42 protein-coding genes and 1 pseudogene (1 of these 43 running past the window's edge) are annotated in these 57,671 nt (G+C 64.0%); 31 read left to right on the top strand and 12 right to left on the bottom strand.

The window, feature by feature from the left end; translation table 11 throughout:
* From gntR to BLT09_RS30905, 6 genes are all read left to right on the top strand, one after another.
* Nucleotides 1-449: the 3' end of an HTH-type transcriptional regulator GntR gene (gntR, locus tag BLT09_RS30930; RefSeq protein ID WP_091600298.1), read on the top strand. It extends 580 nt beyond the left edge of the window; the window shows 449 of its 1,029 coding nt (coding positions 581-1,029); its start codon lies off the left edge, out of view; its stop codon occupies nucleotides 447-449.
* A gap of 344 nt (nucleotides 450-793) precedes the next feature.
* Nucleotides 794-1,918, top strand: coding sequence for a sugar ABC transporter substrate-binding protein (locus BLT09_RS30925; RefSeq protein ID WP_023798660.1), 1,125 nt, complete (start codon nucleotides 794-796; stop codon nucleotides 1,916-1,918).
* A gap of 69 nt (nucleotides 1,919-1,987) precedes the next feature.
* Nucleotides 1,988-3,556, top strand: a complete 1,569-nt coding sequence (locus tag BLT09_RS30920; RefSeq protein ID WP_091600297.1) for a sugar ABC transporter ATP-binding protein — start codon at nucleotides 1,988-1,990, stop codon at nucleotides 3,554-3,556.
* Complete coding sequence (locus BLT09_RS30915) at nucleotides 3,553-4,533, top strand: ABC transporter permease (RefSeq protein WP_023798662.1); 981 nt, start codon at nucleotides 3,553-3,555, stop codon at nucleotides 4,531-4,533. Before BLT09_RS30920 ends, BLT09_RS30915 begins: the two co-directional genes overlap by 4 nt.
* The gene (locus BLT09_RS30910; RefSeq protein WP_023798663.1) at nucleotides 4,530-5,516 is read left to right on the top strand and encodes an ABC transporter permease; all 987 of its coding nucleotides are present in this window, start codon (nucleotides 4,530-4,532) and stop codon (nucleotides 5,514-5,516) included. Before BLT09_RS30915 ends, BLT09_RS30910 begins: the two co-directional genes overlap by 4 nt.
* 29 nt (nucleotides 5,517-5,545) lie before the next feature.
* On the top strand, nucleotides 5,546-6,073 hold the full coding sequence (locus BLT09_RS30905; RefSeq protein WP_091600296.1) for a gluconokinase: 528 nt from the start codon (nucleotides 5,546-5,548) through the stop codon (nucleotides 6,071-6,073).
* 37 nt (nucleotides 6,074-6,110) lie between these two features.
* Here the strand turns inward: BLT09_RS30905 and BLT09_RS30900 are convergent, their stop codons facing one another.
* Entirely contained in the window at nucleotides 6,111-6,560 is a 450-nt protein-coding gene (locus BLT09_RS30900) for an RrF2 family transcriptional regulator (protein ID WP_027154320.1), read from the bottom strand.
* A gap of 252 nt (nucleotides 6,561-6,812) precedes the next feature.
* Nucleotides 6,813-7,799, bottom strand: a complete 987-nt coding sequence (locus BLT09_RS30895) for a sulfate ABC transporter substrate-binding protein (RefSeq protein WP_091600295.1) — start codon at nucleotides 7,797-7,799, stop codon at nucleotides 6,813-6,815.
* Between the two features lie 377 nt (nucleotides 7,800-8,176).
* On the opposite strand from BLT09_RS30895, the pseudogene BLT09_RS35315 reads away from it, so the two are divergent.
* Nucleotides 8,177-8,296: pseudogene (locus BLT09_RS35315) on the top strand (type II toxin-antitoxin system VapC family toxin); the annotation flags it as partial.
* 18 nt (nucleotides 8,297-8,314) lie between these two features.
* Here the strand turns inward: BLT09_RS35315 and BLT09_RS30880 are convergent.
* The 6 genes from BLT09_RS30880 to BLT09_RS30850 all read right to left on the bottom strand — a co-directional run bounded on the left by BLT09_RS30880 (nucleotide 8,315) and on the right by BLT09_RS30850 (nucleotide 20,211).
* Nucleotides 8,315-9,355 carry a sulfate/molybdate ABC transporter ATP-binding protein gene (locus tag BLT09_RS30880; protein WP_091600294.1) on the bottom strand — a complete coding sequence of 347 codons (1,041 nt, stop codon included), beginning with the start codon at nucleotides 9,353-9,355 and terminating at the stop codon, nucleotides 8,315-8,317.
* Between the two features lie 15 nt (nucleotides 9,356-9,370).
* Complete coding sequence (cysW, locus tag BLT09_RS30875; RefSeq protein ID WP_091600293.1) at nucleotides 9,371-10,255, bottom strand: sulfate ABC transporter permease subunit CysW; 885 nt, start codon at nucleotides 10,253-10,255, stop codon at nucleotides 9,371-9,373.
* Entirely contained in the window at nucleotides 10,248-11,099 is an 852-nt protein-coding gene (gene cysT / locus BLT09_RS30870) for a sulfate ABC transporter permease subunit CysT (RefSeq protein ID WP_091600292.1), read from the bottom strand. Before cysT ends, cysW begins: the two co-directional genes overlap by 8 nt.
* Before the next feature lie 32 nt (nucleotides 11,100-11,131).
* A complete protein-coding gene (locus tag BLT09_RS30865; protein WP_091600304.1) occupies nucleotides 11,132-12,160 on the bottom strand; it encodes a sulfate ABC transporter substrate-binding protein in 1,029 nt (342 codons plus the stop codon).
* Between the two features lie 272 nt (nucleotides 12,161-12,432).
* Entirely contained in the window at nucleotides 12,433-14,538 is a 2,106-nt protein-coding gene (pbpC, locus tag BLT09_RS30860) for a penicillin-binding protein 1C (RefSeq protein WP_091600291.1), read from the bottom strand.
* A 192-nt stretch (nucleotides 14,539-14,730) separates the two neighbouring features.
* Nucleotides 14,731-20,211, bottom strand: coding sequence for an alpha-2-macroglobulin family protein (locus tag BLT09_RS30850; protein ID WP_091600290.1), 5,481 nt, complete (start codon nucleotides 20,209-20,211; stop codon nucleotides 14,731-14,733).
* Nucleotides 20,212-20,515: 304 nt separating this feature from the next.
* Between BLT09_RS30850 and BLT09_RS30845 the strand changes: the two genes are divergently transcribed.
* From BLT09_RS30845 to BLT09_RS30820, 6 genes are all read left to right on the top strand, one after another.
* On the top strand, nucleotides 20,516-22,444 hold the full coding sequence (locus tag BLT09_RS30845) for an autotransporter assembly complex protein TamA (RefSeq protein ID WP_091600289.1): 1,929 nt from the start codon (nucleotides 20,516-20,518) through the stop codon (nucleotides 22,442-22,444).
* Complete coding sequence (locus tag BLT09_RS30840) at nucleotides 22,444-28,494, top strand: translocation/assembly module TamB domain-containing protein (RefSeq protein WP_091600288.1); 6,051 nt, start codon at nucleotides 22,444-22,446, stop codon at nucleotides 28,492-28,494. The genes BLT09_RS30845 and BLT09_RS30840 overlap by 1 nt, the downstream gene beginning before the upstream one ends.
* A gap of 388 nt (nucleotides 28,495-28,882) precedes the next feature.
* Nucleotides 28,883-30,538: an ABC transporter substrate-binding protein gene (locus BLT09_RS30835; protein ID WP_091600287.1), complete on the top strand. Its 1,656-nt coding sequence runs from the start codon at nucleotides 28,883-28,885 to the stop codon at nucleotides 30,536-30,538.
* 224 nt (nucleotides 30,539-30,762) lie between these two features.
* Nucleotides 30,763-31,797 carry an ABC transporter permease gene (locus BLT09_RS30830; RefSeq protein WP_027153847.1) on the top strand — a complete coding sequence of 345 codons (1,035 nt, stop codon included), beginning with the start codon at nucleotides 30,763-30,765 and terminating at the stop codon, nucleotides 31,795-31,797.
* A 12-nt stretch (nucleotides 31,798-31,809) separates the two neighbouring features.
* Nucleotides 31,810-32,967 carry an ABC transporter permease gene (locus BLT09_RS30825; protein WP_091600286.1) on the top strand — a complete coding sequence of 386 codons (1,158 nt, stop codon included), beginning with the start codon at nucleotides 31,810-31,812 and terminating at the stop codon, nucleotides 32,965-32,967.
* A 50-nt stretch (nucleotides 32,968-33,017) separates the two neighbouring features.
* Nucleotides 33,018-35,246, top strand: a complete 2,229-nt coding sequence (locus BLT09_RS30820; protein ID WP_091600285.1) for a dipeptide ABC transporter ATP-binding protein — start codon at nucleotides 33,018-33,020, stop codon at nucleotides 35,244-35,246.
* A 13-nt stretch (nucleotides 35,247-35,259) separates the two neighbouring features.
* Here BLT09_RS30820 and BLT09_RS30815 read toward each other — a convergent pair whose 3' ends face one another.
* The gene (locus BLT09_RS30815) at nucleotides 35,260-35,850 is read right to left on the bottom strand and encodes a transglycosylase SLT domain-containing protein (RefSeq protein ID WP_091600284.1); all 591 of its coding nucleotides are present in this window, start codon (nucleotides 35,848-35,850) and stop codon (nucleotides 35,260-35,262) included.
* A 218-nt stretch (nucleotides 35,851-36,068) separates the two neighbouring features.
* On the opposite strand from BLT09_RS30815, the gene BLT09_RS30810 reads away from it, so the two are divergent.
* Nucleotides 36,069-37,607, top strand: a complete 1,539-nt coding sequence (locus tag BLT09_RS30810) for a trimethylamine methyltransferase family protein (RefSeq protein ID WP_167366580.1) — start codon at nucleotides 36,069-36,071, stop codon at nucleotides 37,605-37,607.
* A gap of 88 nt (nucleotides 37,608-37,695) precedes the next feature.
* Entirely contained in the window at nucleotides 37,696-40,137 is a 2,442-nt protein-coding gene (locus BLT09_RS30805) for a GcvT family protein (RefSeq protein ID WP_091600282.1), read from the top strand.
* A gap of 253 nt (nucleotides 40,138-40,390) precedes the next feature.
* Here the strand turns inward: BLT09_RS30805 and BLT09_RS30795 are convergent, their stop codons facing one another.
* Nucleotides 40,391-41,167, bottom strand: a complete 777-nt coding sequence (locus BLT09_RS30795; RefSeq protein WP_091600281.1) for a VOC family protein — start codon at nucleotides 41,165-41,167, stop codon at nucleotides 40,391-40,393.
* A gap of 218 nt (nucleotides 41,168-41,385) precedes the next feature.
* Here BLT09_RS30795 and BLT09_RS30790 point away from each other — a divergent pair, with 218 nt between their 5' ends.
* The 5 genes from BLT09_RS30790 to BLT09_RS30765 all read left to right on the top strand — a co-directional run bounded on the left by BLT09_RS30790 (nucleotide 41,386) and on the right by BLT09_RS30765 (nucleotide 45,841).
* Nucleotides 41,386-42,747 carry an NAD(P)-dependent oxidoreductase gene (locus BLT09_RS30790; protein WP_091600280.1) on the top strand — a complete coding sequence of 454 codons (1,362 nt, stop codon included), beginning with the start codon at nucleotides 41,386-41,388 and terminating at the stop codon, nucleotides 42,745-42,747.
* A 2-nt stretch (nucleotides 42,748-42,749) separates the two neighbouring features.
* Entirely contained in the window at nucleotides 42,750-44,063 is a 1,314-nt protein-coding gene (gene preA / locus BLT09_RS30785) for an NAD-dependent dihydropyrimidine dehydrogenase subunit PreA (RefSeq protein ID WP_091600279.1), read from the top strand.
* A gap of 348 nt (nucleotides 44,064-44,411) precedes the next feature.
* Entirely contained in the window at nucleotides 44,412-44,930 is a 519-nt protein-coding gene (locus tag BLT09_RS30775) for an RrF2 family transcriptional regulator (RefSeq protein ID WP_091600278.1), read from the top strand.
* Between the two features lie 11 nt (nucleotides 44,931-44,941).
* The gene (locus tag BLT09_RS30770; RefSeq protein WP_091600277.1) at nucleotides 44,942-45,400 is read left to right on the top strand and encodes a carboxymuconolactone decarboxylase family protein; all 459 of its coding nucleotides are present in this window, start codon (nucleotides 44,942-44,944) and stop codon (nucleotides 45,398-45,400) included.
* Between the two features lie 63 nt (nucleotides 45,401-45,463).
* The gene (locus BLT09_RS30765; RefSeq protein WP_091600276.1) at nucleotides 45,464-45,841 is read left to right on the top strand and encodes a DoxX family protein; all 378 of its coding nucleotides are present in this window, start codon (nucleotides 45,464-45,466) and stop codon (nucleotides 45,839-45,841) included.
* A gap of 83 nt (nucleotides 45,842-45,924) precedes the next feature.
* Here BLT09_RS30765 and BLT09_RS30760 read toward each other — a convergent pair whose 3' ends face one another.
* Nucleotides 45,925-46,554 (bottom strand): TetR family transcriptional regulator C-terminal domain-containing protein, encoded by a 630-nt coding sequence (locus BLT09_RS30760; RefSeq protein WP_091600303.1) that lies wholly within the window; start codon nucleotides 46,552-46,554, stop codon nucleotides 45,925-45,927.
* Between the two features lie 254 nt (nucleotides 46,555-46,808).
* Between BLT09_RS30760 and aptA the strand changes: the two genes are divergently transcribed.
* From aptA to hydA, 4 genes are all read left to right on the top strand, one after another.
* Nucleotides 46,809-48,137: an omega-aminotransferase AptA gene (gene aptA, locus BLT09_RS30755; RefSeq protein ID WP_027153834.1), complete on the top strand. Its 1,329-nt coding sequence runs from the start codon at nucleotides 46,809-46,811 to the stop codon at nucleotides 48,135-48,137.
* A gap of 112 nt (nucleotides 48,138-48,249) precedes the next feature.
* Entirely contained in the window at nucleotides 48,250-48,696 is a 447-nt protein-coding gene (locus tag BLT09_RS30750) for an endonuclease domain-containing protein (protein ID WP_091600275.1), read from the top strand.
* 1 nt (nucleotide 48,697) lies between these two features.
* Entirely contained in the window at nucleotides 48,698-49,948 is a 1,251-nt protein-coding gene (locus BLT09_RS30745) for a Zn-dependent hydrolase (protein ID WP_091600274.1), read from the top strand.
* Nucleotides 49,949-50,013: 65 nt separating this feature from the next.
* On the top strand, nucleotides 50,014-51,465 hold the full coding sequence (gene hydA / locus BLT09_RS30740) for a dihydropyrimidinase (protein ID WP_091600273.1): 1,452 nt from the start codon (nucleotides 50,014-50,016) through the stop codon (nucleotides 51,463-51,465).
* A 125-nt stretch (nucleotides 51,466-51,590) separates the two neighbouring features.
* On the opposite strand, the gene BLT09_RS30735 is transcribed toward hydA, so the two are convergent.
* Nucleotides 51,591-51,998, bottom strand: coding sequence for a cupin domain-containing protein (locus BLT09_RS30735; RefSeq protein ID WP_091600272.1), 408 nt, complete (start codon nucleotides 51,996-51,998; stop codon nucleotides 51,591-51,593).
* Nucleotides 51,999-52,108: 110 nt separating this feature from the next.
* Here BLT09_RS30735 and BLT09_RS30730 point away from each other — a divergent pair, with 110 nt between their 5' ends.
* The 7 genes from BLT09_RS30730 to BLT09_RS30700 form a co-directional block, all read left to right on the top strand.
* Nucleotides 52,109-52,900 (top strand): ABC transporter ATP-binding protein, encoded by a 792-nt coding sequence (locus tag BLT09_RS30730; protein ID WP_091600271.1) that lies wholly within the window; start codon nucleotides 52,109-52,111, stop codon nucleotides 52,898-52,900.
* A 144-nt stretch (nucleotides 52,901-53,044) separates the two neighbouring features.
* The gene (locus BLT09_RS30725) at nucleotides 53,045-53,563 is read left to right on the top strand and encodes an endonuclease domain-containing protein (protein WP_091600270.1); all 519 of its coding nucleotides are present in this window, start codon (nucleotides 53,045-53,047) and stop codon (nucleotides 53,561-53,563) included.
* Nucleotides 53,563-54,441: an ABC transporter permease gene (locus BLT09_RS30720; protein ID WP_091600269.1), complete on the top strand. Its 879-nt coding sequence runs from the start codon at nucleotides 53,563-53,565 to the stop codon at nucleotides 54,439-54,441. Before BLT09_RS30725 ends, BLT09_RS30720 begins: the two co-directional genes overlap by 1 nt.
* Complete coding sequence (locus BLT09_RS30715; RefSeq protein ID WP_091600268.1) at nucleotides 54,438-55,574, top strand: ABC transporter permease; 1,137 nt, start codon at nucleotides 54,438-54,440, stop codon at nucleotides 55,572-55,574. The genes BLT09_RS30720 and BLT09_RS30715 overlap by 4 nt, the downstream gene beginning before the upstream one ends.
* Before the next feature lie 82 nt (nucleotides 55,575-55,656).
* Nucleotides 55,657-56,628, top strand: a complete 972-nt coding sequence (locus BLT09_RS30710) for an ABC transporter substrate-binding protein (protein WP_023798699.1) — start codon at nucleotides 55,657-55,659, stop codon at nucleotides 56,626-56,628.
* Between the two features lie 166 nt (nucleotides 56,629-56,794).
* Complete coding sequence (locus BLT09_RS30705; protein ID WP_091600267.1) at nucleotides 56,795-57,244, top strand: CHRD domain-containing protein; 450 nt, start codon at nucleotides 56,795-56,797, stop codon at nucleotides 57,242-57,244.
* A 195-nt stretch (nucleotides 57,245-57,439) separates the two neighbouring features.
* On the top strand, nucleotides 57,440-57,671 hold a 232-nt coding region (locus BLT09_RS30700), incomplete at its 3' end, for a helix-turn-helix domain-containing protein (RefSeq protein WP_167366579.1).

The raw sequence follows: 57,671 nt of genomic DNA, 5'->3' as shown, positions 1-57,671 counted from the left end.
GCGCGCGCATGGACCCGCGCTCGCAGCGGCGTCTGGCCGGCTATCGCGCGGCGATGGAGGCGGCCGGCCTGTTCGACGCGCGGCTTGTCACCACCACGCCAGTGCCGTCCAGCGTGACGCTTGGGCGCGAATTGTTTCGCGACGCGCTGGCCAAGGTGCCGACGCTGGACGGGGTTTTCTGCAACAATGACGACATCGCGCTCGGCGCGCTGTTCGAGTGCCACCGCGCCTCGATCGCCGTGCCGAAGACGATCGGCATCACAGGCTTCAACGATCTCGACATGATGGAAGTGGCTTTCCCCTCCGTCACCAGCGTCCGGACGCCTCGCTACGAGATCGGCCGGCTGTCGGTCGCCATGGCGCTCGCGGCGATTGCAGGCAAGCGGCCGCAAGACCCGGTCGTCGATCTCGGCTTCGAACTCAAGTGCCGTGAGAGCACTTCCCGCTGAAAGCACTGGCCGCTGAAAGCACTGGCCGCTGAAAGCACTGGCCGCTGAAAGCGCTTGCAGGCATCGCGAAATCCCGCTTTACTGTACGTCATGGTAGCGCTACCAGTTGTATCCAGGCGAAAGCTCGCGAAACAGCGAAAGTCTGTTTATTATATATAAGCGACAGCTGATGCTTGTTTATTATGTATAATATGATAGTTTTTATTCCGGTTTACTGAGCCACGAGGGAGGAGATCGGGTTGGCATTCGGCCACCCTGAAAGCGCGACGGCAAGGCAGGAGGTGCCGAGCCAGGCACGCGAGACGCGTAAGAACAATCAGAAACTGCAACTGGGAGGAATATCGATGATCAAGTCACTCGTAGGTGGCGTCGTCGCCGCCACTGCATTCGTCATGCTGAGTTCGTCGGCGCTCGCCGAACCGGAAATCGTCGCAGGCCCATCCGCCGAGCCGGAATGCTTCGCGCCATGGGCCGCCGACACGCAGTTCTTCAAGTTCCCCAAGAAGGAAGGCCCGTACCGCATCGCGCTCGCCAATGGCTACATCGCCAACACCTGGCGCATCCAGATGGTGCAGACGGCAAAAGCCTATGCGGCGCAGCCGGAAGTCGCGGCCAAGCTCAAGGAATTCAAAGTCGTCTCGACCGGCGAAGACGTGCCGGCACAGATTTCGGCGATCAATAATTTCATCGATTCCGGCTATGACGCGATCGTTGTCAACGCGCAGAATCCGACGGCATTCGGTCCGGTCATCAAGCGTGCCAAGCAAGCCGGCGTCGTGCTGGTCGCCTTCGACAACATCCTCGACACCAAGGACGCCATCAACGTCAATGTCGACCAGAAAGGCCTTGGCGAGTTGTGGGCCAACTGGCTGATCAAGCATATCCCCAATGGCGGCAAGCTCCTCGAGGTGCGCGGCGTTGCCGGCACGTCGGTCGACACCGACCGCCACAACGGCATCCATGAGGCCCTCGACGCTTCAGGCAAGAAGTGGGAGGTCACCGAAGTCGTCGGCAAATGGGACGACGGCGTCGCGCAAAAGGCTACGGCCGACGCGATCGCCACCAACGGTCCCTTCGACGGCGTCACCGGGCAGGGCGGCGACACCGGCATCGTCCAGGCGATGATCGACGCCAAGCATCCGTTCGTGCCGTTCGGCGGCGAAACGGAGAATGGCTTTCGCAAATTCTGCGCCAAGTTTGCCTCAGAAGGGCTGAAATGCTCGTCGGCCGGAACCGGACCCGCCCAGGTGGCGGTTGCCATCAAGACGGCGATCGCCGCGCTCGAAGGCCAGGTCGTCCCGCAGGCGGTGAAGCTGCCGCTGGCGATCGTCGAGGATCCGAACCTCAAGGAGGGCGAGGACTATTTCCCCGACCAGTCCGACAATTTCTTCGTCGGCAATTCCTTCCCGACCTGCGGCATCAATTTCACCGCGCAGGAAATCATGGGCCAGAGCAAGGAGAACCAGTAGGCTGGTCGCTCGGCGCCGCGGGTATTCCGCGGCGCCGGTCCCGAAGAAAAAGCGCCTTGGGAGGGGCCGATGGACGGTGCGGTTCCGCTCTTCCGCATGGAGGGCATATCCAAGCGCTATGGCGGTGTGCGGGCGCTGGAAAAGGCCGAGCTTTCGGTCACGCCAGGCAGCATCCACGCCATCCTCGGCGAAAACGGCGCCGGCAAATCGACGCTGATCAAGGTCATGGCCGGCGTCGTCGCGCCTGACGAAGGCCGCATGATGCTGGACGGAAGCGAGGTGAGCTTCGCGTCGCCGGCCGCGGCCAACCAGGCCGGCATCGTCTGCATCTTCCAGGAATTGTCGCTCGTCCCCGAACTCAGCGTCGCCGACAACATCGTCATTTCCGATCCGCCGAAACGGTTCGGCATGATCGACCGCAAGGCGCAGCGGCGCATCGCGGAGGAAGCCCTGGCGCGTGCAGGCGCCGCCGACATCCACCCGCTGGCGCTGGTCAAGGACCTTCCGCTTTCAAGACGGCAGATGGTCGAGATCGCCAAAGCACTTGCCAGGAAGCCGCGCATCCTGATCCTCGATGAGGCGACCTCGGCGCTGACCGCGGCCGACGTCGCCAAGATTTTTGGCGTCTTGAAGCGGCTGCGCTCGGAAGGGTTGGCGCTGCTCTACATCTCGCATCGGATGAACGAGATCGCCGAACTGGCCGACCAGTGCACAGTGTACCGCAACGGCCGCAACGTCGCCAGCTATGCTGCGGGCTCGAAGAGCGACAATGAAGTCGTCGAGCTGATGATCGGCCGCGAATACAGCCATATTTTTCCACCGAAGCCGGTGCGCGCCCCGGCTATAACCGCTCCGGTGCTTGAGGCGCGAAAACTGTCGTGGACCGACCGGCTGGACAATATCTCGCTCACGGTCGGGGCAGGCGAGGTCGTCGGCCTCGGCGGTCTCGACGGCCAGGGCCAGCGCGAATTGCTGCTCGCCTTCTTCGGCGTGCTGCGCGGCCTCAGCGGCCAGATACTGATCGACGGCAAGCCGGTGGCGATCGCCAGCCCGGCCAAGGCCCGCCGTGACCGGATCGGCATGGCGCTGATCCCGGAGGACCGCAAGACCGAAGGCCTGATGCTGCCGATGACGGTGCGCGAAAACCTCTCCTTTGCCGCACTCGACCGGTTATCCAGGGCCGGCATCATCGACCGTGCCGCCGAGCAGCGGCTGATCGACGAAATGGTCGCCCTGCTGGCGATCAAGACGGCCGGCCTCGACATCCCGGTTGGCGCGCTGTCCGGCGGCAACCAGCAGAAGGTGGTCATCGCCAAATGGCTGATGCGGCAGCCGCGCATCATCCTGCTCAACGACCCGACGCGCGGCATCGACGTCGGCACCAAGCAGGAACTGTATCAGCTGATGCGCAAGCTTGCCGACCAGGGCGCGGCGATCCTGTTTTACTCGACCGACTATGACGAGCTGATCGGCTGCTGCGACCGGGTGCTGGTGCTCTATGACGGGGCGGTCAAGCGCGCGCTGGTCGGCGCCGAGATCACCGAGCGGGCGCTGATCGCCAGCGCGCTCAACATCCATGGCGAAGAGATGAAAGTCAAAGGCATGGCGAAGACGCCAGCCCGAGGAGCAGACGCGTGAAGGATTGGCGCTACTGGCTTGCCGAACAACGCGGAACGCTGCTGGCGTTCGGCATCTTCATCGTGATGTTCACGATCTACACCTCGAACCATCCGGCCGGCTTTACCGCCAATGTCGTGCAGACGGCTTCCAACAAGGGCGTGTTGCTTGCCTTCGTCGCCATGGCGCAGACGCTGGTGGTGATCACCGCCGGCATCGACCTTTCCGTCGGCATGATCTTTCTGCTGACCAACTGCCTGGCCTCATGGCTGGTCATCGGCACCGGCATCGAGACCGCGTTCGGTGTCGTCGCGGTGCTCGGCACCGGGCTGCTGTGCGGGGCGATCAACGGCGCCATCGTCATCTACGGACGGCTGCAGCCGATCGTCACCACCATCGCCACCGGCGCGGTCTATTTCGGCATCGCGCTGCTGCTGCGACCGTTCCCGGGCGGTTCGGTCAATGAGGATCTTGCCGACGCGCTGACCGGGCGGCTGTTCGGCGTGGTGCCGGCGAGCCTGGTGGCGCTGCTGGCCATCGTGCTCGTCGTCTGGGTGCCGTTCAGCCGCTCGGTGCTTGGGCGCGCGGCCTATGCCGCAGGATCTTCGGAGATGGCAGCCTACATGTCCGGCGTGCCGATCCGCCGGGGAAAATTCGCCGCCTATGCGCTGGCCGGCCTGCTCGCCGCGATCGGCGGGCTGTTCCTGACCTTCTTCACCTATACGGGCGAGGCGGCCTATGCCAGCGGCAATGCCTATACGCTGTTCTCGATCGCCGCCGTGGTGCTCGGCGGCGTCTCATTGTTCGGCGGCAAGGGCAGCGCCATCGGCGCGATTTTCGGCGCGCTCGCCTTCCGCACCATCGGCGACCTGCTCTTCGTCTTCGATTTCGATCCGCTCTGGCAGCCGCTGTTCCAGGGCGTCATCCTGCTGATCGCCGTCAGCCTCGGCGCCTTCGCCCTGTTCAGGGTCCGCAACCGGCTGGAGTGGTTCCTGTGAGCGAAACGACCATCGCCGGCATCGCCGGCCGCATGCCGAAATTCATCCGCCGCGCCGACCCTGCGGTGCTGACCGCCTTTGCCTGCATCGTGCTGCTGCTGTTTGTCGGCAGCCTTTATTCGCGCAGCTTCCTGTCGCCGGAATATCTGCTGCAGCAGCTCAAGGTGGCGTCGTTTCTCGGCGTCATCGCCACCGGCATGATGCTGGTCATCCTGCTTGGGCAGATCGACCTGTCGGTGCCGTGGTCGGTGGCGACGGGCGCGATGATGGCCTGTGCGGCCGCCGCCTACGGCCCGCTCGGCGTGGCGCTGGCGATCCCGTTCGGCATTTTCTGCGGCGTCGCGATCGGCATCGTCAACGGCATCGGCGTCGCTTATCTGCGCATTCCCTCGATGATCATCACGCTCGCCACCAATGCCGTCGCGCAAGGGCTGATGGTGGTCTATACCGGCGGCTTCTCGCCACAGGATTCGGCGACCCGGGCGATGCGCTATCTGGCGACCGGCTTTGCCATTCCGGGCGTGCCCAATGCCGTCGTCATCTGGGCGCTGATCGGTGCTGCGATGGTTTTCGTGCTGACCCGCACCGGCTTCGGCCGCACGGTCTACGGCATCGGCAACCGCGAGCGCGCCGCCTACCTCTCCGGCATCGACACGCGGCGCGTGGTGCTGATCGCCTTCGCCGTATCCGGCGGCCTCTCCGCCTTCGGCGGCGTCCTTCTGGCCGGCTATGCCTCCAAGGCGGCGCAGTCGATGGGCGACGCCTATCTCCTGCCGTCGATCGCTGCGGTGGTGCTTGGCGGCACCTCGATCCTCGGCGGCCGCGGCTCCTATCTCGGCACGGTCGCGGGCGTCATCCTGATCACGCTTTTGCAATCCATTCTTTCCGTCATGCAGATGCCGGAGGCGGGGCGGCAGATCATCTATGGCGTCGTCATCGTCGCCATGCTCCTGCTTTACGGCCGCGCGCCGGCGAGCCGCTGACCCGCATCGTGGACGAAAAGACAGCACAAATGCAGAGGAAACGCATTCGGCCCGCACCGGCCGTCGTGGTGATGGGCGTCGCCGGCTGTGGCAAGTCGGCGGTCGGCGAAGCGCTGGCGGCGGCATTGGGCGCTGTCTTCGTCGAGGGCGACAGGCTGCATCCACCGGAAAACGTCGCACGCATGGCAAGCGGCGAGCCGCTGACCGACGCATTGCGCGAAGGCTGGCTCGACGCGATCGGCCTGCGCATTGCCGGACCGGTCGGCGATGGGCAGAGCGTCGTCGCCGCCTGCTCGGCGCTCAAGCGCAGTTACCGCGAGCGTCTGCGCGGCTTTTGCCAGGACATTTTGTTCCTCTACCTGGAAATCGATCCGGCGACCGCAAAGCAGCGTGTCGGCTCCCGCCAGGGCCATTTCATGCCGGCAAGCCTGGTCGACAGCCAGTTCGCCACGCTCGAACGGCCGGCAGCCGACGAGAATGCATTGACGCTCGATGCGACGCGTCCGATCGCCGATATCGTCGCCGACGTCACAAGCCTGTTCGAGTCGAATTCATGAGGGTTCGCTGGCGCCGATTCCGCTTCAAGACGCCAGATCAGATCTGTGACGTCAGTTCGACTGGAAAATCGTCATTGTCGGCGTCGCGCATGGCGGCGAGGCTGCGATTGTCCAGCACCTCGGCGATCGCATGGCGCACCTCCAGCATCATGTTCCGGACCTGGCATGTCGCCTCGTCGCAATCATCGCAGCGCTGATATTGGGTACGGCTGGCGCAAGGGATCGGCGCCAGCGGCCCGTCGAGGACGCGCACGACATGGCCGATCTTGATCTCGGAGGCCGGGCGGGCGAGGCGATAGCCGCCTTCCTTGCCCTTGCGGCTCTGGACGAATCCGGCATTGCGCAATTCGCCCAGAATGGCATCCAGGAATTTCTTCGGGATGTTGTTGGCGACGGCAATGTCGTTGACGAACGCCAGCTGGCCGACCGGCAAGCCTGACAGATGCACGAGGGCCTTGAGGCCGTATTTGCCTTTTTTGGTAAGCATGCCCGATTCAGTTCATGAAAACCCCAACCGCCCGCATCTGGCGGTTGTTTGTGTGCAAATCATGACGTTTTGTCGCGCAATGCAGTTTCGCGAAACAAGCCGTCCGCGGGCACAGTAGGCACAAACACGTTGATTCTTCGTGACGTTTTGGACGGCGCGCTGGGAACGTGCGGGAAATCACCTGTCCGGAGCGCGAAAAACGAAGAAGGCCGGCAAAAGCCGGTTTTCTATCGATTTCGAAGATCGCTTGCTTCAGCGGCTGCCATAGGTCTGGTCGAGCAGTCCGCCGGCGGCGAAATGCTCGGCCTGGATCTTGGCCCAGCCGCCGAAGACATCTTCGACCGTCAGCAGCCGGACGTCGGGAAACTCGGCCTTGTATTTGGTGGCGACCGCCGCGTCGCGAGCCCGCAGGCCGTTGCGGGCGGCGATGTCCTGGCCCTGCGGCGTGTAGAGGAAGTCGAGATAGGTCTTGGCGAGGTCACGCGTGCCATGCTCGTCGGCGACCGTGTCGACGATCGCCACCGGAAACTCCGCCAGCAGGCTGACCGAGGGCGTCACCTGCTCGAACTTGTCATCGCCATACTCCCTGCGGACGCCGCGCGTTTCCGACTCGAATGTGATCAGCACGTCGCCGATCTCACGCTGCACGAAGGTGGTGGTGGCGGCGCGCCCGCCAGAGTCGAAGATCGGCACGTTGTTGAACAGCTTGGTGACGAATTCCTTGACCTTGGCGTCGTCGCCCTTGAAGGCCTCCTTGGCGTAGGCGGTGGCCGCGAGATAGGTGTAGCGCGCATTGCCCGACGTTTTCGGGTTGGGGAAGATCACCTGGACGTCGTCGCGCACGAGATCGTTCCAATCCTTGATGTTCTTCGGGTTGCCGGCGCGCACCAAAAAGGACGGCAGCGAATAGAAAGGCGAGGCGTTGTCGGGGAAGTCCTTCTGCCAGTCGGCGGAGATAAGCCCCTTCGAGACCAGGAAGTCGATGTCGAGGACCTGGTTGAAGGTGACGACATCGGCGCCGAGGCCTTCGGCGATGGCACGCGCCTGCGCCGACGTCCCGGCGTGCGACTGGTCGACGGTCACGCCGGGGTGCTCTGCGACGAAGGCCTTGTTGATCTGCGCAAACAGTTCGCGGCCGACATCATAGGACGCGTTCAGCAATTTGTCGGCCGACCAGGCTTGGGAGGATGCGAGGAACAGGCCGGCCAATGTGGCGACGCCAAGCAAAAATCGCTTCATGAAAACAGGGCTCCGATGCAGTGCGCTTATTCCCACCATAGCGGCAAGGCATGGTGGGCGACGAGACACGCAGAGCGGCTTCACCACGCCCTCGCGAGAAAAATGTTCCCATTCCAGGCCGTTGCTAGGATTTTCTTTCACCCGGGGTCTTGCGAAGCACCTGGGCAGCGGTCCCCATGCGTTGGCAAGACGATTGCATCGCGACACTGGCCTCTCGGCGCGGCTCGCGCAATGGGCGCAAGAGCCACCGCTCGGTCCCGAGGACGACTTCCCCGGAACCGACGACATGCCTGTCAAATCCGAAAGAATTTTTTAATGCGGCTCATGCTGGACACCAACTTGTCAGCGACATGATCCGAGACCCGGCGGGCCGAGCCACTATTGGCCAAAACGACCTTTTTATTGCTGCCCACGCCTACGCGCTGGACACCACCCTGGTAACCGCCAACATGGGAGAGTTCAACCGGATCAAGGGCCTGAAGGTCGAGAACTGGCTGAGTAGCGCCGGAAGGGGATCAAGCAGCCGGAAAAAGCTTCCAGCGCCGCGGCCTGAACGCTACCCGGCTCTTCTGCGCCGCCGGATGGTCGACCGGCAGCTCGATCTCGACCCGCTGGCGCTCGCCGCCGATTTCGAGCTCCACCCGTCTGGTGCCGGCGACGCGGCGGCTGGCGGCGACCGTGCCGGCGATGCAGCCATTGCATTCGTCCACCAGGTCGACATCGTGCGGGCGGAAGAACAGCGTTGCTTCGCCCCGCGGCGCCTGCGGCGCCGACAGCCCGATCGGGCGATCGGCGATCCAGACCTGGCCGTCCTCGACGTTGACCGGAAGCGCGCTCGATTCACCGATGAAGCCGTAGACAAAGGGCGAATTCGGCGTGTCGTAGATTTCGTCGGCGGTGCCGACCTGCTCGATGCTGCCCTGGCTCATCACCACGACGCGGTCGGCAAGCTCGAGCGCTTCTTCTTGGTCATGGGTGACAAAGACCGTGGTGTGGCCGGTGGCGTCGTGGATGTCGCGCAGCCAGCGGCGCAGTTCGCGGCGGACCTGGGCGTCGAGCGCGCCGAACGGCTCGTCCAGCAAAAGCACGGCCGGTTCGATCGCCATCGCGCGGGCCAGCGCCACGCGCTGGCGCTGGCCGCCCGAAAGCTGAGCCGGATAGCGCTTTTCCAAGCCGGAAAGCTGGACGAGGTCGAGAAGCTCTGAGGCACGGCGGCGGATTTCCTGCGCCGACGGCCGTGACGGCCCGTGCCGAACTTTTAGGCCGAAGCCGATATTGTCGGCGACCGTCATATGGCGAAACAGCGCATAATGCTGGAAAACGAAGCCGACATTGCGCTGCTGGATCGACTTTTGCGACGCATCCTCCTCGCCAAAGAAGATCTTGCCTTTCGTCGGCCGCTCCAGCCCGGCGATCAGCCTGAGCAGCGTCGTCTTGCCGGAGCCGGATGGCCCGAGCAGCGCGATCAGTTCGCCGGACTTGATGTCGAGCGAAACGTCGTGGAGCGCCGGAAACCGCTCAAACTCCTTACGCACGTTGGCAACGCGAACTTCCATCAACCGTCCCTTTTTTCAGTGTCCGCGCGTCGCGGCGAGCTCGGCGCCGTAGCGCATCTCGAGAAGTGTTTTCAAGACCAGCGTGACCAGCGCCAGGCCCGCAAGCAGTGAAGCGACGGCGAAGGCGGCTGCGGCATTGTATTCGTTATAGAGGATTTCGACATGCAGCGGCATGGTGTTGGTCAGTCCGCGTATGTGGCCCGACACGACGGAGACCGCGCCGAACTCGCCCATGGCGCGGGCATTGCACAACAAGACCCCGTAGAGCAGCCCCCATTTGACGTTGGGCAGCGTCACGTACCAGAACGCCTGCCAGCCATTGGCGCCGAGCGACAGCGCCGCCTCCTCGTCGCCATTGCCTTGCTCCTGCATCAAGGGGATCAGTTCGCGGGCGACGAACGGGAAGGTGACGAAGATGGTGGCCAGCACGATGCCCGGCACGGCAAACAGGATGACGATGCCATGCGCCTTCAGCCAGGCGCCGAACAGGCCTTGCGCGCCGAACAACAGCACATAGACCAGGCCGGAAATGACCGGCGAAACCGAAAACGGCAGGTCGATCAGCGTGGTCAGGAAGGCCTTGCCTTTGAACTCGAACTTGGCGATTGCCCAGGCGGCGGAGACGCCGAAGACGATGTTGAGCGGCACCGAGATCGCCGCCACCAGCAGCGTCAGGTGGATCGCCGAACGCGTGTCGGGGTTGGTCAGCGCCTCGGTATAGGCACCGAGGCCCTTTGCGAAGGCTTCATTGAAGACGACGATCAGCGGCAACAGCAGGAAAATGCCGAGGAAGGCAAAGGTCACGATCATCAGCACGGCTTTCGCCGGGCGGCTTTCGGTCACTGCCGCCGATTGGCTTTCGTGGTGCGGTGTGTAGGATTTTATCTCCGGATCAGCCATAGCGCTTGCGGCTCCACGTCTGCACCAGATTGATGACCAGCAGCATCACGAACGACAAAGCGAGCATGATCGCCGCGATCGCGGTCGCCGCCGCATAATTGTATTCCTCCAGCCGGATGACGATCAGAAGCGGCGCGATCTCGGATTTGTAGGGCAGGTTGCCGGCGATGAAGATGACGGAGCCGTACTCGCCGACGCCGCGCGCGAAAGCCAGCGCGAAACCGGTGACGATGGCCGGCGCCAGGCCCGGAAGCAGAACCCGGGCGATGGTCTGGAAGCGATTGGCGCCGAGCGTGGCGGCCACTTCCTCGACCTCCTTGTCGATCTCCTCCATGATCGGCTGGACGGTGCGCACGACAAAAGGCAGGCCGATGAAGATCAGCGCTATGACGATGCCGAGCGGCGTATAGGCGACCTTGATGCCGAGCGGCGCCAGCAGGCTGCCGAGCCAGCCACTCGGCGCGTAGAGCGTGGTCAGCGCGATGCCGGCCACCGCCGTCGGCAAGGCGAAGGGCAGGTCGACCATGGCATCGACGATGCGGCGGCCCGGAAAGTTGTAGCGCACCAGCACCCAGGCGACGATCGTGCCGAAGACGACATTGACCATGGCGGCAATGAAGGCGGTGCCAAAACTGATTTCAAGCGCGTTGATGGTGCGGCGGTCGGTGGCGATCGCCCAGAAATCGGCCCAGCCAAGCGCGGCCGATCGCCAGATCAGCCCTGACAGGGGAATGAGGATGATGAGCGTGAGGTAGGCAAGCGAGAAGCCGAGCGTCAATCCGAAACCCGGAATGACGCTCGGCTGTCTGAACCGCCACCCCGCCTTGGCGGGTGCTGTGGTCATGTGGTCCTGATCTAGAATCTAGCTTAACGGGTCTACTGGGCCGGCTTGTAGATCTGGTCGAATATACCACCGTCGCCGAAATGGTAAGGCTGTGCTTTCTTCCAACCGCCAAAAAGCGGATCGTCGATGGTGATCAGCTTGATCTCAGGCAGTTTGGCGAGGTCCTCTGGCGGTACCAAATCCGGCTTCGACGGACGATAGTGGTGCTTGGCGATCAGCGTCTGGCCTTCCTTGGAGTAGAGGTAGCTCAGATAGGCTTCGGCGACTTTTCGCGTGCCCTTGGCATCGACATTGGCGTCGACCACGGCGACCGGCGGCTCGGCCAGGATCGAGGTCGGCGGGTAGACGATATCGAAATTGTCGGCGCCGAATTCGTCGAGCGCCAGATAGGCCTCGTTTTCCCAGGCCAGCAGCACATCGCCCAGCCCCTTTTGCGCGAAGGTCACAGTTGCGCCGCGCGCACCGGTGTCGAGCACCGGAACATGGGCGTAGAGATTGCCGACGAATTCCTTGGTCTTGGCCTCGTCACCGCCATCCTTGGCGTTGGCATAGGCCCAGGCGGCGAGATAGTTCCAGCGTGCGCCGCCCGAAGTCTTGGGGTTGGGCGTGATCACCTGGACGTCGTCCTTGACCAGATCGCCCCAGTCCTTGATGCCTTTCGGATTGCCCTTGCGGACGAGGAAGATGATGGTCGAGGTGTAGGGCGCCGAATTGTTCTCGAATTTGGTCCGCCAGTCGGGATTGATTTTCTTCGATTTCTCGACGATGGCGTTGATGTCGCCTTCGAGCGCCAGCGTCACCACGTCGGCGTCGAGGCCGTCGATCACGGCGCGGGCCTGTGCGCCCGAGCCGCCATGCGATTGCTGGACGGTTACCGTCTCGCCGGTCTCGGCCTGCCAGTGGGCGGCGAAGGCCTCGTCGAATTGCTTGTAAAGCTCACGCGTCGGGTCATACGACACGTTGAGGATGGTGGTATCGGCAAACGCGAAACCGAGCGTGCCGAACTGGACAGATGTGGCGACCAGTGCGCCGAGCAGTTTCCTGAAATGAGGATTGGTCATTTCCGCCTCCGTTGAGATCACCTCAATCTACTGAATTGGTAGAAATTAGATGCAATCAATGTTGCTTTTTTCGGCCTTATGAAGCATTTTTTCGCCGGCTTTCGGGATCACGAAGAAATTCTTTCCACGCAACGCTGCAGTGCCGAATCCGGGCACATGAAGCAATCTATCTGGAGACAGGTCGCGCCTCGGCAATGGCCTGAGGAGTCGAGCGTGTCCTGCTTACTCGCCGACCTAATGGAAAGCCAATTCCCTGAATCGCTTGGCGCATTCTATTCAACGAACACTTTCACGCTGGCCGCGCGCCCGGCCGCGTCGATCACGGTCAGGGTCGAATAGCCGGCGCCGTCCGGCTGCCAGGTCGCGGTGCGCCGCCGGTCGATGCCGACCAGCGGCTTGCCGTTGGCCAGCCAGCGGAACGGGGCGCGGCCGCCTTGCAGCTTCAGCACCAGTGGCGTGGCGTCGGCGGTGGTGGCGGCGAGATCGACGTGGGCGCCGTCGGGCGGAAAGATGATCGTCGGCGCTGGCTCGGTCGGCGTCGCCTGGACCAGGCCGTCGGCGCCAGAACCGAAGCGCGCCAATGTCACCGGCAGATCGTCGCGCCTGGGTCTGGTGACGCCGGCCGGCTGGCCTGGCAGCGGCACGGCAGCCAGGCCGGAGCGGACAAAGCCCTCGAACAGTATCGGTGCGGCCGAGACATAGCCGGACAGGCCGGGCACCGCGCCGGCGTCGGGGCGGCCGACCCAGACGCCCAGCACATAGCGCCCGTCGAAGCCGACCGACCAGGCATCGCGGTAGCCGTAGGAGGTGCCGGTCTTGTAGGCGATGCCGCGCCGGGCGGCGCCCTCGGGCGGCTTGACGCCCGACAATATGTCGGTGATCTGCCAGTTCGCCTGATCGTTGAGGATGGTAGCGGTCGAGCGCTCGGCATTCGCCGGCTCGGTGCCGTCATGCAGCGTGTGTGCCTTGCCGCCATTGGCGAGCCCGGCATAGAGCTGGACGAGGTCGCGCAGCGTCACGCCGACGCCGCCAAGGCCGATGGCGAGACCCGGCGCCTTGTTGACGGGCAGGATCGGCGTGACGCCGGCCTTCCGGAAGCGCGCGAGCAGCCGCGCCGGCCCGACCGCGTCGAGAACACTGATCGCCGGCACGTTGAGCGACAGCTGCAGCGCCTGCCTGATGCTGACGTCGCCCTGATAGCCCATGTCGAAATTCTTCGGCCGATAGCCGGAGAAATCCGTCGGCCTGTCGTCGATCAGCGTTTCCTGCGCCACCAATCCCTGCTCGAAGGCGAGCCCGTAGATGAACGGTTTTAGCGTCGAACCGGGCGAGCGGACGATCTTGGTCATGTCGATCCAGCCGGAGCGGCTGGCGTCGAAATAGTCGGCGGAGCCGACTTCGCCGAGGATGTCGCCGGTGCGGGCGTCGGCTAGCACCATGGCGACGGACAGGCGAGGTCCGAGCCTGGCGGCGGCATCCCTGGCCACCTGTTCCAGCCCTTCCTGGACACTCTTGCGGATCGTCAGCCGCAGCTTCTGGCCGGGGACGGCCCGGGGCAGCACTGCATAAGCGGCATGGGCGGCGAGTGCCGGCAGCGGGCGGCGGCTGGCAGGAACATCGTCAAGCGCGGCACGTGCGGCCTCGCGCTCGCCGAGCAGGCCTGATGCGACCATGCGCGTCAGCACCCGGTCGCGGGCGGCTTGGGCGATTGCCAGGTTGCGGTCGGGCCGGCGCTTTTCCGGCAGTTGCGGCAGCGCGACGAGCAGCGCCGCCTCCGAGACGTCCAGCCGCTTCGGCTCCTTGCCGAAATAGGCCAGCGAGGCGGCGCGCACGCCTTCGAGATTGCCGCCATAGGGCGCCAGCGTCAGATAGCGTTCGAGGATCTCGCGCTTGCTGAGCCGCCGCTCGATCTGCAGGGCGCGCAGCAGCTGCTTGAGCTTGGAGCCGAGGCTGCGGCTGTCGCGCGGTTCGGTCAGCCGGGCGAGCTGCATCGACAGCGTCGAGCCGCCGGAGACGATTCGGCCATTGGTCACGAACTGGCCGGCGGCGCGGGCCAGCGCCAGCACGTCGACGCCTCGATGGTCCCAGAAGCGCTTGTCCTCGTAAGTCACCAGCATGTCGACGAACTGTCTGTCGACCTGATCGAGGCGGGTGGCGAGCCGCCAATAGCCGTCCGGCGTGGCAAAGGCCCGCAACAGCTGGCCGTCGCGGTCCTGGACTTCGGTCGATACCGTCAGCGCCGCCGGCAGCGGCGGCGGAAAGGCGCGGTCGAGCTGCCAAAGGGTGGCGGCGGCGATTGCTGCGAAGCCGGAGAGGGAGGCGGCGGCGATGGCTGAACGGCGCAGGAATTTCTTGGCGAGCACGGCGCTGCCCCTCATCCGCCTGCCGGCACCTTCTCCCCGTATAGCGACGGGGAGAAGGGGGCTGTCACGGCCCACGGCGGCTTTTCTGCAGCGTTCGAATTTGGCGAAAACTTCGGCGCAGGCCTCTTTCTCCCCGTCACTATACGGGGAGAAATGCCCGGCAGGGCAATGAGGGGCAGCGCCATCGCCATGTTCCTGTTCGCCGCCTTACGGCGCCCTGACCTCCATCATGCCGGTCGCGGTGCGGGCCGAATATTGCGGCCGGTACATGTCCTCGACGGTTGCCGCCGGGTGGGCATAGGTGCCCGGCGTCACCGCACGCACGACATAGGCGAGCGTGATGTTGCGGTCGCCTTCGCCGTCGTTCGGATTGAAAGCGGCGACGAAACGGTCGTCGCGGAATTCGAGATGGGCGGCGTCTGTCTGGGCCAGCCAGGAGAAATTCGACAATTGGGCGCTGGAAACCAGGCCCGGATTGTCGATCTCGAAGCCGGCCGGCAGCAGATCGGTGATCACCAGCCGCGACGGCCATTTGTTCTGCTCGTAGATATTGAGCACGACGACATAGCGTTCGTTCTGGATCGCCTGCGTGACATTGGCTTCGGTGCCGTCGAGCTTGTAGTAGGTGCGGCCGATGGTGAAGCCGTCGCCGCTGGCCGGCAGCGGCTGGATCGGCGAGGCCACCGTGGTGACGACCGCCTGCAACGGGTTGCTGCCGGTGTTGGCGACGGTCAGCGGACTGTCGGCAATGTCGCTGCCGGTGATCTGGTCCGAATAGGCGCCGGCATGCGGCGCGCCATTGATGGTCAGCGCGATCGCATCATTGCCGGCCTTCAGGGCACGCGCCGCCAGCAGCATCCAGGACTCGTCCTGCGTGCTGGTCCATCTGACGGCGGCGCGTTCCTGCGTCACCCGCTTGATCAGCGCCGGCACGATCGTCGGCACTGGCTTGGATTCGGCGGCAAGCGCCAGCATCGCCGCGCCGTCACGCAGCGGCGAGCCATAATCGGACCTGTAGTAGTCGTATGCCGAGGTCGAATTGGCCAGTTGCAGGGCGGCCTGGAAGGTGGCTTCCGAGCGCTGCGTATCGCCATAGAGCGCCAGGCCCGCCGCCAATTGGGCGACGGCCATCGGGCTGGTAAAGGCTTCGAGCTGGGTGTCGGCATAGTAGCGCAGATCGCCGATCGAGGCCTTCTTGTTGCGGGCCAGCACGTAGAGCGCATAGGCGATCTCGCTGCCGCGATCCTTGACGTCCTGGTCGTAGCCGATCGCGTTTTGCAGATTGCTCAGCGCCTGGTTCATCGCCAGCGCCGGCACGTCGTATTTCTGCTCGCGCGCCCTGGTCAGGAAGTCGGTGACATAGGCGTCGAGCCACAAATCGCCGGAGCCCGGGCCCCACAGGCCGAAGCTGCCGGCCGAGGCCTGGTAGCTCAGCACCTTGTAGATGGCGTCCTGGATGCGGCCGTGCAGATCGACGTCGCTGGCCACGCCGACGCCCGACGCCATCTCGTTGACATAGAGCAGCGGCATGGCCCGGCTGGTGGTCTGCTCGGCGCAGCCATAGGGGTAGCGGTCGAGCGTCATCAGCAGCGATGGCACGTCGAAGGCCGCCGCCTGTGAAACGCCGACGCTGACCGAAGCGCCGTCGAGCAGGCTTGCCGCCAAGAGCTCCTTGTCGACGCGCAGCGAGCCGCCATTGCCCTTGAGGTCGACCACCATGCGGGTGGTCACCGGCAATTGCGCCGGACGCACCGGGACATAGAGCGTCTGCTCGACAGCGGTGCCGTCGGCATGGGCGAGCTTGATGGTGATCGAAGCGTTCCCCGGCGCCTCGGCGATCAGCGGCACGGTCAGCGTCTGCCGCTTGCCCTTGGCCAGTGTCAGCTTTTCGGGCAGGGCGGCACTGCCGGTCGAAAGTTCGCCTGACGTGTCGATCGACAGCGCATAGTCGCCCTCCGGACCGTCGGCGTCGGTGACGTCGAGCCGCATGACGGCCGAATCGCCGGGCGCCAGGAAGCGCGGCAGGCCGGCGGTGATCACCACCGGATCGCGCACGATCACGTCGGACTGGGCGTGGCCGACCCCGTCCTCGGTCCAGGCGACGGCCATGACGCGCACGGTGCCGTTGAACTGCGGGATGTCGAAGTCGACCCGCGCCTTGCCGTCGGCGTCGAGCTGGACCGGACCGGAGAAGAAGGCGACCAGCTTTTCGGTCGGCGGGCTGCCTTGCGACTGGATGTTGGCGCCGTCGCCGCCGCTGCGCAGCTTGCCGGTCGTGCCCAGCGAGCCGTCGATCAGGCGGCCGTAGAGGTCGCGTACTTCAAGGCCGAGCATGCGCTGGCCGAAGAACCAGGTCTCCGGATCCGGCACCTTGTAGTTGGTCAGGTTGAGGATGCCGACGTCGACGGCCGCGACCATGACATAGGCGTTGGCGCCCGGCTGCACGCCGGCCACCGAAACCGGGATCGACAGCTGCTGGCGCGGCATGGTCTTGTCCGGCGGCGTCAGGCTGACGGCGAGTTTTTTCGAGCCCGGATCGACCTTCAGCCATTTGACGCCGATGGCGCGCGCCGGCATGCGGGTTTCCTGCGCATCACCCGGCCTGAACAGCGTTGCCGTCACATAGGCGCCGGCGCCCCAGTCGTCGCCGACCGGGATGTCGATGGTGCTGCCGCCGGCCGGCACGCTGGCGGTGACGGTCTTCAAGAGTTTGTCGGCGCCGATGGTGACGAGCAGCTCGCCGGCAAAATGCGGCGACACTTTGAGCTTGGCCACTTCCCCGGCCGCATAGCTGTCCTTGTCGAGGGCGATTTCGAGGCCGTCGGGCGTTTCGGTGGTGGTGGAACTGACATACCAGCCGGCGTCGAACTCGTAGCTGGTCGCCGGGCCCTCCGGGTCAGACGTCTCGATCTCGAGCCGGTAGCGGCCCCAGTCGACCGGCAGCGAGACGGTGGCCTCGCCGTCGGCGGTCATGTCGACCTGGCCGCTGGCCACCGACTTGGTGAAGGTCACCGGCTCATAATTCCAGGAATTGCTGGAGCGGTACCATTGGTAGTTGCGTTCGACCTTGACCAGCGACCATTGCGCGCCCTGGAGCGCCTCGCGCTTGCCGTCGGGGTCGACGGCAATCAGGCCGAACTTCGCCGTGCCGCCTTGCGGCACCTCGTCGCCGTCGAAATCCGGGCGGATGCCGATCATCTGGCCCTGCGGCCGGATGGCGATGTTGAGCGAGCGTTCGACGGCGCGGCCGCCGGTCTCGCGCATCCTGACCGTAACCTTGGCGTCGACCAGCCTGGTGGTCGAGGGCAACTGGTCGACGGAAACCGGGAAGGTCGCCTTGCCGTCGTCGCCGACCACCGGCAGGCCGGTGAACGGGGTGACTGACGGTTCCGCCGACTGCTCGTCGGCGAGGCCGAAGGAATAGCCCTTGAAGCGGTCCCAGGCGCGGGTGGTCGACAGCGTCAGTTCGCCTTCGAGCGCCAGCCCGGCGGCCGGCGCGCCATAAAGGAAGCGGCCGTCGACGGTAACGTTAGCGGTTTCGCCCTGCGCGAACTCCTGCTTGTCGGAGGACAGGTCGAACTCGATGCGATCCGGCACGAAATCCTCGACCAAAAACATCTGGCTGGCGACCGCCGCCTGCTTGGGGTCGGTGTGGATCGCCACCGTCCAGGTGCCGCGCATGGCGTTGGGTTCGAGCGGCAGGTCGACGGCATGGCCGCCGGCCGATGCGCCGTCGCTGACGATGCGGCGGTTCTCGACGCCGTCGGGACGGGTGAAGATGAAGGTCAGCGGCAGGTTCTCGACCGCCTTGGCGGCGCTGTCGCGGGCAAGTGCTGCGACATGGACGTCCTCGCCGGCGCGGTAGATGCCGCGTTCGGTCCAGGCATAGACGTCGAGCGCGCCCGGCGCCGGACGCCCGGTGACGCCGCGATCGGAAAGATCGAAGCCGGCGCGGCCCATGTCGAGGAAGACGAAGTCGCTGTCACCCTGCTTGGCTGTCAGCACGGCCGGCACCATGCCGCCGTCGCCGCGCGTCAGTCCGGGGTTGAAGACGGCGCGGCCTTCCGCGTCCGTGGTCGCGGTGCCGAGGATCTCGTTGTTCCTGGCCAGCAGCGTCAGTTCAGCACCTGATATCGGCTTGGCGGTTGCGAGCGAACGGGCAAAGACGTTCAGCCCGTCCTGCCCGGTATAGGTCGACAGGCCGATATCGGAGATGACGAACCATTGCGTGGCGCGCGAATCATAGTCGTCGTCGTTCTCGTCGACCGGTTGCGCGGTCAGCACATAGACGCCGGGCTTGCGTTGCGGCAGCGCTTCGTCGACCGGGAAGGAGGTTGTGACTTCCTTGTTCAGGTCGTTGGCGATGTCGATCAGGCCCTGCCAGACCGGCGCGCCCATCTGGTCGGAAATGTTGGAGATGTCGTAGCCGTCAAGCTGGCGCAGGAACTGGTAGCCGGACAGAAGCTGGGTCAGCGAGCGGTCGCCGATGCGATAAAGCTTCATTTCGGCGGCGCTCATGTTGACGGTGACGACCGGGATGCCGCGACGCGCGCCGGCCGGCAGCACGAAGCTGTCGCCGGTGAAACGGGCGGACGGGGCGCGGTCCTGCACATAGATCGACAGCAACACCGGGGTGGAGATCACCTCGCCGACGGCGGCCGGCAGGCCGGGGCGGAAGGTCACGTCGTAATGCTGGCCGTGCTCGAGCCCCTCGACGCAGATCTGCTTGTCCTTGGCCTCGACGCCCTTGGGGGCGGCGTTGTCGACGGTGACGAATTGCGCGTAGTCGACGCCGGTCTTGACCAGGTCTTCTGAAAATTGCGCGCAGATGCGTGGCGCGCTGGTGTCGGCGTCGACCGTGTGATCGACGACGCGGAAGCCCTTGCGCGCCTTGAGGTCGTGGTAGGCGGCCGTGACCCAGGGCGAACTGACCAGCGCGAGGCTCGCTTCGTAGGCCTGCAGCGCCGGCCGAGCGAGGTCGCGGCGATCGAGCCCGTCGCCAAGCAGTGCCAGCGCTTCGGCACGGGTTTTTGTGGTGCGCAGCAATTTGTAGGCGTTGAAGCCGGCGGAGGTGGCGTTCGCCGGCAGGGTCGACGCCTCGGCGCTGTTGGCGGTCGGCTGCACGGCAAGTGTTTCCCGCGCCAGTTCAAGCCAGAGTTGGCCATCGTCGGGCAATACCGAAACCAAAGCCTCGTATTTTTGAACGGCCAAGCGGTGGTCGCCGGTCTGCGACGCTTGCCTTGCCGCCTCCCGCAGCGCCGTCAGTCCTTCGGTGGGCTTGGTGTAGGCCGGGCCGGTGAGCCTGTTGCGGTATTGCTGGGCCTGGTCGGCCATCCAGGCGGGGAAGAAGGCGAGCGCCGGCGGCGCGCCGATGTCGGGGTCGCCTTCGACGTTGACGACCTTGCCGGCGACGGCGCCCTTGAAGGGCTTCAGCGTGTTATAATCGGATTTGAGAAAACACCATTTGGCCTTGGGGTTGTAGGTGAAGGCGCGGCAGGCGGGATCGCCGAGACATGTCGTCGTGCACTGATCGAGGCTGACGTTCTGGTCGGATCTGAGATCGAAGCCGAAATAATCGGAATTGTCCGATGTCACCACCCGGCGCGCTTCGGCCGCTTGCGCGACACTGCCCCAAGCGAAAAAGAGAAGAAAAAGAATCGACAGACCACGAGCCGCGCGCATTGCCATGACACCCCTCCGGACACTGCTTACGTTACGTCCACGTTACGACCAGACATGTTCAAGCTTCGGTCCAGCTTGTCAACACAAGGACGCGGCAGGTTCCCGCCTGCCAACGGTTTCCTTTCCGGCCGATGACCGGTAGTACCTCCACAGGACAGGGATCACGCTTTCTTGCGGCGACGCAGAAGGTGTGAATTCCAAGCCCTGTCCATTTCAGACAGTTGGATTGTGGCATTTGGATTGTGGCCCGTTTACGAGCAATTCAGAACTTCATTCCAATTTTAGCTTTGGCCGCTAGTGTAGAGTTGTAATGTCGGCGTATGAAAGGCAGATGTCGGGAGGAACCGCGCCACGGCGCGTGTTTTCGCTCGCCTTGCTATCCGCCTTGCTATGCTCGACTGCACTGATTGGCGCGAGCGGAAATGCGGCCGCTTTCGAGATCTTCGGCATCAAGCTGTGGGGATCGTCGGAGGATGAAGATGCCGACATCGTCGATCCGCTGCGCTATGCGGTGACCATAGAGGCGCCCGACGCCGACGAGGATCTCGCCGAAAAACTCGAAAACGCCTCGGCGCTGAAGGACGACGAAGAACGTCCGGTCTCCGGTTCGCTCGGCCTGCTGGCCAAGGCGCGTGCCGACCGCGATCAGCTTGTCGCCGCCCTCTATGCGGACGCCCGCTACGAGGGCGTCGTCACCATTACCATCGAAGGCAAGCCGCTCGACGATTTGCCGCCCGACGCCGAATTCTCGGGTCCGCAGCCGATTCCGGTGGTGATCAACATTGCGGCCGGGCCGAAGTTCACGCTTGGCGACATCAGGCTGGAGGGCGATGCGGCGGGGCTGTCGGGCGCCGATTTCGGCCTGATCGCCGGCGGCGATGCCGGGTCCGGTGCCGTGCTCAAGGCCGAGGCGTCGATCGTGCGGGCGCTCAAGGAGGACGGCAGGCCGCTGGCCAAGGTGACCGCCCGCGAGATCGTTGCCGATCACGCCACTTCGACGCTCGACGTGGCGCTGACCGTGGCCGCCGGGCCGGTTGCCGGCTATGGCGACACCACGGTCGAAGGCACCGAGAAGGTCGACCGCGATTTCACCGAATACATGACCGGCCTGAAACGCGGCCGCCAATATTCGCCGGAAGAGGTCGACGAGGCGCGCGACCGGCTGCTCGGGCTGGAAGTCTTCAACAGCGTTACGCTGAAGGAGGCCGACGGTCTCGACGCCGACGGCAACATCCCGATCGGCGTCGAAGTGAGCGAGCGCAAGCCGCGCTATTTCGGCCTTGGCGGCACCTTCTCCAACACCGAGGGGCTCGGCCTCGAAGGCTATTGGGGTCACCGCAATCTGTTCGGCCGTGCCGAAAAACTGCGCATCGAGGGCGAAATCAGCGGCATCGGCAGCAACGAGCTGACTGAGCTCAACTACAATGCCGGCATCATGTTCGAAAAGCCGGGCGTGGTCGGGCCGGCGTCTAAATTCTTCGCCAACGTCAACACCGTGCTGGAGCATCCCGACGCCTACGACCGTTTCTCTGTCAAGGGCAGCACCGGCCTGTCTTATGACCTCGACAGGCAGCAGACGGTTTCGGCGGAGGTCGCGCTCGACTATTCGAAGATCACCGATTCTTTCGGCAAGCACACTTTTCTGATCGCCAGCATTCCGCTGCGATATGTCTTTGACAACCGCGACAACCGGCTCAACCCGACGACCGGATTCAGAGCGCTGGCCTATGCCGAGCCGAGCTACGACATTTTGAACGGAGCCGCCTTCGTCAAGCTGAGGGGCGAAGGATCGGCCTATCAGGCGCTCGACGCGGCCTCGAAGTTCGTCCTGGCCGAACGCGTCGCCATCGGTTCGATCATCGGCGCCGGCCTTCAGGATGTTCCGGCCGACCGCCGTTTCTATTCCGGCGGCGGCGGCTCGGTGCGCGGTTATGCCTATCAGGGCATCGGTCCGAAGGACGCCGACGGAGAGCCGATCGGCGGGCTGTCCATCTTCGAGACCTCGATCGAGATGCGCATCGCCATCACCGACACGATCGGCGTCGTGCCGTTCGTCGATGCCGGCACCGTCTCGACCGATCAATTCCCGGATTTTTCCAACATGAAGGTCGGCGCCGGCGTCGGCTTGCGCTATATTACGCCGTTCGGACCGCTGCGCATCGACGCGGCGGTGCCGCTCAACCCGGATCCCGACGACCCGGATTTCGGTATCTATGCCGGCATCGGCCAGGCGTTTTGATGACAATGTTCAAGCGCATCCTTCGCATTGCCCTTTACACGCTGCTCGTCCTGGTGGCGGCGGTGGTCGGTGCGCTCGTCGTGCTGACCAAGACCGAGCGCGGCCGCGCCAATCTCGCCGGCATCATCTCGACCGTGGCGTCGAGCGATGACCAGAAGGTCACGGTCAGCGGTATCGACGGCATCTGGTCCGGCGCGCTGACGGTCGACCATGTGGTGCTGGAGGATCGCCAGGGCGCCTGGCTGGTGGCGCGCAAGGTGGCGGTCGACTGGTCGCCGCTGGCGCTTCTGTCGAAGAACTTCAGCGCCGGCCGCGTCGCCGCCGATCGCATCGAGCTGGCGCGGCTGCCGGTGGCCGGCACGCAGCCGAGCCAAGGTGGCGCCACCACGCTGCCGGTGTCACTCGACGTCAAGCAGATCGACCTGCCGGAAATCGCGCTCGGACAGGCGCTGGCCGGCAGCGGTATCGCCGAGCTCGCCGCCAAGGGATCGTTCAAGGCCGACGCGGCGCCATTGGCGCTCGAAACCAGCCTCAACATCACCCGCCGCGACGGCAAGCAAGGCAAGGTCGACGCCAACATCCATTTCGCGCCCGCCGACAACAAGCTGGACCTCGATCTGAAGGCGTCGGAGCCGGCCGGCGGCATTATCGCCAATCTGCTCAAATTGCCGGATGCGCCGCCGGTCAGCATCGTCGTCACCGGCACCGGGCCGGTCGCCAACTGGAGCGGCATCGGTACCTTCGTCGTCGACGGCCAGATCGTCACCCAGCTCACCGGTCGGCACCAGGTCACCGACAAGGGCAACTATGTCGAGGCCAAGGGCGACGGCGATTTCCAGCGCTTCTTGCCCGACAATCTGAAATCCTTGTTCGCCGGCAAGACCAGCTTCGACCTCGCCGGAACCGCGATCGTGACAGGCGGCGTCGAGGTTGAGCGCGCCAGCATCGACAGCGATGCCGTGCATGGCACCGCCGCGGGCAGCATCGACCCCAACGGCGCCAGCGACCTTTCGGCGGAACTCGCCGCCAAGGGTCCACCAATCGTGCTCAGCCTCGGCGCCGCGGCGCAGCCGGTGACGGTGGCGATCACCGGCGCCACGGCCCGCGCGTTCGGCGGCGGCGAGGCGCCGATAATCGACATCGGCGCGTCCCTGGTCTCGGTGGTGGCGGGCGGCACCCGGGTGGACGATCTGGTGGCCGAAATCCATTCCGACGGCTTCGACATCCAGGACCGCAGCGGACCGGTCACCATCAAGCTTATCGCCGGCGGCCTGAACACCGACGTGGCGACGCTGGCGCCGCTGGTGACCGGCAGGGTCACCGCGGACCTCGCCGGGTCGGTCAGCAAGGACGAGATCGTCGTCGATCAAGGCACGCTGCGCAGCGATGCGCTCAATGCCTCGGTGACATCCAGGGTGACGCTGGCCGATCTGGCGATGACGCTCAAGATGAATGCCGATGCCGTCTCGACGGCGCTGCCGCCGCAGATACGCCCGATTCTCGGCGAGCGCGTGACATTCTCGGCGACCGCGACCCGCGACCCGCAAGGCTTGTTTGCCGCCAATGCGCTGCAACTCACGTCGGGCTCGCTCAGCGCCAGCGGCACCGCCAGCGCGACGGGCACCGACATCCAGGCCGACATCAGGGGCACGCTCGGCGATGTTTCAGTGCTGTCGCCGATGGTCGGCGTAGCGGTCGGCGGGGCCATTGATTTCGCGCTGACGGCGAGCGGCGCGCGCACGGCGCCGGATTTCTCGGTCTCGGCCGACAGCGACAGCCTGACCGCGTCGGGCCATACGGTCAAGACGATCAAGCTGACAGCGACGGGCAAGGCCGACATCGTCAATCCCGCTGCCGATGTCGCACTGACAGGGTCCGTCGACGACCAGCCGCTCGATCTCAGGGCATCTTTGGTGACGCGCGACGGAACACGTTCCGTCAACGGGCTTAGCCTGTCGCTGGCCGACAACAAGGTCTCGGGCGATCTCGTGCTCGACGACAGCTTGCTGCCGCTCGGCACGCTGACACTCGAAGCGCTCGATATCGGCCCGCTGGCCGCGCTTGCCGGGCAGACGGCGGCCGGCGACGTGCAGGGCAGCATCCGCCTCTCGAATGATGGTGGCGCGCCGTCGGTAGCCGTCGATATGACGAGCGGGTCTATTTCCCGCGGCGATCTGGCGGCGAAGACCATCGCCGTCAACGCGCTGGTCGCCAACTTTCTCAAGGCGCCGGCGATCTCCGGCACGATCAAGGCCGATACGGTCACATCAGGCGCCACCGTGATCAGCGGCATCGGTGTCGATTTGAAGCGCGACGGCGACTGGACCGGGTTTTCCGGCGGCGCCACCGTCGCCGGCATTCCGGCCACGGCCGAAGGCAGGGTGAAGATCGCCGACGGCACGACAAGCGTCGAGATCGCTTCCGGCGACGCGACCATTCGCGGCATCAAGGCGGCGATCGCGCAGCCGTCGACCTTGAGCATCGCCAATGGCACCGCAAGCATCGAGAAGCTGATGCTCGATATCGGCGGCGGATCGGTGACAATGTCCGGCACCGCCGGCCCGACGCTCGATCTCGCGGCAGAGTTTTCCGGGCTGCCGGCCGCCTTGGCCAATGATTTTTCACCCGGCCTCGACGCCGCGGGCACGCTTGGTGGAACGGCGCAAGTGACGGGACCGTCAGCAGCCCCTGACATTCGTTTCGATGCGCAACTCAGCGACGCCGAGACCAGCCAGACCCGCCAGGCGGGGCTTGGGCCGCTCAACCTCGATGCGGCAGGCAGCTTCTCCTCCGCCGGCGGCGTCGCCATCGACCGCGCGACACTTTCAGGAGACAAGATTTCCGGCAAGGCTGCCGGCACCATCAATCCGAACGGCGCCAGCGATTTTGCGCTCGACCTGGCCTCGACCGGCCCGAGCCTGCCGCTGGCGCTCGGCAGCACCGAGAGCCCGATCAAGCTCGAGCTGCAGGCGCTTTCGGTAAAGGCTGCAGGGCAGGGCACGCAGCCGCAGCTCGACATTTCCGCTGTTCTGCCGTCGGTCGCGACGAAATTCAGCGATGTCGAGGGGCTCACGCTGGCATTGCACTCGGACGCTTTCGACGTGAAGAGCCGGACGGGGCCGGTCTCCGGCACGGTGACGGCAAACAAGATCGGCCTGGACAATCCGACCATAGCGCCGCTGATCGCCGGCAAGATCACGGCACAAGTCGCCGGCAGCCTGGCGACCGACGGCATTGTCATCGACAGCGGGTCGGTGACGAGCGACGCGCTGAACAGCGGCTTCAATGGAAGGATCTCGCTGGCCGACGGCGCCATCGACCTCAACCTCAAGACCGACGCCGTTTCCGCGGCGCTGCCGGCGGCAGCGCGCGGCGTGCTCGCGCAGCGGACGGAACTCAGTGCCGCGCTGAAGCGCGACGCCAATGGCAATGTCACCGCCGATGCGATCAGGCTGGTGTCCGGCGCGCTGACCGCCGACGGGCAGGCCAGCCTTGCCGACAACAAGCTCACCGTCGATATCAAGGGCGCGCTGGCCGACATCTCGCTTCTGTCAGGGGACGCCAACGGCGCCATCACCTTTGCGCTGAACGCGCAAGGCGCCAGCACCGCGCCCGACCTGTCGCTGACGGTCAACAGCGAGCGGCTTTCGGTTGCCGAACGCGAGATCACCGGGTTGAGCCTCACCGCCACCGGCAAGGCCGATGCCGCCAACCCGGCGGCCAATGTCCAACTGACCGGAAACGTCGCGGGCCAGCCCCTGCAAGGCAGCGCCGTGCTGGCGACGTCAGACGGCAAGCGCGCCATCGACGGGCTTTTGCTGTCGCTCGGCAAGAACCGGATATCAGGCGACCTGGCGCTTGACGAGGCGTTCGTGCCCGAAGGCACCGTGGCGCTCGACCTGCCCGACATCGGACCGCTGGCAGCGCTTGCGCTGGAAAAGGCGGAAGGCGACATCCGCGGCACGATCGTCTTCTCGAAGGCCGGCAATGCGCCTGGCGTCACCGTCAAGGCTTCGACCGCTTCGATTACACGCGGCGATGTTTCGGCGAAGACGGTGACCATCGATGCATCGATCGGCAATTATCTCGCGGCACCGGTGATCTCCGGAAAAATCCGTGCCGACAGCGTCACCTCCGGCGGCACCGTCGTTCGCGGCATCGATGTCGATCTGACCCGCGACGGCGACTGGACCGGCTTTTCCGGCGGCGCCACCGTCAAGGACATTCCGGCCGAGGCAGCCGGCCGCGTCAGGGTCGCCAATGGCACGACGACGGTCGAGCTCGCCTCCGGTCAGGCGACGATGCGCGGCGTCAAGGCGGCGATCGCCCAGACCTCGACCATCACCATCGCCAACGGCACCACCAGCCTGGACAGGCTCGCACTCAACCTCGGCGGCGGCACGGCGACGGTTTCGGGCAAGGTCGGGGAGGCGCTCAATCTCAACGCGACGCTGGCGCGGGTGCCGATATCGCTTGCCAACAGTTTCTCGCCCGGCCTCGATGCCGCCGGCTCGATCTCGGGCACGGTGAAGGTGACGGGCGCGCCGGCCAATCCGGCCGTCGCCTTCAAGGTCGACGCCGCAGGCGTCCAGACGTCGCAGACCCGCGGCGCCGGTTTCGGCGGCATGGGCGTTTCGTCCTCCGGCACGTTTTCCGGCAACCGACTGACCTTCGAGGCCAACATGAGCGATGCCGCCGGTCTCGGCCTCAAGGGCGGCGGCACGATGACGACATCAGGCACGCCGACGCTTGATCTCGACTTTTCCGGCAAGGTGCCGTTCGCCTTCCTGACCCGGACACTGGCCGCACAAGGCCTGTCGTTGAGCGGCACGGCCGACGTCAATCTGAAGGTGCGCGGCCCGGCGACGGCGCCGGTGATCACAGGCACGGTCCGCACGTCAGGTGCCCGCCTGATCGATGCCCGCTCGGGACTTGCAATCAACGACATCACCGCCGATGTGGCGATCGGCGATGGCGTCGCCAGGATCAACCGCCTGACCGGCAATTTGTCGACGCGCGGCAGCCTGTCGGCCAGCGGCACGGTCGGCATCAATCCGGCGCAAGGCTTTCCGGCCGACCTGTCGGTCAAGCTCGTCGACGGTCGCTACACCGACGGCAGGGTGGTCACCGCCAATCTCGGCGGCGACCTGACCATCAAGGGGCCACTCGCATCGGCGCCGTTGATCTCGGGTACGATCAACCTGGCCAAGACCGTCATCACCGTTCCCGAAAAGTTGCCGGGCTCGCTGGCGGCGCTCAACATCAGGCACAAGAACGCACCGGCCGCCGTGCGCGCGCAAGACAAGGCGTTGCGTCCGGCGACGGCGAGCAGCAGCAGCGGTGGTGGCGGCCTCAACCTCGATGTCACGGTCAACGCGCCCAGCCAGATCTTCATCCAGGGCAGGGGCGTCGATGCCGAGCTTGGCGGTTCGCTGCGGCTGACCGGCCCGGCATCGTCGCCGCAAGCGGTCGGCACCTTTGACTTGCAGCGCGGTCGGCTGTCGATCCTGGCCAAGCGGCTGACCTTCACCGAAGGCACGGTCGGCTTTTCGGGGTCGCTGGTGCCCTATCTCAATCTCACGGCGACATCGACGACGAGCAGCACCACCGTCACCATCGTGGTGTCGGGCGAGGCGACCAATCCGAAATTCAACTTCTCGTCAGTGCCGGCATTGCCAGAGGACGAGGTCCTGGCGCAACTGATTTTCGGCCGCTCGATGTCGAACCTGTCGCCGCTGCAGATCGCCCAGCTTGCCGAAGCCGCCGCGCAACTGGCCGGCATCGGCGGCTCGACCTCGCTGCTCCAGAACCTGCGCAGCGCCATCGGCGTCGACGATCTCGACGTCGTCACCGACGAGGAGGGCGGCACCGCGGTCTCGGCCGGCAAATATCTCAACGACCGCACCTATGTGACGATCCAGAAGGGCGACAAGCCGGGTTCGGGCAAGGCGGCGATCGATCTCGACGTCGGCCGCGGCGTCAAATTGCGCGGCGAAGCCACCGATGCCGGCGAAGCCAAGGGTGGCATTTTCTACGAACGCGAGTACTGAAGCCGGCCTGCGCGAAATGGTCCGGCAATCCGACAGCCCTCGTCGCCATATCGGCACTCATCCGGATCGGCCGGCGCGGTGCAAAGCTTCGCGCATGACCCCGAGAATCGAAATCGATTTCGGCGCAAAATCAAACTGCTACAGCGTCCGTTGCGCGGCCAACCGGACGTGCGGCGCGGCAGTGAATGTCTCAGTTTGATCGATGCCGGAGATTCGAACGAAATCTGCCGGGCAATAGCAATTTTGCGCCAAGACTGTCGTTATCACGCGAACTGCTTCCCTTCCAAAGTTGCACATTCCTTGGCATGTTCCCAATCCGTGCCGTTTTTGACATCACGGCCCGGATGCGGAATGGTAAAAGGCAGAAAGCCAACAATGGGAGTTCTCGATGACAATCTACAAGAGTAATGGCGACCGCGTTCCGGATCACATCCATGCAATGGCCGAGGAAGCCAGGGCGGGACGTGTCGATCGCCGCGAGTTTCTCGCTTTGGCCAGTGTCTTCGGCGCGTCCACGGCGATGGCCTATGGAATGCTCGGCCTCGCCGACCCGACGCCGGCGAGAGCGCAGGACGTGCAGGGCAAGAAGGGCGGCATACTGAAGGTCGCTATGTGGATCAAGGATCCGAAGGATCCGCGCAAGGCAGACTGGTCGGAAATCGCCAATGCCGAGCGCCAGGCGATCGAGCCGTTGGTCAAGTACACAAACGAATACACGTTCCGCCCCTACCTGCTCGAGAGCTGGGACGTCAACGACGACGCCACCGAATACACGCTGCATGTGCGCAAGGGCGTCACCTGGAACAACGGCGATCCGTTCACCGCCGACGACGTCATCTTCAACTTCAAGCGTTGGGGCGACAAGAAAGCCGAAGGCAATTCCATGCCCGGTCGCCTCGGCTCGCTGGTCAAGGACGACAAGCTGGATGAGAGCGCCGTCACCAAGGTCGACGATCACACGATCAAGCTGACGCTCAGCACGCCGGATATCGCGCTCATCCCCAACGTGTGCGACTATCCCGGTCTCGTCGTCCACAAGACCTTCGACGAAAAGGGCGGCGATTTCAAAGCCTGCCCGATCGGCACCGGCCCATTTGAACTGGTCTCCTACGATGTCGGCCAGAAAGTCGTCTACAAGCGCCGCGAAGACAACAAGTGGTGGGACGGCGAGGTCTTTCTCGACGGCATCGAGTTCATCGACTACGGCACCGATCCGGCGGCCACGGTCAGCGCCTTCGAATCCGGAGAGGTCCATACCAACTTCGAGACGTCGGCCGACTATGTGTCGATCCTCGACGGTGTCGACCTGGTCAAGTCCGAGGTCGTCACCGCTTCGACGATCGTCTGCCGCACCAATGTGACCAACAAGCCTTACGACGATCAGAAGGTCCGCAACGCCCTGCAGCTCGCGGTCGACAACGCTGTCGTGCTCCAGCTGGGCGGTGGCAATGCCGGCACTGTCGCCGAAAACCACCATGTCTCGCCGATCCATCCGGAATATTTCGAGCTGGCGAAGATTGCCCGCGATCCGGCCAAGGCGAAGGCGCTGATGGCGGAAGCCGGTCAGGCCGATTTCGAGCACGAGCTGATCACGGTCGACGAAGACTGGCACAAGAATACCGGCGATACGATCGCCGCGCAGATGCGCGACGCCGGCATCAAGGTCAAGCGTACGGTGCTGCCGGGTTCGACCTTCTGGAACGACTGGACCAAATACCCGCTGTCGATGACCAACTGGAACATGCGGCCGCTCGGCGTCCAGGTTCTGGCGATCGGCTATCGCACCGGTGAAGCCTGGAACGAGACGGGCTGGTCGAATCCCGAGTGGGATGCCAAGCTCAACGCGGCGCTCGCCGTTGCCGACCCCGCCAAGCGCAAGGAAATGATGAAGGACATCGAGCAGATCCTGCAGGATTCCGGCATCATCATCCAGCCTTACTGGCGCAAGCTCTACAGCCATTCGGTCGCTGCCGTTAAGAACTACGGCATGCATCCGACCTTCGAGCGCGACTACGGCAAGGTCTGGCTCGACGAGGAGGCCTGATCGGATCGATCGTGGAAGGGGCGGTTCGCCCCTTCCACCCACGCCTTGCATGATCCCACAACCGAAGGTCGGCGCATCAAGAAAGCGCGGACTCTTCGGAGATGGCGTGCAATAAGACAGGGTTGATCGCATTCTGAGGGTCCGTTTGACAGCCAGCTCTGCCGATTGCGGCTGAACTGGCTCCAAGCCGGCCTCAACCCCAACCAGACCGGCAGGGGACCGCCATGCTTTCTTTCATCCTTCGACGCCTCGGCACCATGGCATTGACGATGCTGTGCCTGACGATGGTCGTGTTCTTCCTGATCAATCTCGATCCCAATCTGAAAAAGCTGGCAATCAGCCAGACCGAAATGCACACCTCGGCCGAGCAGCTCGAAAGCTGGCTGGTCAACCATGGCTATCGCCAGAATTTCTTCTCCCGCTATGGCCAATGGCTGGGTATCGTGCCCAAACAGCCGGTCACAGACCCGGCAACCGGCAAACCGGCGCGACGTTTCTCCTTCTGCAACGATCCTGTCGAGCCGACATTTTCCGGCGTGCTGCAGGGTGACTTCGGCTGCTCGACCAAGTTCAAGACGACGGTCGCGTCGAAGCTATTCCCGGCCCTTGGTGCTACCGGAATCCTGATGTTCTGGGTGCTTGTGGTGATGGTGCCGATCTCGCTGCTGATCGGCATCCTCGCCGGCATGCGCGAAGGCTCGCGAACCGACCGGACCTTGTCGGTCGCCTCGATTGCCTCGACGGCGACGCCCGAATATGTGTCGGGCGTCATTTTCACCGTCATCTTCGCCTCATGGCTCGGCCTGCTGAACGGTTCGGCGGCTTCGGCCAGCCGCGGCATCACCTTCTACAATTTCACGCTGCCTGTGATGACGCTGGCGATCTATGGCATCGGCTATATCGCCCGCATGACCCGCGCCTCGATGGTCGAGGTGATGACGCAGCAATATATCCGCACCGCCCGGTTGAAGGGCCTCTCCTTCGGCAGCGTCGTGGTCAAGCACGCGCTGCGCAACGCGCTGATCGCGCCATTCACCGTCATCATGCTGCAATTTCCCTGGCTGCTCACCGGCGTCGTCATTGTCGAGGTGATGTTCCGCTACCAGGGGTTTGGCTACACGCTGGTCGAGGCGGCCGGCAACAACGATATCGATCTTTTGCTCGGCTGCTCCCTGGTCTCGGTGTTCATCGTCCTGATCACGCAGCTCATTTCCGATGTCGGCTACGCGTTTCTCAATCCGCGTATCAGAGTTCAATAGGGGATCGAGCGGATGCAGCTTGAATATATCGGCGCCTTCAATGTGGTGCTTGGCGTGCTTGCGCGTTTCTGGCCGGTCTGGATCGCTCTCGTCCTGGTGATGGGGGCGAGCTTCGCCTACAAGAAGAGGCTTGGCCTCTACGGTCAGCTCTTCGACAGCAGCGTCGGCATCGTCGGCGTCGGCATCTGCCTGTTCTGGCTGTTCACGGCGATCTTCGCGTCGACCGTCTCGCCCTTCAATCCGCTTGTCCAGATCCCGATCATGAAGGACGCGCTGCCGGGCGCGGTCGAGCCGCAATCGGGACTAGTCTACCTGTTCGGCGGCGACAAGCTTGCCCGCGACGTGTTCAGCCGCATGGTCTACGGCAGCCAGATCGTGCTGATCATCGCGCCGGCGGCGACCGGGTTTGCGCTGATGGTCGGCATCACGCTCGGCCTGCCGGCCGGCTATTATGGCGGCAGGATCGATACGGTGCTGTCATTCCTCGCCAATCTGGTGCTCGCCTTCCCGGTGATCCTGCTGTTCTACCTCCTGGTGACGCCGGGCATCATGGAGACACCTATCCCCTATGCGATGGCCGGCCTGTTCTTCATGTTCCCGATCATCTTCTTCAGCGTGCTGTTCTGGACGCGCTACAAGAAACGGCCCGACCGCCTTTACATCCTCCTGGGGCTGACGCTGATCATTGGCGGCTGGGTCTATGCCGGCCTGGTCTTCGATGCCGATCCGTTCAGGATCATCCATATCGATCCCAACCAGCTCAACATCTTCGTGGCGGTGGTGTTCGCCTCCAGCCCCGGCGTGTTCCGCATCGTGCGCGGCCTGGTCATGGACATCAAAACGCGCGACTATGTGGCAGCGGCGCAGACGCGCGGTGAATCGCCCTGGTACATCATGCTGTGGGAGATACTTCCCAATGCGCGCGGGCCGCTGATCGTCGATGCTTGCCTGCGTATCGGCTACACCACGATCCTGCTCGGCACGCTCGGCTATTTCGGCCTGGGGCTGGCGCCCGAGAGCCCGGACTGGGGCACCGCGATCAAGGATGCCAGCCGGCTGCTGCGCTCCTTCATCCATCCGGCGCTGCCGCCGACGATCGCGCTGATGTCGTTCGTGCTGGGCCTTAATCTGCTGGCCGACTCGCTGCGTGAGCAATCGATGAAAGATTGATGGACGGGTTCTCGACCCGATATGCTGAAAGAACAGGATTGGAGCGACCCATGAATGAGGCAGTTCGAAATCCCCCCAAGCCGACCAACGGGCCGACCAATGGGCCGATCATCGAGATCGAGAACCTGTCGATCTCCTTCTTCACCCGCAAGGGCGAGATACCGGCCGTCATGGATTTTTCCTGCACGGTCATGCCTGGCGAAGCGATGGGCATCGTCGGCGAATCCGGTTGCGGCAAGTCGACCGTGTCGCTCGGCATCATGCGCGACCTCTCCAACATCGGAAAGATCGTCGGCGGCCGGATAAAGTTCCAGGGCAAGGACATGGGCGAGCTGTCCGACGAGGAACTGCGCGCCATCCGCGGCAACAAGATCGCGATGATCTACCAGGAGCCGATGGCCAGCCTGAACCCGGCGATGAAGGTCGGCCAGCAACTGATGGAAGTGCCGCTGATCCACGACAAGGTGTCGAAGGAAGAGGCTTATCAACGCGCGCTGGAAATGGTGCGCTCGGTCAGGCTGCCCGATCCCGAGCGCATGATGCGCTCCTTTCCGCACCAGCTTTCCGGCGGCCAGCAACAGCGCATCGTCATCGCCATGGCGCTGCTGTCGAAGCCGGCGCTGCTCTTGCTCGACGAGCCGACGACGGCGCTCGACGTGACGGTCGAAGCCGGCATCGTCGACCTGGTCAAGGGGCTCGGCGAGAAGTTCGGCACCTCGATGATCTTCGTGTCGCACAATCTCGGCCTGATCCTGGAAACCTGCGACCGCATCACGGTGATGTATTCGGGCGAAGCGGTGGAGACCGGCAAGATCAAGGACGTCTTCGACCGGATGCGCCATCCCTACACGCAAGGCCTGTTCCGCTCGATCCCGCTGCCTGGCGCCGACAAGAATTCGCGGCCTCTGATCTCAATCCCGGGGCAATTGCCGCTGCCGCACGAGCGGCCGAAGGGCTGCAATTTCGGCCCCCGCTGCCACCATTTCGTCGAGGGCGTCTGCAACGCCGCCGAAATCCCGATGATCGCGGTCGACGGCCATGAAGGCCATTTTTCGCGCTGCGTGCGCTTCAACGAGATCGACTGGGAAGCGCTGCCGCCCGGCGCCAAGAAGGTCAACGAGCGCGTCGAGCCCGGCGCGCCGGTGCTCAAGATCGAGGATCTCAAAAAGTACTACAAGGTCGGCGGAAGCGAGGTGTTCGGCTCGAGCGAGGGCCGCGTCGTCAAGGCCAATGAGACGATCTCGTTCATGGCGCGCGAATCCGAGACCGTCGCCATCGTCGGCGAGTCCGGCTGCGGAAAGTCGACGCTGGCCAAGGTGCTGCTCGGGCTGGAGACGGCAAGCTCCGGCAGCGTGACGCTCGGCAACCAGCAGATCCAGTCGATCGGGGTCGAGAACCGCAGCGTCGAGACGGTGTCGTCGATCCAGATGGTGTTCCAGAATCCGTTCGACACGCTCAATCCCAGCCATACGGTCGGCTCGCAGATCATCCGCACGCTGGAAAAGTTCAATGTCGGCAACACCGTTGCCGACCGCCGCAAGCGCATGCTGGAGCTGCTCGACCTGGTGAAGCTGCCGCGGGCGTTCGAGACCCGCAAGCCGCGCCAGCTTTCAGGCGGCCAGAAGCAGCGCATCGGCGTGGCGCGGGCTTTTGCCGGCGATGCCAAGGTGGTGGTGGCCGACGAGCCGGTCTCGGCGCTCGACGTGTCGGTGCAGGCGGCGGTGACCGAGCTGTTGATGGACATCCAGCGCAAGAACAAGACGACGATGCTGTTCATCAGCCACGACCTGTCGGTGGTGCGCTACATCGCCGACCGCGTCGTCGTCATGTATCTCGGCTATATCGTCGAGCAGGGCACGACCGACCAGATCTTTTCGCCGCCCTATCATCCCTATACCGAGGCGCTGCTGTCGGCGATCCCGATCGCCGACACCAGCGTGATCAAGAAGCACATCGTGCTGGAGGGCGACATTCCGTCGGCGATGAACCCGCCAACCGGCTGCCCGTTCCAGACCCGCTGCGGCTACAAGAAGCTGGTGCCGGACAATCTTTGCGAGACGCAGGTGCCGCCGGTCAAGCATCTCGGCGACGGCCATATGAGCCTGTGCTGGCTTGCCGACGACGTGCTGGCGAAAATGGAGCCGGTGATCAAGTTCGACAAGGAGCATGCCGCCAATGAAGGCGTGCCCGACGACGCGCCGCAGGGCATCGGTCCGGGCTTTGCCGGCGCTCCGCCGCAGCGTCCGCACGGCAAGACGCCGAAGCTGACGGACGATTAGACCCGTGGCGCCATCAACGCGCGCATTGGCGTAGCTGCGCGGCGTAGTCCCGAGCCATCTGCTCGGTGGCCCGCGCATAGCGCTGCACGCCGGCATCGCCGCGGTTGCCGCGGCCATAGGCCGTCCAGCCGAGATAATAGGCCAGATAGAGATTGTAGGTGTCGTTGCGGGCGACGCCGAGCGTGTCTGATGTCTTGGAATGATACCAGCCGACGAAATCGACGGCATCGGCGAAGCTGGTGCGGCGCGCCGCCCAACTGCCGGTCTCGCTCTGATATTGCGCCCAGGTGCCGTCAAGCGCCTGCGAGAAACCGGTGGCGCTGGAGACGCGTTTCCAGGGAATGAAGCCGAGCAGCTTCTTGCGCGGCGGCCTGGCGTTGCTCTTGAAGCCGGATTCCTTGCGCACCGTCGCCATCAGCACGGGAACCGGCACGCCGTGCTTCTGTTCGGCGCGTTCGGCCGCCGCCTGCCAGTTGTCGAACCAGCCGTCATTCTGGTCGAAGACAGCGCAGACATTGTTGATATGGCTCGGCGGCGTCGCACAGGCCGACAGCGCCAGCAGCACGGTCACGGCTACAATTTTGCTAAAACTCGACCTACCCATTGGAAGAGGATTAGGCCGGAATCATAAAGGGAATCTTGCGGCGTTCCTTAACGGCTGATCGGACGCTTTGGCCGCGGCACAGCGAGGATAGATATTCCGACGTTTTCCGTCGCTTTTGTTGGCATGAAAATCCAAAAATGCCGCCTTGGCTAAAATCGCGCCCGCAGGTGGCGGATTTCTGACAGCCCGACCGTCGTGCCGGCGCTTTGATGCGCCGCATGACCGAACCGAGACGCAAGCGCGGCGCCGAGCGGACCAGCAACAGGGGACCGGCCGCCATCCCGCAACTGCCGTTGCGCCGCGTGACAAATCCCTATCCGCCGATGGCGATGCTCTCGGCCGACCAGATCGAGGCGATCCACCAGGCGTCGATGCACATTCTGGAGAATTTCGGCATCGAGGTGATGAGCCCGCGGGCGCTTTCGCTGTTCGAGAAGGCCGGCGCCAAGGTCGATCATGCGTCGATGACTGTCCGCATCGAGCGCGGCATGGTCGACGAGGCACTGAAGACGACGCGGTCCAGCTATACGCTGACGCCGCGCAACCTGGCCCACACAGTCCATCTCGGCGGCAACACCATCAATTTTACGCTCGTCGCCGGACCGCCGAACGTGCATGACATGGAACGCGGCCGGCGTGCCGGCAATTTGCGCGACTATTGCGATCTCACCCGGCTGGCGCAGCATTTCAACTGCATCCACATGCTCGGCAATCAGGTCTGCGCACCGGTGGAACTGCCGGCCAATTCACGCCACCTCGATACCTATTTCGCCAATCTGACGCTGACCGACAAGAGTTTTCACGTCTCGGCGATCGGCCGCGGCAGGGCGCTGGACGGCATCGAAATGATGGCGATTTCGCGGGGCTTGAGCCTCGACCAGATGCGCGACGATCCCGGCGTCACCACCATCATCTCGGTCAACTCGCCGCGCCGCTTCGACGAGATGATGGCCGAAGGGCTGATGACCATGGCCGAGTTCGGCCAGTCGGTTGCGGTGACGCCGTTCACGCTGATGGGGGCGATGAGCCCGGTGACGCTTGCCGGCGCGCTGGCGCAACAGAACGCCGAGGCGCTGTTCGGCGTGGTCTTGACGCAGCTTGTCCGCCCTGGCGCCCCGGTCATGTATGGCGCCTTCACCTCCAATGTCGACATGAAGTCCGGTGCGCCGGCCTTTGGCACGCCAGAGAACACCAAGGCCAACATCGCCTCCGGGCAATTGGCGCGGCGCTATGGGCTGCCCTACCGGACGACGCCGGGCTCGGCCTCCAACGCCGCCGACGCGCAAGGCGCCTATGAGACGCTGATGGCGCTGTGGGGCGCGGTGCTCGGCCACGGCAATCTCGTCTACCACGCAGCCGGCTGGCAGGAGGGCGGGCTGACTGCATCGTTCGAAAAGTTCATCATCGACGTCGAGATGATCCAGCACATGATGGAGTTTTTGCGCCCGATCGAAGTCAACGAGGCGGAACTCGCCGTCGAGGCGCTGGGTGCGGTGCCGACCGGTGGCCATTTCTTCGGCGAGCCGCACACGCTGGAGCGCTATGCAACCGCCTTCTACCAGCCGATCCTCTCGAATTGGCAGAACTACGAGGCCTGGCAGGAGGCCGGCGGGCTAGACGCCACGGCGCGGGCGACGCGGCTGTGGAAGAAAGCGCTGGAGGATCATGTCGAACCGACGATTGATATTGCCGTGCGCGAGGCGCTGGAGGCGTATGTGGCCAGGCGCAAGGAAGCGATCGGGCAGGGCGAGCCGTGATGGTCGAAGGCTTGCGATCGTGTGGCTTGGCTCCTCCCGTACCGATTCATCTCACCCCTCCAACTCACTGAAATAACGAGAAAAACCCATGAAATCGCATGCGAAGGTCGTGGTCGTTGGCGGAGGTGTTGTCGGCTGTTCGGTGCTGTTCCATCTCGCCCGTCACGGCTGGACCGACATTGTGCTTCTGGAGCGCGACGAGCTGACTTCCGGCTCGACCTGGCACGCGGCCGGCGGCATGCACACGATCAATGGCGATCCCAACGTCGCCAAGCTGCAGAAATACACGATCTCGCTCTACAAGGAGATCGAGGAGCTGTCCGGCCAGGCGACCGGCGTGCATCTGACCGGTGGCGTGCTTCTGGCGGCGACCGAGGCGCGGCTCGACTGGCTGCGCGGCGTTGTCGCCAAGGGCCGCTATCTCGGCATCGACCTCGAGGAGATCTCGCCTGATGAGGCGGCCGAGTTGATGCCGCTGCTCGACCCGAAGCAGTTCGTCGGCGCGGTGCGCAACAAGGAGGACGGTCATCTCGACCCGTCCGGCGTCACCCACGCCTATGCCAAGGCGGCCAGAAAACTTGGCGCCGAGGTTGAGCGCTTCACCAAGGTCGAGGATATCGTGCGCCGCGCCGACGGGTTGTGGCGCGTCATCACCAACAAGGGCGAGGTGGTGGCCGAGCATGTCGTCAACGCCGGCGGCCTGTGGGCGCGCGAGGTCGGCCGCATGGTGGGCCTCGAACTGCCGGTGCTGGCGATGGAGCACATGTACCTGATCACCGAGGACATGCCGGAGGTCGCCGCCTGGAACCAGAAGACCGGCACGGAGATCATCCACGCGGTCGATTTCGACGGCGAGCTCTATCTGCGCCAGGAGCGCGGCGGCATGCTGATGGGCACCTACGAGAGGGCCAACAAGCCATGGTCCGAGCTTCAGACACCGTGGAATTTCGGCCACGAGCTGCTGGAGCCCGACATCGACCGTATCGCGCCGTCATTGGAAGTCGGGTTCCGGCATTTCCCGGCCTTCCAGAACACCGGCATCAAGCAGATCATCAACGGCCCCTTCACCTTCGCGCCCGACGGCAACCCGTTGGTCGGGCCGGTGCGCGGCCTGCCTGGCTTATGGGTCGCCTGCGGCGTCATGGCCGGCTTTTCGCAGGGCGGCGGTGTTGGCCTGGCGCTGTCGAACTGGATGATCGAGGGCGATCCCGGCGCCGACATCTGGGCGATGGACGTCTCTCGCTACGGCGACTGGGCAACGATGGCCTACACCAACGCCAAGGTGCGCGAGAATTATTCGCGGCGTTTTTCCATCCGCTTTCCTAATGAGGAGCTGCCTGCCGGGCGGCCGCTCAAGACCACGCCGGTCTACGACCTGTTGTCGGCCAAGGGCGCGCAGTGGGGCGTGGCCTATGGGCTGGAAGTGCCGCTGTGGTATGCGCCCGAAGGCGTAAGGGACGAGTTCTCGTGGCGGCGCTCGAGCGATTTCGAGCATGTCGCAAAAGAGGTGAGGACGGTGCGGACAAGTGTCGGCCTGTCGGAAATCTCGTCCTTCGCCAAATACAGGGTGACGGGCGCGGGCGCGGCGGCCTGGCTCGACCGCCTGCTTGCCTGCAAGCTGCCAAAGCCCGGCCGCATGACGCTGGCGCCGATGCTGAAGCAAGACGGCAGGCTGATCGGCGACTTTTCGCTGGCCAATCTCGGCAGCGGCAATTCCAGCGGGGAGGGCTGGTTCCTCGCCGGTTCCGGCATTGCCGAGCAGTATCACATGCGCTGGTTCGAGGCGCATCTGCCGCAAGACAGCTCGGTCCATATCGAGGCGCTGGGGGCGAGACTGACGGGCCTGTCGATTGCCGGTCCGAGGGCGCGGGACGTGCTGGCAAAAGTCACGCGGGCGGATGTGTCGAATGCGGCGTTCCCGTTCATGGCGACGGCCAGGATGGATATCGGCATGGCGCCGTGCCTGGTCGGCCGCGTCAGCTACACCGGCGACCTCGGCTACGAGATCTGGGTGGCGCCGGAATATCAGCGTGCCGCGTACCAGACCCTGATGGCGGCCGGCGAAGACTTCGGCATCGGCCTGTTCGGCGCGCGCGCGCTCAACGCGCTGCGGCTGGAGAAGAATTACGGCTCGTGGGCGCGCGAATACCGGCCGATCTACGGACCGCTGGAGGCCGGGCTCGACCGTTTCGTCGCCTACGGGAAAGAAACCGATTTCATCGGCAAGCAGGCGGCACTGGCCGAGCGCCAGCAAGGCGGCAAGCTGCGGCTGCGCGCCTTTGTCGTCGATGCGGCAGACGCCGACGTTATCGGTGACGAGCCGATCTGGTTCGACGGCGCGGTGCGCGGCTGGGTCACGTCAGGCGGCTACGCACATCATTCGAAGACGTCGGTGGCGATGGGCTATGTGCCGAAGGAGATCGCCGACGAGGCCGATGGTTTCGAGGTCGAGCTCTTGGGCAAGCGCTACACCGCACGGGTGCAGCCGACGCCGCTGTTCGACGCGAATCTCAAGCGGATGCGAGGGTGATGGCGCCGCTAGGTGGAGTCTATCCAAAATGCGCGGGGTCGGCGGGACAGCGCCCCCCTCTGTCCTGCCGGACATCTCCCCCACGAGGGGGGAGATTGGCAGTTCCGGCGACGGCACTCTTCTTGCGACCTTTGTGATTGGCGAAATCAGCGAAACAGCCAATCTCCCCCCAAGTGGGGGAGATGTCCGGCAGGACAGAGGGGGGCGCCGTAGAGCGCCAACCGTATAAACAAAATGCCCCTCGGGTGACCTTTCACCGCACCGGCGCCGTCAGCGCGAAATGAGCACCCTGTGGATCCGTGCACATCACGATCCAGCCGCCGCCGGGAACCTCCATCGGTCCCATCAGGATCGTGCCGCCATTATCGGTGACACGCTTGGCCGCCGCGTCGATTGCGGGGACATTGAAATAGAACTGCCAGACCGGCACCGGAACCTGCTCGGGCTTGTTCATCATGCCGCCAACAGGTTCGCCGCCGGCGGCAAACAGCTGGTAGGTGCCCATCGGCCCCATATCCATGGCGTCGCCCTTGGTCCAGCCGAATTGCCCGGCATAGAAATCGAACGCGGCGTGCCAGTCGGTCGTGTAGAGTTCATGCCAGCCAATATTGCCGGGAGTAGTAGCAGGCAACGGCGGCTGGTCAGGGCCGATCGGCTGCAGGAAGTTGAACACCGCGCCTTGCGGATCGGCGACGACGGCAAAGCGGCCGACGCCCGGAATGTCATCGGGTTCGCGGTGAACCGCACCGCCGGCCCCCTTCAGCGATTTCGTCGAAGCATCGACATCCCCGGTATGGATGTAACCGACCCAGGCTGGCGGCATGCCCGTCTTGCGCACTTCGTCCGGCTGCGTCATCAGCCCGGCAACGCCGCGCTCGCCGACATTCATCACGACATAGCGCGGCATGCCGGGCGCGCCGTCGAAGGGCTGCGCCTTCCAGCCCACCACGTCGGTGTAGAACGCTTCGGCGGCGTCGAGATCGGTGGTCATCAGCTCGTACCAGAAGAAGGACGTCGGGGAGTTTGGCATTGTCGTGCTCCTTGGGTTTCCAGTCATCGATCATGCGTGATCCATCTAGGACGATCTTCGCGACGGAATTCCGACAGCCAAGGCCAATATAGAAAACATGAGTATTGATATCATGTTTTTGTCGTGGCTTTTCAGCGGCTTGCGTCGAAAATTGACCAATTGATAAAAAAACAAAACGTGCTAGCCTTCCGCAAAACAACAAGGAATGGGGAAGCGGAATGGCGACTGGTCATTTCAAGCAGGGCATTGCCGGCGGGCGGCTTTCGCCCGAGCAATATGCCGATAATTTTTCCGACCTGCATCCGCCGCTCGATCATCACGAGGCGCTGGTCGAGTCCGATCGCTGCTATTTCTGCTACGATGCGCCGTGCATGAACGCATGCCCGACCTCGATCGACATCCCGCTGTTCATCCGCCAGATCTCGACCGGCAATCCGATCGGCTCGGCCAGGACGATTTTCGACCAGAACATTTTGGGCGGCATGTGCGCCCGCGTCTGCCCGACCGAGACGCTGTGCGAAGAGGTCTGCGTGCGCGAAGTGGCTGAAGGCAAGCCGGTGCAGATCGGCCGCCTGCAGCGTTATGCCACCGATGTCGCGATGGCTGAGAACAAGCAGTTCTATGCGCGCGCCGCTCCGACCGGCAAGACGGTCGCCGTGGTCGGCGCCGGACCGGCCGGGCTTGCCGCCGCCCATCGGCTCGCCCGCCACGGTCACGACGTGACCATCCTCGAGGCGCGCCCGAAAGCCGGCGGTCTCAATGAATACGGCATCGCCGCTTACAAGAGCATCGACAATTTTGCCCAGGCCGAGGTCGACTATGTCATTTCGATCGGCGGCATCGACATCCAGAACGGCAAGGCGCTTGGCCGCGATTACCAGCTGTCGGACCTGACCAGGAATTACGATGCAGTGTTCCTCGGCATGGGGCTTGGCGGCGTCAACGCGCTGCGCGCCGACGGCGAGGACGCGCAAGGCGTCACCAATGCGGTGGAGTTCATTGCCGAGCTTCGCCAGGCCAGCGATCTTGCCAGCCTGCCGGTCGGCCGGCGCGTCGTCGTCATCGGCGGCGGCATGACGGCGATCGACGCGGCGGTGCAATCAAAACTGCTCGGCGCCGAAGAGGTGACAATCTGCTACCGGCGCGGCCAGGAGCACATGAACGCCTCGGAATTCGAGCAGGACCTGGCCGCCGCCAACGGCGTCATCATCCGTCACTGGCTGCAGCCGAAGCGGGTCATTGCCGAAGGCGGCAAGGTGTCGGGCATCGAGCTTGAATATACGGCGATGGATGGCGAGAAACTCGTCGGCACCGGCGAGCGGCTGACGCTCACCGCCGACCAGGTGTTCAAGGCGATCGGCCAGAGCTTTGTCCCGGCTGCGCTCAACGGCAGCGGCGCCTTGCTGGCGCTGGAAGCCGGCCGCATCAAGGTCGACGCCGAAGGCCGCACCTCGCTGCCAAACGTCTGGGCCGGCGGCGACTGCATCTATGGCGGCGACGACCTCACCGTCTCGGCAGTCGCGCAGGGGCGCGACGCGGCCGAATCGATCCACCGGGCGACCTCGAACGGGAGGGCATGAGCATGGCAGATATCAGAAACAATTTCGTCGGCATCAAATCGCCGAATCCGTTCTGGCTAGCCTCGGCGCCGCCGACCGACAAGGCCTACAATGTCATCCGCGCCTTCAGGGCGGGCTGGGGCGGCGTTGTCTGGAAGACGCTCGGCGAAGAGGGGCCGCCGGTGGTCAATGTCAACGGCCCGCGCTATGGCGCGATCTGGGGCGCCGATCGCCGCCTGCTCGGCTTGAACAACATCGAGCTGATCACCGACCGCGACTTGCAGACCAATCTGCGCGAGATCAAGCAGGTCAAGATGGACTGGCCCGACCGCGCCATCGTCGTCTCGCTGATGGTGCCTTGCGAGGAGCATGCGTGGAAGGCGATCCTGCCGGTGGTCGAGGAGACCGGGGCCGACGGCATCGAGCTCAATTTCGGCTGCCCGCACGGCATGTCGGAACGCGGCATGGGCGCCGCCGTCGGCCAGGTGCCGGAATACATCGAAATGGTAGTGCGCTGGTGCAAGGCCAACACCCGCATGCCTGTGATCACCAAGCTGACGCCGAACATTACCGACATACGCAAGCCGGCGCGCGCCGCCCATGCCGGCGGCACCGACGCGGTGTCGCTGATCAACACCATCAATTCGATCACCGGCGTCAATCTCGACAGTTTCGCACCGGAGCCGACGATCGACGGCAAGGGTTCGCATGGCGGCTATTGCGGCCCGGCGGTGAAGCCGATCGCCATGAACATGGTCGCCGAGATCGCCCGCGATCCGGAAACCCACGGCCTGCCGATCTCCGGCATCGGCGGCATCACCACGTGGCGCGACGCTGCCGAATTCATGGCGCTCGGCGCCGGCAATGTGCAGGTGTGCACGGCGGCGATGACCTATGGCTTCAAGATCGTGCAGGAGATGATCGCCGGCCTCGAAAACTGGATGGACGAGAAGGGCCATGCCTCGCTCGACGATATCGTCGGCCGCGCCACGCCCAACGTCACCGACTGGCAATATCTCAACCTCAATTACGTCGCCAAGGCGCATATCGACCAGGAGGCCTGCATCAAATGCGGCCGCTGCCACATCGCCTGCGAGGACACCTCGCACCAGGCGATCACCAGCATGGTGGACGGCAAGCGGCATTTCGAGGTGATCGAGGCCGAATGCGTCGGCTGCAACCTCTGCGTCAATGTCTGCCCTGTCGAGAACTGTATCACCATGGAGCCGCTGGCGGCCGGCGTCATCGACCAGCGCACTGGCAGACCGGTGTCGCCGGTCTACGCCAACTGGACGACGCATCCAAACAACCCGATGGCAAAGGTGGCCGCGGAGTAAGTTTGGTCGAAGCGCCAGATCGGTTTCGTCCGGTTGAATTGTCGAGGTTGGCGCTGCCCCTCATCCGCCTGCCGGCACCTTCTCCCCGTATAGTGACGGGAAGAAGGGGGATTGCCGCAACCTCGCCGCCCTTTTTGCACCGCCGATAATTGGCGAAAATCATCGGTGATAGCGTCTTTCTCCCCGTCACTATACGGGGAGAAATGCCCGGCAGGGCAATGAGGGGCAGCGCCATCGATCGTATAAAATCGCCGTCAGCGCAGCCATCCGGCGTCGAGACTCTTAATTTCCTAATGCGGATAAAAATTATCCACGATAAGATATATCCATGAATTTGGACTCAAAAAAATGAAGCTGGGCGAGGGCGTTGAAGCGGCCATCCACTGCGCCGCCATGCTTGCCGGCGTGGAGGGCGCGGCGACCATGCCGGGTGCTGCCATGGCGGAAGCGTTCGGCCTGTCGCCGAGCTATCTGCTCAAGCATCTCAACGCGCTGACGGCGTCGGGCATCCTGGAATCGGTGCCCGGGCCATCGGGCGGTTTCCGGCTGGCGCGGCCGGCGGAGCGCATAACGCTGCTCGACATCGTGCTCGCCGTCGAAGGACGCGAACCGGCCTTCCGTTGCGGCGAAATCCGTCAGCGCGGGCCGGCCAGGCTCGATGCCTCGGCCTATGTCAAACCTTGCGGCATCAGCGTCGCGATGCTGAAGGCCGAGCGCGCCTATCGCGCCGCTCTTGCCGAGTCCCGGCTGTCCGACATCGTTGCCGACTATATGAGCGACGCCGATCCCCGTTCAGTCGCCGCCAACTGCGCCTTTGTCGAGCGCCATCAACGACCGCAGAAATCCAGTTCAACCAAGCAAGCGTGAAGGGTAAGAGAATGAAACAGAGGCTGCAATTCTTCGGCGCGGCGCCGGAAATCATGAAAGCGGTATCGGCGCTCAACAAGGCAGTCGACGAGTGCGGGCTCGAGGAAGGCCTGCTGCATCTGATCAAGCTGCGGGCGTCGCAGATCAATGGCTGTTCGTACTGCGTCGAGATGCATAGCCGCGAGGCGCGCCGAGATGGCGAGACCGAGCAGCGGCTCTATCTCGTCTCCGCCTGGAAGGAATCGCCGCTGTTTTCCGAGCGCGAACGCGCCGCCTTCGCCTGGACCGACGTGGTGACGAAGATCGCCGACAGCGGCGTGCCGGACGATCTCTATGCTCGCACGCTCGAACACTTCTCGGAAGAGGAACTGGTCAAGCTGTCCGTCGCGATCGGCATGATCAACACCTGGAACCGGCTCTGCGTGCCCTTCCACGCCATTCATCCGGTAGCGGCTGCCAAGGCCGCCTGAGCGGACGAAACTGGGTGGGCAGCCTTAACGCCGCGCGTCTCTTTTTGCTTTGGGATCAAGACCATGTTGTCGAATTTTGAGAATGAGATTCTGGTTGCCGCACGCCTGCTGCTTGGCGGCGCCTTTGTCTTTGCCGGCCTGCGCAACATCCAGAATGCAGGCTTCCTGATCCAGCTGATGACGACGCGAGGCGTGCCGCAGGCGCGGCTGATGCTGTGGTTGGGGATCGTCCTGCAAATCGTATCCGGAGCGCTGGTGATATCAGGTGTCTGGACCGCTGCCGCGGCTCTGTGCCTGGTGCTGTTCCTGATGGTGGCCACGCCGATGTTCCACAATTTCTGGGATCATCAGGGGCCCGAGCGCGCGTCGCGCATCAACGGCTTTGTCGGCAACGTGGCGCTGACTGGAGGTTTCCTGGCGCTGGCGGCGCAGCCGCTTTGATGGTTCGGTCGGTCGCTTCGCGGAGGCAGCCGCCGTAGCCTCTGGCAAACGGTCTCAATCTGTCAAACCATATTGCTGAAGCTTCAGATCTTCGGCTTCAGCCCGTCGATGAACAATTGTTCGAGAAATCTTGCAGCATCCTCGAAGCGGCCGTCGCCGCCGCGGTCGGGGCCGAGCACGGCGCGGACCTGAACGTCGAAATCGGCATAGTGCTGCGTCGTCGCCCAGATCGAGAAGATCAGGTGCCAGGGGTCGGTGGATGCGATCTTGCCGGCGCGCATCCAGCCCTTGATGACGGCGGCCTTCTCGTCGACCAGCGTCTTCAGCTCGCCTTCCAGCATCGGCATGATGCGCGGCGCGCCCTGCAGGATCTCGTTGGCGAACAGGCGGCTTTCCCTGGGGAAATCGCGCGCCATTTCGAGCTTGCGCCTGATATAGCTGCGCAATTCGGTCAAGGGATCGCCGATGTCGTCGAGTTCGCGCAGCGGCGCCAGCCAGGTGTCCAGAAGCCGCTGCATCAGCGTCTCGTGGATATCCTCCTTGCGGCGGAAATAGTAGAGCAGGTTCGGCTTCGACATGCCGGCGGCTTCGGCGATCTGGTCGATGGTCGAGCCGCGAAAGCCGCTGGTCGAGAACACCTCGAGCGCCGCCTCCAGGATCAGCTCGCGCTTTTCCTGCTGGATGCGGGTGCGGCGAGGAGCGGGAATTTCCATGTCGGCCGTCACCGCGGCATATCCTGGGTTGGAGAGCGATCTGGACCAATACTCTGGACCAGTTTTTCTCCGGCCTGTGGAGCGCGCCTCAGCTGCCGCATTTCCGCTAGTAATCCCTTGACCGCCGACAGGGCGGTGCTAACGTTTGTCCAATCGGTCAAAATTTGCGTAGCACGAAAACGCAGCAGAGACCAAGTGTCGGGAAGACCAAGCGTTAGCCGCACCGAAACAGGTTACAAGGGGAAGTCTTGGTCATGTCCAACCGGCTGAAAGTCACGCCGAACGATCTCAGCGCATTCTGGATGCCGTTCACGGCAAACCGGCAGTTCAAGCAGGCGCCGCGCATGATGGTGTCCGCCAAGGACATGCATTACACGACGAGCGACGGTCGTACGGTTTTAGACGGCACTGCCGGCCTGTGGTGCGTCAATGCCGGCCACTGCCGGCCGAAGATCACCGAGGCGATCCAGAGCCAGGCCGCAGAGCTCGACTATGCGCCGGCGTTCCAGATGGGTCACCCGATCGTCTTCGAATTGGCGAACCGTTTGGTCGACCTGGCGCCGGAGGGCATGGACCACGTGTTCTTCACCAATTCCGGATCGGAATCGGTCGAGACCGCGCTGAAGATGGCGATCGCCTATCACCGCGCCAGAGGCGAGGGCTCGCGCACCCGCCTGATCGGCCGCGAGCGCGGCTATCACGGCGTCAATTTCGGCGGCATCTCGGTCGGCGGCATCGTCACCAACCGCAAGATGTTCGGCACGCTGCTCGGCGGCGTCGACCACATGCCGCACACCCACCTGCCCGAGAAGAATTCGTTCACCAAGGGCGTGCCCGAGCATGGCGCGGAACTGGCCAACGAGTTGGAGCGCATCGTCGCGCTGCACGACGCCTCGACCATCGCGGCCGTCATCGTCGAGCCGGTGGCCGGTTCCACCGGCGTCATCCTGCCGCCGAAGGGCTATCTCGAGAGGCTGCGCGAGATTTGCACCAGGCACGGCATCCTTTTGATCTTCGACGAGGTCATCACCGGCTTCGGCCGTCTCGGCACGCCGTTTGCCGCCGACTATTTCGGCGTCACGCCCGATATCATGACCACCGCCAAGGGTGTCTCCAACGGCGTCATTCCGATGGGCGCGGTGTTCGTCAAGAAGGAAATCCACGACGCCTTCATGACCGGCCCCGAGCATATGATCGAGTTCTTTCACGGCTACACCTATTCGGGCAATCCGATCGCCTGTGCGGCGGCGCTGGGCACGCTCGACACCTATAAGGAAGAGGGCCTGCTGACCCGCGGCCAGGAACTGGCGCCGTATTGGGAAGACGCGCTGCATTCGCTGAAGGGCGAGCCGAACGTCATCGACATCAGAAACATCGGCCTGATCGGCGCGATCGAGCTGGCGCCCATCCCCGGCAGTCCGACCAAGCGTGCCTTCTCGGCTTTTGTGAAAGCGTTCGAGCGCGGCGCGCTGATCCGCACCACCGGCGACATCATCGCGCTGTCGCCGCCGCTGATCATCACCAAGGGCCAGATCAACGAATTGATCGACCATGTGCGTGAAGTGCTGAGGGCGGTGGATTGAAGAACTGGGCACGGATATCCCTCCCCCTCGAGGGGAGGGTGGCCGCGAAGCGGCCGGGTGGGGTCGGTGGCGACGCGCGCCAACCTGATCTCTTGCTGCGAGGACGCTTCTGATGCCCCGTACCCGCGTGAGCTTCGAAATGCGCCAAAAGGCGCGGGCGCTTCGAGTTCACGCGACCAAGGGCGAATCCCTGCTGTGGTATGAACTGCGCGAGCTGAAATCGGCCGGTATCAAGTTCCGTCGCCAGTGCCCGATCGGACCCTATATCGTCGACTTCGCCTGTCTTGCGGTAAAGCTGGTCGTGGAAGTGGATGGCGACTTGCACGAGCAGGAGAGGGGCAAGCGGCACGATGCTGTCCGTGATGCCTATCTGCGATCGCTCGGGTTCGATGTCTACCGCGTTGACGAGCCTGATGTCATAAACAGCGCTTGGCATGTCGCGCAAGTGGTCAAGGAGAAGGTCGCGCGCATGTTCGGCGACCCCACCCGACCGCTTCGCGGTCACCCTCCCCTCGAGGGGGAGGGGGACGCCGGCGTGCCGCAATCGAAAAGGTATTAAAATGGCCGCTCCGGGCGAGAATCTGCGAATCAATTCAGACCGTTTGTGGGATTCGATAATGGAGATGGCGAAGATCGGCCCCGGCGTTGCCGGCGGCAACAATCGCCAGACTTTGACCGACGCGGACGGCGAGGGGCGGCAGCTGTTCAAGCGCTGGTGCGAGGCGGCGGGACTTGAAATGGGCCTCGACGAGATGGGCACGATGTTTGCCCGCCGCGAGGGCACCGACCCTGATCTGCCGCCGGTCTATGTCGGCAGCCATCTCGACACCCAGCCGACCGGCGGCAAGTATGACGGCGTGCTTGGCGTGCTCGGCGGCCTGGAGATCGTGCGCTCGCTCAACGAGCTCGGCATCAAGACAAAACATCCGATCGTCGTCACCAACTGGACCAACGAGGAAGGCGCGCGCTTTGCGCCGGCGATGATGGCATCCGGCGTGTTCGCCGGCGTCCTCGACCAGGCCGACGTCTACGAACATGTCGACAAGGACGGCAAAAAATTCGGCGAGGAGCTCGAACGCATCGGCTGGAAAGGCAGCGAGAAAGTCGGTGCGCGCAGGATCCACGCCTTCTTCGAGCTGCATATCGAGCAGGGCCCGATCCTCGAAGACGAGGGCATCGACATCGGCGTCGTCACCCATGGCCAGGGATTGAAATGGCTGCAGGTGACGCTGACCGGCAAGGAGGCGCATACCGGCTCGACGCCGATGCCCAAGCGCCGCAATGCCGGGCTCGGCATGGCGCGGGTGATCGAACTGGTGCACGAGATCGCCATGGACTATCAGCCCGACGCCGTCGGCGCGGTCGGCCACATGGAGGTCTATCCGAACTCGCGCAACATCATCGCCGGCCGCACCATGTTCACCATCGACATCCGCTCGCCGGAAAAGGAAGTGCTCGACGCCATGGACGAGCGCATCCGCGAAGGCATCGACACGATCTGCGAAGCGCTCGACATCCAATATCAAATCGACCAGGTCGGCCATTTCGATCCGGTGACTTTCGATCCGGGCTGCGTCAAGGCAGTGCGGGATGCGGCCGAGCGCCTGGGTTATACGCATCGCAACATCGTCTCCGGCGCCGGCCACGACGCCTGCTGGATCAACCGCGTCGCGCCGACGGCAATGGTGATGTGCCCTTGCGTCGACGGGCTCAGCCACAACGAGGCCGAGGAGATCACCAAGGAATGGGCGGCGGCCGGCGCCGACGTGCTGTTCCATGCGGTGGTGGAGACGGCGGAGATCGTGGGGTGAGCTAGAAACCAGGATTCCGAACGCCGCTCCCCAAGAACCGCGAAGAGAACAAAGGGAACAAGAAAATGACCAAAGTCATCAGGAACGGCACCATCGTCACCGCCGATCGTACGTGGAAAGCCGATGTGCTGATGCAGCACGGCAAGATCGTCGCCATCGGTTCGAACCTGCATGGGGACCACGAGTTCGACGCCACCGGCTGCTATGTGATGCCGGGCGGCATCGATCCGCACACCCATCTCGAAATGCCGTTCATGGGCACTTATTCGGCCGACGATTTCGAGAGCGGCACCCGCGCCGCGCTTGCCGGCGGCACCACAATGGTCGTCGATTTCTGCCTGCCGTCGCCGCAGCAGTCGCTGCTCGAGGCCTTGCAGATGTGGGACAACAAGACCTCGAAGGCGTCCTGCGACTATTCCTTCCACATGGCGATCACCTGGTGGGGCAAGCAGGTGTTCGACGAGATGGCCACCGTGGTCGACAAGGGCATCACCTCGTTCAAGCACTTCATGGCCTACAAGGGCGCGCTGATGGTCGATGACGACGAGATGTATTCGTCGTTCCAGCGCTGCGCCGATCTTGGCGCGCTGCCGCTTGTCCATGCCGAGAATGGCGACGTGGTGGCGGCGCTTTCGCAGAAGCTGCTGGCCGCCGGCAACAACGGCCCCGAAGGGCACGCCTATTCGCGGCCGCCGGAAGTGGAAGGCGAGGCGACCAACCGCGCCATCATGATCGCCGACATGGCCGGCGTGCCGCTCTATGTCGTGCATGTCTCCTGCGAGCAGGCCCACGAAGCCATTCGCCGGGCGCGGCAAAAAGGCATGCGGGTGTTCGGCGAGCCGCTGATCCAGCACCTGACGCTCGACGAGAGCGAGTATTTCAACAAGGACTGGGACCATGCGGCGCGCCGCGTCATGAGCCCGCCGTTCCGCAACAAACTGCACCAGGATTCGCTGTGGGCCGGCCTGCAGGCCGGATCACTGCAGGTGGTGGCGACTGACCATTGCGCCTTCACCACCAGCCAGAAGCGCAACGGCGTCGGCGATTTCACCAAGATTCCGAACGGCACCGGCGGGCTCGAGGACCGCTTGCCGGTGCTGTGGACCACCGGCGTCAACACCGGCCGGCTGACGATGAACGAGTTCGTCGCGGTGACCTCGACCAACATCGCAAAAATCCTCAACATGTATCCGAAGAAGGGCGCCATCGTCGAAGGCGCCGATGCCGACATCCTCGTCTGGGACCCGAAGCGCACAAAGACGATCACTTCCGAGAAACAGCAGTCGGTGATCGACTACAACGTCTTCGAAGGTGTTGAGGTGACCGGCCTGCCGCGCTTCGTCTTCTCGCGCGGCGAACTGTCGATCCAGGAGGCTGAAGTCAAGGCGAAGCCCGGCCATGGCGAGTTCGTCGCTCGCGAGCCGAATGCCGCAGTCAACCGGGCGCTGTCGACCTGGAAGGAAATCTCCGCGCCGCGCAAGGTGGAACGGTCAGGTATTCCGGTGACCGGGGTGTGAGCTTGCGCAAGGACGGTACTGTCCCGGTGCTAGTGTTTCTCGAAGTCGGCGCCGGGGGGCAGCGCAAACCTGAAGCGATTGCACTGTCTCTATGCCCGATACCAATTGGCCGGCGGGTAGCCCGCCTATCGCGCGACCAGCCCCTCCAGTTCCGGCAGCAGCACGACGCTTTCCTGTTCGTTGGGATCGGTGCGGGCGATGACCGCCGAGGCCGGGCTGTCGCTCAGATTGGCCGGCAGATGCGGCACGCCGGCGGGAATGTAGAAAAGGTCGCCGGCCTTGGCGACGATCCGCTGCTCGAGCCGGTCGCCATACCAGGTATGGACCTCGCCGGAGAGCACATAGATCGCCGTTTCATGGCTTTCGTGCATATGCGCCTTGGCGCGGGCACCCGGCGGCATGGTGAGCAGGTGCATGCAGATGCCGGTAGAGCCGACCGTTTCGGCGGCGATGCCGGCGAAATAACTCAGTCCCTGCTTGCCTTCATAAGAGCTTTCGGGGCGGATAAGATGGCAGGTGGGTTTGGACGACATCGGGCAAACTCTCGATCGAGTGGGACAAGATAAGTGGAAAGCAGCATTTTGGCAAAAGCAACGGGTAACCGGCCGCCGCGGCGGCGACGCGAAAAGCCAGGCTGCGGCCTATGACCGGACAGTCGCCAGCCGTCGTTTCGGCAAGCAAGCTCGGCCTGACCTTCCAGACCAGTGACGGTCCGGTGCAGGCGCTGTCGAATGTCGACCTGACTATCGGCAAGGGCGAATTCGTCTCCTTCATCGGGCCGTCCGGCTGCGGCAAGACGACCTTGCTGCGGGTCATCGCCGATCTCGAGAAACCGACATCAGGAAGCATCTCCGTCAATGGCGTGACGCCGGAGCAGGCGCGCGAAAACCGCGCCTATGGCTATGTCTTCCAGGCGGCCGCACTTTATCCGTGGCGCACGATCGAGCGCAATGTGGCGCTGCCGCTGGAGATCATGGGCCTGTCGAAGGCAGAGCAGGCGGCGCGCATCAAGCGCACGCTCGACCTCGTCAACCTGTCCGGCTTCGAGCAGAAGTACCCGTGGCAGCTTTCCGGCGGCATGCAGCAGCGTGCCTCGATCGCGCGGGCGTTGGCCTTCGATGCCGATCTTCTGTTGATGGACGAGCCGTTCGGCGCGCTGGACGAGATCGTGCGCGACCACCTCAACGAACAGCTTCTGGAGCTTTGGGATCGGACCAACAAGACCATCTGCTTCGTCACCCATTCCATTCCCGAGGCGGTCTACCTGTCGACACGGATCATCGTCATGTCGCCGCGCCCAGGCCGCGTCAGCGACGTCATCGAATCGACGCTGCCGAAAAAGCGGCCGCTCGACATCCGCGAGACGCCGGAGTTTTTGGCGATCGCCGCACGCGTGCGCGACGGGCTCAGGGCAGGGCACAGCTATGAGGATTGAGCGGGATGGGCTCCCTCCTCTCCCCGACGGGGAGAGGGTGGCCGGAGCGAAGCGGAGGTCGGGTGAGGGGGCGGTCACCTGTGCCTTCGTCATCCTAGGGCGAAGCAAGGAGCGAAGCGACGCGGCGCAGGGCAGGGCACAGCTATGAGGATTGAGCGGGATGAGCTCCCTCCTCTCCCCGACGGGGAGAGGGTGGCCGGAGCGAAGCGGAGGTCGGGTGAGGGGGCGGCGCCGACAGATCCGACGAAAAGAAATGCCGGGGCAACCGCTCGCGCTCGAAAGCTGCGGGTCGACGAAACCGAGGCTGAGTACCGACTTTGGGGGGAACTGAGAGGACGTCATCTCAACGGCCACAAATTTGTGAGGCAAGTGCCGCTTGGACCTTTCATCGCGGATTTCGTTTGTCGCGAGAAGGGTCTGATTGTCGAACTCGATGGTAGCCAGCATGCGGATTCACCAACCGACCCCGTCAGGACGGCCTGGTTGAATGGCCATGGTTATTCCGTTCTTCGGTTCTGGAACCATGAAGTTCTGGCCGAACGTCGAGCGGTCCTTGATACGATCTTGGCTTGCCTCGACGGAAAGATTTCTACCCCCTCACCCGGCCTCCGCTTCGCTCCGGCCACCCTCTCCCCGTTGGGGAGAGGAGGGGAGCTTCGCTGATGGACTCCTTTCGCGACAACATCGTTCCGGTGACCTCGATCCTCGCAGGCGTGGTGGTCGTCTGGTATGTTTTCGCCGTCATCCTCAACGCGCCGTTCCAGCGCGATCTCGACCGCCGTGCGGGCGAGACGCCGGGGATCGTGGAATTCATCGGCAAGACGATGGCGCAGCCCAAGCCGACGCTGCCGGCGCCGCATCAGGTGGCGGTGAATTTCTTCGAGAACACGTTTCTGCGCAAGGTCACCAGCAATCGCAGCCTTGTCTACAATGCCTGGGTAACGCTGTCCTCGACGCTGCTCGGCTTCGCTTTCGGCACGGCGCTCGGCATCCTGATTGCCGTCGGCATCGTCCATGTGGCGACGCTCGACCGCAGCCTGATGCCGTGGATCATCGCCTCCCAGACCATTCCGATCCTGGCGGTGGCGCCGATGATCATCGTCGTGCTGGCGGCGATCGGCGTCACCGGCCTGATCCCGAAGGCGCTGATCTCGACCTATCTGTCGTTCTTTCCGGTGGCGGTCGGCATGGTCAAGGGGCTGCGTTCGCCCGAACTCACCCATCTCGACCTGATGCACACCTACAATGCCAGCCCCTCGCAGACCTTCTGGAAACTGCGCGTGCCGGCTTCGGTGCCGTTCCTGTTCACCTCGATGAAGGTGGCGGTGGCCGCCAGCCTGGTCGGCGCCATCGTCGGTGAGTTGCCGACCGGTGCGGTCGCCGGCATCGGCGCCAAGCTGCTTGCCGGCGCCTATTACAGCCAGACAATCGATATCTGGTCGGCGCTGGTGGCGGGCTCGGTGGTGGCGGCGCTGCTGGTGATGGTGGTCGGCATTGCCGGACGCCTCGTTGACCGCGCCATGGGCGGGAGGCCGGCATGAGCGATCTCTTCAGCCTTTCATCAATCACGCCTCGTTCCTGGCAGGGGTATGCCGCGCTTGCCCTCCTTGCCGGCGCGCTTTTTTCGGGACTGCTTGTCACTGCTACGCCGGGCTATGACATCGCGACGGTGGCTTTGATCTTCATCCTGTTGCTGTTTGCGATCCAGATGGATCAATTTCCACCCGCAATCGCGGCGACCTGTCTGTTCCTTGGCGCGCATGGCGCGGCGTGGCTGCTGCTCGCCGGCATAACCGGCAATGAGGGGACCGCTCGCGCATCGTTCTATTTGCTGCTTGCCGCCGCATGGCTTCTGGCCTGGCGCTGCGTAACGGTCCTGTCCGCGCTTCGCCCGACCTCGCGCTGGGCGGCGACTGCTTTGAGGCTGATCATCCCGGCGATCTTCGGCGCCTGGATCCTGATCATCTGGGAGGCGGTGACGCGCGGCGCCGGCATTCCTTTCATCCTGCTGCCGCCGCCAAGCGCCATCGGCGTGCGCATCGCCAATTCGCTGCCGGTGCTGGCCGCCGACGTGCGGCAGACCATCTTCAAGGCGGTGATCTTCGGCTACGTCGTTGGCAGCGGCGCCGGCTTCCTTGCCGCCATCGCGGCCGACCGCGTGCCGTTCCTGCGCCGCGGCTTGCTGCCGATTGGCAATATGGTGTCGGCGCTGCCGATCATCGGCGTGGCGCCGATCATGGTCATGTGGTTCGGCTTCGACTGGCAGTCGAAGGCCGCGGTCGTCATCATCATGACCTTCTTCCCGATGCTGGTGAACACGGTCGCCGGGCTTGCCGCCTCTGGCCATATGGAACGCGACCTGATGCGCACCTATGCGTCGAGCTACTGGCAGACGCTGTTCAAGCTGCGGCTGCCGGCGGCAGCGCCCTTCATCTTCAATGCGCTGAAGATCAATTCGACGCTGGCGCTGATCGGCGCCATCGTCGCGGAGTTCTTCGGCACGCCGGTGGTCGGCATGGGATTCCGGATTTCGACCGAAGTCGGACGGATGAATATCGACATGGTCTGGGCCGAAATCGCAGTTGCAGCACTTGCGGGTTCGGTCTTTTATGGCGTGGTCGCTCTTTTCGAGAGAGCAGTCACGTTTTGGCATCCCTCCGTCCGTGGTGGATAGGGCGGTGGCGGGTTTGGAATCAGGGTTGGATTGAAGGTCCTGGTCCTAAAAGGGTGAACACTTAACTCCAGAGGGTAAAAGCATGAAAAGACTTGTTGTTTCGATGCTGGCCGGCGCGATGTCGCTTGCCGCGTTCCAGGCGATGGCCGCAGACAAGGTGACGCTGCAGCTGAAATGGGTCACGCAGGCCCAGTTCGCCGGCTACTACGTCGCCAAGGACAAGGGTTTTTATGAGGCCGAGGGCCTCGACGTCGAGATCAAGCCGGGCGGCCCCGATATCGCGCCCGAGCAGGTGATCGCCGGTGGCGGCGCCGACGTCATCGTCGACTGGATGGGCGGCGCGCTGGCCGCACGCGAAAAGGGCGTGCCGCTGGTCAATATCGCCCAGCCGTTCAAGAAGGCCGGCATGCAACTGGTCTGCCCGAAGGACGGCCCCGTCAAAACCGAAGCCGACTTCAAGGGCCATACGCTCGGCGTCTGGTTCTTCGGCAACGAGTATCCGTTCTACGCCTGGATGAACAAGCTCGGCTTGAAGACCGACGGCGGCCCGGATGGCGTCACCGTGCTGAAGCAGAGTTTCGACGTGCAGCCGCTGATCCAGAAGCAGGCGGATTGTATTTCGGTCATGACCTACAACGAATACTGGCAGCTCATCGATGCCGGCTACAAGCCGGAAGAGCTGATCGTGTTCAACTACTCGGCCATGGGCAACGACCTGCTTGAGGACGGTCTCTACGCTCTGGAGGACAAGCTCAAGGATCCGGCCTTCGAGGACAAGATGGTGCGTTTCGTGCGCGCCTCGATGAAGGGCTGGAAATACGCCGTCGACAATTCCGACGAGGCGGCCGGCATCGTCATGGACAATGGCGGCCAGGACGAGAACCACCAGAAGCGCATGATGGGCGAAGTCGCCAAGCTGATCGACAATGCCGACGGCAAGCTCGACCCGGCGACCTACGCGCGCACCGCCAAGGCGCTGCTCGACCAGAAGATCATCACTAAGGAGCCGACCGGCGCCTACACGACCGCCATCACCGACAAGGCCATCAAGTAAGCCGTCAACCAGGGCCTCTGGGGTCCGCAGTTTGAAAAAAGGGGACGGGCGACCGCCCCCTTTTTGGATGTAAAATAGCCGTTACCGGTGGAAACATCCGCTCGCCACAACCGTTGTTCCAGTGCATCCTGCTTCAGCGGATGTCATCGCCACAACGGAGAATTCCATGCGCATGCAATCCTTCTCGCCGATGCTTTCGGCGCTCGCCGTTTCGGCTCCCTTCCTGTGCGGTTCACCGGCCTTGGCCGACATGATGAAGATGAAGGCGACGCTCGATGGCGCTCAGCAGAATCCAGGCGTCACCACGGAGGGCAAAGGCGAGGCCACTCTCGGCTTCAACACCGACACGAAACAGCTCACCTGGAACGTGATGTATTCAGGTCTCAGTGGACCGGCGACGGCCGGACATATTCACGGTCCGGCAGCAAAGGGTGAAAATGCCGACGTCGTCGTCCCGTTCAAGGGCGCTCCGAAAAGCCCGTTCAAGGGGGCGGCAATCCTGACCGACGCGCAGGCTGCCGACCTGATGGCCGGCAAATACTACATCAACATCCATACGGCGGCCCACAAGGACGGCGAGATCCGCGGGCAGATCGAGAAGGCGGCGACGATGTAGCGCAACGTCGCCGGAGGGCGCTCCATTAAGCTGTAAAAGTCTGCGGGACAGCACCCCCCTCTGCCCTGCCGGGCATCTCCCCCTCAAGGGGGTGTTTGGACCGGAGACATCGCGAACAGGTGTGCGAAGACATCGCGAACAGTTTTGCGCATTGCGCGCGAGGGGTTCGGGATGCCATTCAAGGACAAAAGCGCGATGAAACAGAGGTTGGAGTTCGTGAGGCTCGCCTCCGCAGAGGGGGCGAATGTGAGCGCGTTGTGTCGGCGCTTCGGTATCGGACGGACGTGCGGCCACAAGCTGCTTTTGCGCTACCGGAGCGAGGGCGAGGCAGGACTGGCCGAGCAGTCGCGGCGGCCGCGATCGAGCCCGGCGCAGTGCGCGCCGGAGGTGGAAACGGCTGCACTTGCGGTGCGTGCGGCGCATCCGG

This window comes from Mesorhizobium muleiense (assembly GCF_900099905.1).
GTDB classification, from domain to species: domain Bacteria; phylum Pseudomonadota; class Alphaproteobacteria; order Rhizobiales; family Rhizobiaceae; genus Mesorhizobium; species Mesorhizobium muleiense.
Note: the sequence above shows the minus strand (reverse complement) of the source record. Positions and strands in the feature narration are given on the sequence as shown.

Coding starts and splice junctions, on each gene's coding strand:
- BLT09_RS30925 (WP_023798660.1), top strand. CDS start 794: ATGATCAAGTCACTCGTAGGTGGCGTCGTCGCCGCCACTGCATTCGTC.
- BLT09_RS30920 (WP_091600297.1), top strand. CDS start 1,988: ATGGACGGTGCGGTTCCGCTCTTCCGCATGGAGGGCATATCCAAGCGC.
- BLT09_RS30905 (WP_091600296.1), top strand. CDS start 5,546: ATGCAGAGGAAACGCATTCGGCCCGCACCGGCCGTCGTGGTGATGGGC.
- BLT09_RS30900 (WP_027154320.1), bottom strand. CDS start 6,560: ATGCTTACCAAAAAAGGCAAATACGGCCTCAAGGCCCTCGTGCATCTG.
- BLT09_RS30895 (WP_091600295.1), bottom strand. CDS start 7,799: ATGAAGCGATTTTTGCTTGGCGTCGCCACATTGGCCGGCCTGTTCCTC.
- BLT09_RS30880 (WP_091600294.1), bottom strand. CDS start 9,355: ATGGAAGTTCGCGTTGCCAACGTGCGTAAGGAGTTTGAGCGGTTTCCG.
- cysW (WP_091600293.1), bottom strand. CDS start 10,255: ATGGCTGATCCGGAGATAAAATCCTACACACCGCACCACGAAAGCCAA.
- cysT (WP_091600292.1), bottom strand. CDS start 11,099: ATGACCACAGCACCCGCCAAGGCGGGGTGGCGGTTCAGACAGCCGAGC.
- BLT09_RS30865 (WP_091600304.1), bottom strand. CDS start 12,160: ATGACCAATCCTCATTTCAGGAAACTGCTCGGCGCACTGGTCGCCACA.
- pbpC (WP_091600291.1), bottom strand. CDS start 14,538: ATGAGGGGCAGCGCCGTGCTCGCCAAGAAATTCCTGCGCCGTTCAGCC.
- BLT09_RS30850 (WP_091600290.1), bottom strand. CDS start 20,211: ATGGCAATGCGCGCGGCTCGTGGTCTGTCGATTCTTTTTCTTCTCTTT.
- BLT09_RS30845 (WP_091600289.1), top strand. CDS start 20,516: ATGTCGGCGTATGAAAGGCAGATGTCGGGAGGAACCGCGCCACGGCGC.
- BLT09_RS30840 (WP_091600288.1), top strand. CDS start 22,444: ATGACAATGTTCAAGCGCATCCTTCGCATTGCCCTTTACACGCTGCTC.
- BLT09_RS30835 (WP_091600287.1), top strand. CDS start 28,883: ATGACAATCTACAAGAGTAATGGCGACCGCGTTCCGGATCACATCCAT.
- BLT09_RS30830 (WP_027153847.1), top strand. CDS start 30,763: ATGCTTTCTTTCATCCTTCGACGCCTCGGCACCATGGCATTGACGATG.
- BLT09_RS30825 (WP_091600286.1), top strand. CDS start 31,810: ATGCAGCTTGAATATATCGGCGCCTTCAATGTGGTGCTTGGCGTGCTT.
- BLT09_RS30820 (WP_091600285.1), top strand. CDS start 33,018: ATGAATGAGGCAGTTCGAAATCCCCCCAAGCCGACCAACGGGCCGACC.
- BLT09_RS30815 (WP_091600284.1), bottom strand. CDS start 35,850: ATGGGTAGGTCGAGTTTTAGCAAAATTGTAGCCGTGACCGTGCTGCTG.
- BLT09_RS30810 (WP_167366580.1), top strand. CDS start 36,069: ATGACCGAACCGAGACGCAAGCGCGGCGCCGAGCGGACCAGCAACAGG.
- BLT09_RS30805 (WP_091600282.1), top strand. CDS start 37,696: ATGAAATCGCATGCGAAGGTCGTGGTCGTTGGCGGAGGTGTTGTCGGC.
- BLT09_RS30795 (WP_091600281.1), bottom strand. CDS start 41,167: ATGCCAAACTCCCCGACGTCCTTCTTCTGGTACGAGCTGATGACCACC.
- BLT09_RS30790 (WP_091600280.1), top strand. CDS start 41,386: ATGGCGACTGGTCATTTCAAGCAGGGCATTGCCGGCGGGCGGCTTTCG.
- preA (WP_091600279.1), top strand. CDS start 42,750: ATGGCAGATATCAGAAACAATTTCGTCGGCATCAAATCGCCGAATCCG.
- BLT09_RS30775 (WP_091600278.1), top strand. CDS start 44,412: ATGAAGCTGGGCGAGGGCGTTGAAGCGGCCATCCACTGCGCCGCCATG.
- BLT09_RS30770 (WP_091600277.1), top strand. CDS start 44,942: ATGAAACAGAGGCTGCAATTCTTCGGCGCGGCGCCGGAAATCATGAAA.
- BLT09_RS30765 (WP_091600276.1), top strand. CDS start 45,464: ATGTTGTCGAATTTTGAGAATGAGATTCTGGTTGCCGCACGCCTGCTG.
- BLT09_RS30760 (WP_091600303.1), bottom strand. CDS start 46,554: ATGGAAATTCCCGCTCCTCGCCGCACCCGCATCCAGCAGGAAAAGCGC.
- aptA (WP_027153834.1), top strand. CDS start 46,809: ATGTCCAACCGGCTGAAAGTCACGCCGAACGATCTCAGCGCATTCTGG.
- BLT09_RS30750 (WP_091600275.1), top strand. CDS start 48,250: ATGCCCCGTACCCGCGTGAGCTTCGAAATGCGCCAAAAGGCGCGGGCG.
- BLT09_RS30745 (WP_091600274.1), top strand. CDS start 48,698: ATGGCCGCTCCGGGCGAGAATCTGCGAATCAATTCAGACCGTTTGTGG.
- hydA (WP_091600273.1), top strand. CDS start 50,014: ATGACCAAAGTCATCAGGAACGGCACCATCGTCACCGCCGATCGTACG.
- BLT09_RS30735 (WP_091600272.1), bottom strand. CDS start 51,998: ATGTCGTCCAAACCCACCTGCCATCTTATCCGCCCCGAAAGCTCTTAT.
- BLT09_RS30730 (WP_091600271.1), top strand. CDS start 52,109: ATGACCGGACAGTCGCCAGCCGTCGTTTCGGCAAGCAAGCTCGGCCTG.
- BLT09_RS30725 (WP_091600270.1), top strand. CDS start 53,045: ATGAGGATTGAGCGGGATGAGCTCCCTCCTCTCCCCGACGGGGAGAGG.
- BLT09_RS30720 (WP_091600269.1), top strand. CDS start 53,563: ATGGACTCCTTTCGCGACAACATCGTTCCGGTGACCTCGATCCTCGCA.
- BLT09_RS30715 (WP_091600268.1), top strand. CDS start 54,438: ATGAGCGATCTCTTCAGCCTTTCATCAATCACGCCTCGTTCCTGGCAG.
- BLT09_RS30710 (WP_023798699.1), top strand. CDS start 55,657: ATGAAAAGACTTGTTGTTTCGATGCTGGCCGGCGCGATGTCGCTTGCC.
- BLT09_RS30705 (WP_091600267.1), top strand. CDS start 56,795: ATGCGCATGCAATCCTTCTCGCCGATGCTTTCGGCGCTCGCCGTTTCG.